The organism is Diaphorobacter oryzae DSM 22780 (genome assembly GCF_059568935.1).
On the sequence record NZ_JCANUL010000009.1, the window covers coordinates 54727 to 110223 of the forward strand.

General features: G+C 68.2%; 51 protein-coding genes, 2 tRNA genes, 1 pseudogene and 1 other annotated feature (2 of these 55 cut by a window edge). Of the genes and pseudogenes, 28 read left to right on the forward strand and 26 right to left on the reverse strand.

All coding sequences use genetic code 11. The features are described from left to right. The 3 genes in view from BP68_RS14200 to fdnG are tightly spaced (at most 9 nt apart) and all read right to left on the reverse strand, a layout consistent with a single transcriptional unit that may run on beyond the window. Positions 1-347: the 5' portion of a formate dehydrogenase subunit gamma gene (locus tag BP68_RS14200; RefSeq protein ID WP_496372864.1), read on the reverse strand. Its footprint begins 280 nt before the window's first position; only the first 347 of its 627 coding nucleotides appear in the window; the start codon lies at positions 345-347; the stop codon falls past the left edge of the window. Next, positions 344-1270 carry a formate dehydrogenase subunit beta gene (gene fdxH, locus BP68_RS14205; RefSeq protein ID WP_496372866.1) on the reverse strand — a complete coding sequence of 309 codons (927 nt, stop codon included), beginning with the start codon at positions 1268-1270 and terminating at the stop codon, positions 344-346. The genes BP68_RS14200 and fdxH overlap by 4 nt, the downstream gene beginning before the upstream one ends. 9 nt (positions 1271-1279) lie before the next feature. Beyond that, on the reverse strand, positions 1280-4345 hold the full coding sequence (gene fdnG, locus BP68_RS14210) for a formate dehydrogenase-N subunit alpha (protein WP_496372868.1): 3066 nt from the start codon (positions 4343-4345) through the stop codon (positions 1280-1282). Positions 4346-4570: 225 nt separating this feature from the next. On the opposite strand from fdnG, the gene fdhD reads away from it, so the two are divergent. The 6 genes from fdhD to BP68_RS14240 all read left to right on the forward strand — a co-directional run bounded on the left by fdhD (position 4571) and on the right by BP68_RS14240 (position 12897). Next, a complete protein-coding gene (fdhD, locus tag BP68_RS14215; RefSeq protein WP_496373014.1) occupies positions 4571-5407 on the forward strand; it encodes a formate dehydrogenase accessory sulfurtransferase FdhD in 837 nt (278 codons plus the stop codon). Positions 5408-5616: 209 nt separating this feature from the next. Beyond that, positions 5617-8145, forward strand: a complete 2529-nt coding sequence (locus BP68_RS14220) for an ABC transporter permease (RefSeq protein WP_496372870.1) — start codon at positions 5617-5619, stop codon at positions 8143-8145. A 68-nt stretch (positions 8146-8213) separates the two neighbouring features. Then, complete coding sequence (locus tag BP68_RS14225) at positions 8214-9794, forward strand: bifunctional aminoglycoside phosphotransferase/ATP-binding protein (RefSeq protein ID WP_496372872.1); 1581 nt, start codon at positions 8214-8216, stop codon at positions 9792-9794. 43 nt (positions 9795-9837) lie between these two features. Continuing rightward, positions 9838-10224: a TraR/DksA family transcriptional regulator gene (locus BP68_RS14230; RefSeq protein ID WP_496372874.1), complete on the forward strand. Its 387-nt coding sequence runs from the start codon at positions 9838-9840 to the stop codon at positions 10222-10224. 30 nt (positions 10225-10254) lie between these two features. Next, positions 10255-10674: a group II truncated hemoglobin gene (locus BP68_RS14235; RefSeq protein WP_496372876.1), complete on the forward strand. Its 420-nt coding sequence runs from the start codon at positions 10255-10257 to the stop codon at positions 10672-10674. A 141-nt stretch (positions 10675-10815) separates the two neighbouring features. After that, positions 10816-12897: a bifunctional 2',3'-cyclic-nucleotide 2'-phosphodiesterase/3'-nucleotidase gene (locus tag BP68_RS14240; protein ID WP_496372878.1), complete on the forward strand. Its 2082-nt coding sequence runs from the start codon at positions 10816-10818 to the stop codon at positions 12895-12897. Positions 12898-12959: 62 nt separating this feature from the next. On the opposite strand, the gene BP68_RS14245 is transcribed toward BP68_RS14240, so the two are convergent. From BP68_RS14245 to radC, 5 genes are all read right to left on the reverse strand, one after another. After that, the gene (locus tag BP68_RS14245) at positions 12960-13751 is read right to left on the reverse strand and encodes a DNA alkylation repair protein (RefSeq protein ID WP_496372880.1); all 792 of its coding nucleotides are present in this window, start codon (positions 13749-13751) and stop codon (positions 12960-12962) included. Continuing rightward, the gene (locus tag BP68_RS14250; protein ID WP_496372882.1) at positions 13748-14242 is read right to left on the reverse strand and encodes a MarR family winged helix-turn-helix transcriptional regulator; all 495 of its coding nucleotides are present in this window, start codon (positions 14240-14242) and stop codon (positions 13748-13750) included. Before BP68_RS14250 ends, BP68_RS14245 begins: the two co-directional genes overlap by 4 nt. 135 nt (positions 14243-14377) lie before the next feature. Continuing rightward, positions 14378-15049: a Smr/MutS family protein gene (locus BP68_RS14255; protein WP_496372884.1), complete on the reverse strand. Its 672-nt coding sequence runs from the start codon at positions 15047-15049 to the stop codon at positions 14378-14380. After that, the gene (locus BP68_RS14260) at positions 15046-16266 is read right to left on the reverse strand and encodes an esterase-like activity of phytase family protein (protein WP_496372886.1); all 1221 of its coding nucleotides are present in this window, start codon (positions 16264-16266) and stop codon (positions 15046-15048) included. The genes BP68_RS14255 and BP68_RS14260 overlap by 4 nt, the downstream gene beginning before the upstream one ends. Next, positions 16263-16979, reverse strand: coding sequence for a RadC family protein (radC, locus tag BP68_RS14265; RefSeq protein ID WP_496372888.1), 717 nt, complete (start codon positions 16977-16979; stop codon positions 16263-16265). The genes BP68_RS14260 and radC overlap by 4 nt, the downstream gene beginning before the upstream one ends. An 81-nt stretch (positions 16980-17060) precedes the next feature. Between radC and BP68_RS14270 the strand changes: the two genes are divergently transcribed. The 3 genes from BP68_RS14270 (at position 17061) to BP68_RS14280 (ending at position 20147) form a co-directional block, all read left to right on the forward strand. Beyond that, positions 17061-17549 carry an FKBP-type peptidyl-prolyl cis-trans isomerase gene (locus tag BP68_RS14270; RefSeq protein WP_496372890.1) on the forward strand — a complete coding sequence of 163 codons (489 nt, stop codon included), beginning with the start codon at positions 17061-17063 and terminating at the stop codon, positions 17547-17549. Between the two features lie 4 nt (positions 17550-17553). Beyond that, positions 17554-18549 carry a 4-hydroxy-3-methylbut-2-enyl diphosphate reductase gene (gene ispH / locus BP68_RS14275; RefSeq protein WP_496372892.1) on the forward strand — a complete coding sequence of 332 codons (996 nt, stop codon included), beginning with the start codon at positions 17554-17556 and terminating at the stop codon, positions 18547-18549. A 269-nt stretch (positions 18550-18818) separates the two neighbouring features. Then, complete coding sequence (locus BP68_RS14280) at positions 18819-20147, forward strand: hemolysin family protein (protein ID WP_496372894.1); 1329 nt, start codon at positions 18819-18821, stop codon at positions 20145-20147. A gap of 39 nt (positions 20148-20186) precedes the next feature. Here BP68_RS14280 and BP68_RS14285 read toward each other — a convergent pair whose 3' ends face one another. Beyond that, on the reverse strand, positions 20187-20861 hold the full coding sequence (locus BP68_RS14285; RefSeq protein WP_496372896.1) for a CBS domain-containing protein: 675 nt from the start codon (positions 20859-20861) through the stop codon (positions 20187-20189). A gap of 54 nt (positions 20862-20915) precedes the next feature. Here BP68_RS14285 and serS point away from each other — a divergent pair, with 54 nt between their 5' ends. Next, positions 20916-22232 carry a serine--tRNA ligase gene (serS, locus tag BP68_RS14290; protein ID WP_496372898.1) on the forward strand — a complete coding sequence of 439 codons (1317 nt, stop codon included), beginning with the start codon at positions 20916-20918 and terminating at the stop codon, positions 22230-22232. A gap of 65 nt (positions 22233-22297) precedes the next feature. Here serS and BP68_RS14295 read toward each other — a convergent pair whose 3' ends face one another. Further along, positions 22298-23347: a bifunctional nicotinamide-nucleotide adenylyltransferase/Nudix hydroxylase gene (locus tag BP68_RS14295; protein ID WP_496372900.1), complete on the reverse strand. Its 1050-nt coding sequence runs from the start codon at positions 23345-23347 to the stop codon at positions 22298-22300. A gap of 364 nt (positions 23348-23711) precedes the next feature. After that, on the reverse strand, positions 23712-24893 hold the full coding sequence (gene metK / locus BP68_RS14300) for a methionine adenosyltransferase (RefSeq protein ID WP_496372902.1): 1182 nt from the start codon (positions 24891-24893) through the stop codon (positions 23712-23714). Between the two features lie 130 nt (positions 24894-25023). Here metK and BP68_RS14305 point away from each other — a divergent pair, with 130 nt between their 5' ends. From BP68_RS14305 to BP68_RS14315, 3 genes are all read left to right on the forward strand, one after another. Continuing rightward, positions 25024-25890 carry a lysophospholipid acyltransferase family protein gene (locus BP68_RS14305; protein ID WP_496372904.1) on the forward strand — a complete coding sequence of 289 codons (867 nt, stop codon included), beginning with the start codon at positions 25024-25026 and terminating at the stop codon, positions 25888-25890. Then, positions 25887-26756 (forward strand): lysophospholipid acyltransferase family protein, encoded by an 870-nt coding sequence (locus BP68_RS14310; RefSeq protein ID WP_496372906.1) that lies wholly within the window; start codon positions 25887-25889, stop codon positions 26754-26756. The genes BP68_RS14305 and BP68_RS14310 overlap by 4 nt, the downstream gene beginning before the upstream one ends. Positions 26757-26995: 239 nt before the next feature. Next, complete coding sequence (locus BP68_RS14315; RefSeq protein WP_496372908.1) at positions 26996-28390, forward strand: TIGR03013 family XrtA/PEP-CTERM system glycosyltransferase; 1395 nt, start codon at positions 26996-26998, stop codon at positions 28388-28390. A gap of 87 nt (positions 28391-28477) precedes the next feature. On the opposite strand, the gene BP68_RS14320 is transcribed toward BP68_RS14315, so the two are convergent. Beyond that, positions 28478-29074, reverse strand: coding sequence for an outer membrane beta-barrel protein (locus BP68_RS14320; RefSeq protein WP_496372910.1), 597 nt, complete (start codon positions 29072-29074; stop codon positions 28478-28480). Between the two features lie 235 nt (positions 29075-29309). Between BP68_RS14320 and BP68_RS14325 the strand changes: the two genes are divergently transcribed. Together BP68_RS14325 and BP68_RS14330 are read left to right on the forward strand one after the other, a co-directional pair. Then, positions 29310-29957, forward strand: coding sequence for a DUF47 domain-containing protein (locus tag BP68_RS14325; protein ID WP_496372912.1), 648 nt, complete (start codon positions 29310-29312; stop codon positions 29955-29957). Between the two features lie 53 nt (positions 29958-30010). Further along, complete coding sequence (locus tag BP68_RS14330; protein WP_496372914.1) at positions 30011-31021, forward strand: inorganic phosphate transporter; 1011 nt, start codon at positions 30011-30013, stop codon at positions 31019-31021. Positions 31022-31076: 55 nt separating this feature from the next. Here the strand turns inward: BP68_RS14330 and BP68_RS14335 are convergent, their stop codons facing one another. After that, positions 31077-31523, reverse strand: a complete 447-nt coding sequence (locus BP68_RS14335) for a TM2 domain-containing protein (RefSeq protein WP_496372916.1) — start codon at positions 31521-31523, stop codon at positions 31077-31079. A gap of 23 nt (positions 31524-31546) precedes the next feature. After that, positions 31547-32068, reverse strand: coding sequence for a GNAT family N-acetyltransferase (locus BP68_RS14340; RefSeq protein WP_496372918.1), 522 nt, complete (start codon positions 32066-32068; stop codon positions 31547-31549). Between the two features lie 122 nt (positions 32069-32190). Here BP68_RS14340 and rpsP point away from each other — a divergent pair, with 122 nt between their 5' ends. From rpsP to pgsA, 8 genes are all read left to right on the forward strand, one after another. Beyond that, complete coding sequence (rpsP, locus tag BP68_RS14345) at positions 32191-32442, forward strand: 30S ribosomal protein S16 (RefSeq protein ID WP_496372920.1); 252 nt, start codon at positions 32191-32193, stop codon at positions 32440-32442. Between the two features lie 90 nt (positions 32443-32532). Then, positions 32533-33105, forward strand: a complete 573-nt coding sequence (gene rimM / locus BP68_RS14350; protein ID WP_496372922.1) for a ribosome maturation factor RimM — start codon at positions 32533-32535, stop codon at positions 33103-33105. A gap of 17 nt (positions 33106-33122) precedes the next feature. Next, positions 33123-33896, forward strand: a complete 774-nt coding sequence (gene trmD / locus BP68_RS14355) for a tRNA (guanosine(37)-N1)-methyltransferase TrmD (RefSeq protein WP_496372924.1) — start codon at positions 33123-33125, stop codon at positions 33894-33896. 115 nt (positions 33897-34011) lie between these two features. Next, positions 34012-34395 (forward strand): 50S ribosomal protein L19, encoded by a 384-nt coding sequence (gene rplS / locus BP68_RS14360; RefSeq protein WP_496372926.1) that lies wholly within the window; start codon positions 34012-34014, stop codon positions 34393-34395. Positions 34396-34539: 144 nt separating this feature from the next. Continuing rightward, positions 34540-35223 (forward strand): CoA pyrophosphatase, encoded by a 684-nt coding sequence (locus BP68_RS14365; RefSeq protein WP_496373016.1) that lies wholly within the window; start codon positions 34540-34542, stop codon positions 35221-35223. An 82-nt stretch (positions 35224-35305) separates the two neighbouring features. After that, a complete protein-coding gene (locus BP68_RS14370) occupies positions 35306-36295 on the forward strand; it encodes a CobD/CbiB family protein (protein WP_496372928.1) in 990 nt (329 codons plus the stop codon). 133 nt (positions 36296-36428) lie between these two features. Beyond that, on the forward strand, positions 36429-38378 hold the full coding sequence (gene uvrC, locus BP68_RS14375) for an excinuclease ABC subunit UvrC (protein ID WP_496372930.1): 1950 nt from the start codon (positions 36429-36431) through the stop codon (positions 38376-38378). Between the two features lie 42 nt (positions 38379-38420). Further along, on the forward strand, positions 38421-38990 hold the full coding sequence (pgsA, locus tag BP68_RS14380) for a CDP-diacylglycerol--glycerol-3-phosphate 3-phosphatidyltransferase (RefSeq protein WP_496372932.1): 570 nt from the start codon (positions 38421-38423) through the stop codon (positions 38988-38990). Between the two features lie 78 nt (positions 38991-39068). Here the strand turns inward: pgsA and pth are convergent, their stop codons facing one another. The 7 genes from pth to BP68_RS14415 all read right to left on the reverse strand — a co-directional run bounded on the left by pth (position 39069) and on the right by BP68_RS14415 (position 44919). Next, positions 39069-39698: an aminoacyl-tRNA hydrolase gene (gene pth / locus BP68_RS14385; RefSeq protein ID WP_496372934.1), complete on the reverse strand. Its 630-nt coding sequence runs from the start codon at positions 39696-39698 to the stop codon at positions 39069-39071. A 129-nt stretch (positions 39699-39827) separates the two neighbouring features. Next, the gene (locus tag BP68_RS14390) at positions 39828-40454 is read right to left on the reverse strand and encodes a 50S ribosomal protein L25/general stress protein Ctc (protein ID WP_496372936.1); all 627 of its coding nucleotides are present in this window, start codon (positions 40452-40454) and stop codon (positions 39828-39830) included. Positions 40455-40612: 158 nt separating this feature from the next. Beyond that, a complete protein-coding gene (locus BP68_RS14395; RefSeq protein ID WP_496372938.1) occupies positions 40613-41578 on the reverse strand; it encodes a ribose-phosphate pyrophosphokinase in 966 nt (321 codons plus the stop codon). A 47-nt stretch (positions 41579-41625) separates the two neighbouring features. Beyond that, positions 41626-41702: transfer RNA gene (locus BP68_RS14400), tRNA-Gln, on the reverse strand. 40 nt (positions 41703-41742) lie between these two features. Further along, the gene (gene ispE, locus BP68_RS14405; protein WP_496373018.1) at positions 41743-42594 is read right to left on the reverse strand and encodes a 4-(cytidine 5'-diphospho)-2-C-methyl-D-erythritol kinase; all 852 of its coding nucleotides are present in this window, start codon (positions 42592-42594) and stop codon (positions 41743-41745) included. Positions 42595-42607: 13 nt separating this feature from the next. Continuing rightward, positions 42608-43105, reverse strand: a complete 498-nt coding sequence (locus tag BP68_RS14410; RefSeq protein ID WP_496373020.1) for a lipoprotein insertase outer membrane protein LolB — start codon at positions 43103-43105, stop codon at positions 42608-42610. A 14-nt stretch (positions 43106-43119) separates the two neighbouring features. Next, positions 43120-44919: a tetratricopeptide repeat protein gene (locus BP68_RS14415; RefSeq protein ID WP_496372940.1), complete on the reverse strand. Its 1800-nt coding sequence runs from the start codon at positions 44917-44919 to the stop codon at positions 43120-43122. Positions 44920-44948: 29 nt separating this feature from the next. Here BP68_RS14415 and mutM point away from each other — a divergent pair, with 29 nt between their 5' ends. The 3 genes from mutM (at position 44949) to mutY (ending at position 48891) form a co-directional block, all read left to right on the forward strand. Further along, on the forward strand, positions 44949-45764 hold the full coding sequence (mutM, locus tag BP68_RS14420) for a bifunctional DNA-formamidopyrimidine glycosylase/DNA-(apurinic or apyrimidinic site) lyase (protein ID WP_496372942.1): 816 nt from the start codon (positions 44949-44951) through the stop codon (positions 45762-45764). Between the two features lie 95 nt (positions 45765-45859). Next, a complete protein-coding gene (locus tag BP68_RS14425) occupies positions 45860-47836 on the forward strand; it encodes a dynamin family protein (RefSeq protein ID WP_496372944.1) in 1977 nt (658 codons plus the stop codon). After that, on the forward strand, positions 47833-48891 hold the full coding sequence (mutY, locus tag BP68_RS14430; RefSeq protein ID WP_496372946.1) for an A/G-specific adenine glycosylase: 1059 nt from the start codon (positions 47833-47835) through the stop codon (positions 48889-48891). Before BP68_RS14425 ends, mutY begins: the two co-directional genes overlap by 4 nt. 131 nt (positions 48892-49022) lie before the next feature. On the opposite strand, the gene rapZ is transcribed toward mutY, so the two are convergent. From rapZ to BP68_RS14445, 3 genes are read right to left on the reverse strand one after another with little or no spacing between them, the layout of a single operon-like run. Beyond that, entirely contained in the window at positions 49023-49886 is an 864-nt protein-coding gene (gene rapZ, locus BP68_RS14435) for an RNase adapter RapZ (protein ID WP_496372948.1), read from the reverse strand. Positions 49887-49889: 3 nt separating this feature from the next. Further along, positions 49890-51563 carry a DNA repair protein RecN gene (recN, locus tag BP68_RS14440; protein ID WP_496372950.1) on the reverse strand — a complete coding sequence of 558 codons (1674 nt, stop codon included), beginning with the start codon at positions 51561-51563 and terminating at the stop codon, positions 49890-49892. Between the two features lie 2 nt (positions 51564-51565). Further along, a complete protein-coding gene (locus tag BP68_RS14445; RefSeq protein ID WP_496372952.1) occupies positions 51566-52462 on the reverse strand; it encodes an NAD kinase in 897 nt (298 codons plus the stop codon). Positions 52463-52490: 28 nt separating this feature from the next. Here BP68_RS14445 and hrcA point away from each other — a divergent pair, with 28 nt between their 5' ends. Both hrcA and BP68_RS14455 read left to right on the forward strand, forming a co-directional pair. Then, positions 52491-53495, forward strand: a complete 1005-nt coding sequence (hrcA, locus tag BP68_RS14450; RefSeq protein WP_496372954.1) for a heat-inducible transcriptional repressor HrcA — start codon at positions 52491-52493, stop codon at positions 53493-53495. A 51-nt stretch (positions 53496-53546) separates the two neighbouring features. Beyond that, positions 53547-53623, forward strand: a tRNA-Ile gene (locus tag BP68_RS14455). A 209-nt stretch (positions 53624-53832) separates the two neighbouring features. Here BP68_RS14455 and BP68_RS14460 read toward each other — a convergent pair. Both BP68_RS14460 and BP68_RS14465 read right to left on the reverse strand, forming a co-directional pair. After that, positions 53833-54313, reverse strand: a pseudogene (locus BP68_RS14460) (transposase); the annotation flags it as partial. Further along, positions 53923-54038 (reverse strand) — a sequence feature (AL1L pseudoknot). It overlaps the preceding pseudogene by 116 nt. Positions 54314-54429: 116 nt before the next feature. Further along, a protein-coding gene (locus BP68_RS14465; protein ID WP_496372956.1) for an aminotransferase-like domain-containing protein crosses the window boundary here: on the reverse strand, positions 54430-55497 show its 3' portion. Its footprint extends 342 nt past the window's final position; the window shows 1068 of its 1410 coding nt (coding positions 343-1410); its start codon lies beyond the right edge, outside the window; its stop codon occupies positions 54430-54432.

Below are 55497 nucleotides of genomic sequence, written 5' to 3' on the forward strand. Positions count from 1 at the left end.
ACCTTCTGGCCGCCGTTGTACTTGCCCTGCTCGGGCATGTCGTGGTCGTTGCCGTCCACCATCTTGTTGACGTTCTTGAGCCACTCGACGTCGCGCTTCTCGATCATGTTGAGCGACGCGAAGCGCGCGGCCATGACCAGGAAGAACACGAACATCACCACCCCGATGTAGGGGTGCAGGATGCGCGTCCAGGAGCCGCCGCCGAACAGCAGGGTCAGCGGGAAGAACGCCGGGTGGAAGAACGCCAGGCCCGAAAGCGCCAGCAGGATGAAGCAGATGCCTACGATCCAGTGGTTGGCGCGCTCGGATGCGTTGTAGCGCTGCAGGTCGCGTGGATTGCGTTTCATGGCTGGCTCTCCTTCTGGGCCTCGGCCTCACGGTCCTTGCGTTCCATTTCGTCCTCCAGTTCCTTGGACACGTCGTTGGGGCCCTTGGTGATGTAGTGGAACAGGCTGCCCAGCGCCGCGGCACCCAGGGCGGCCATGGCGAGCGGCTTGGAGACGCCCTTCCACAGACCGACCATGGGGCTGATCTTCGGCGTATCGGGCAGGCCCTGGTACAGCGACGGCTTGTCGGCATGGTGCAGCACGTACATGACGTGCGTGCCGCCCACGCCGGCCGGGTCGTACAGGCCGGCCTGCGCGAAGCCGCGTTCCTTCAGGTCGGCGATGCGCTCGTCGGCATGGTCCTTCATCGCCTTCTTGGTGCCGAACACGATGGCACCCGTGGGGCAGGTCTTGACGCAAGCAGGCTCCTTGCCCACGGCCACGCGGTCCGAGCACAGCGTGCACTTGTAGGCCTTGCTGTCCTTCTTGGAGATGCGCGGCACGTTGAACGGGCAGCCGGTGACGCAGTAGCCGCAGCCTACGCAGTGCTCTTCGTGGAAGTCCACGATGCCGTTGGTGTACTGCACGATGGCGCCGGGCGACGGGCAGGCCTTGAGGCAGCCCGGGTCTTCGCAGTGCATGCAGCCGTCCTTGCGGATCAGCCATTCCAGATTGCCCGTGGCCTCGTTGTCGTATTCGGTGAAGCGCATCACCGTCCACGCGTTCTCGGTCAGGTCGTTCGGGTTGTCGTACACGCCATGGTTCTCACCGGGCTCCTGGCGCAGGTCGTTCCATTCCATGCAGGCGGTCTGGCAGGCCTTGCAGCCGATGCACTTGGAGACATCGATCAGCTTGGCCACCTCGCCGGACTGCGGGGAGCGGGCCTGGGGCGCCGGGGTGGTGGTGGCCGACAGTCGTTTGATATCGAGGGATTGCAATGACATCGTGCCTCCTTACGCCTTCTCGACCTTCACGAGGAAGGTCTTGAACTCCGGCGTGTTGGTATTGCCGTCGCCCACGAAGGGCGTCAGCGTGTTGGCCAGGTAGCCCGGCTTGGTCACGCCCTTGAAGCCCCAGTGGATGGGAATACCGACGTGGTGCACCGTCTTGCCCTCGATCTTCATGGGCTTGATCCGCTTGGTGACCACGGCCACCGCCTTGATGGCGCCCCGCTTGGAACTGACCTTGACCTTGTCGCCCGCGGCAATGCCCAGCTCCTTGGCCAGGGCCTCGCCGATTTCGACGAACTGCTCCGGCTGGGTGATGGCATTGACCAGCGAGTGCTTGGTCCAGTAGTGGAAATGCTCGGTCAGGCGGTAGGTGGTGCCCACGTGGGGGAACTCCGATGCCTTGCCGAAGGTTTCCCAGATGTTCTTGAACACCCGCGCGGCCGGCGAAGACGTGGCCTTGGGGTTGTTCGGGTACATCGGGTTCATGCCCAGCGGCGTGTCGAACGGTTCGTAGTGCGTGGGGAACGGTCCTTCGGCCATGCCCTTGCGCGAGAAGAAGCGTGCGACGCCCTCGGGGTTCATGATGAACGGGCCGGCCCCGGTCTCGGGTGCCAGCGTGGCCCCCATGTCCGGGATGTCGGCACCGCTCCAGGCTTTGCCGTTCCACTCGACGAGCTTGCGGCGCGGGTTGAAGGCCTTGCCCTTGAGGTCGGCGGAGGCGCGGTTGTAGAGCACGCGGCGGTTGGCCGGCCAGGCCCAGGCCCAGTTCAGCGTGTTGCCGATGCCGGTCGGGTCGGAGCTGTCGCGCCGTCCCATCTGGTTGCCGGCCTGCGTCCAGGCGCCCGCGTAGATCCAGCAGCCGCTGGCCGTGGAGCCGTCGTCGCGCAGCTCGCCAAAGCCCGACACCTGCTGGCCCGCGGGGCGCAGCACCTTGGTCGGGTCCTTGGGGTCGAGCAGGTCGACCAGCGCCTTGCCGTTGTACTCCTTGGCGATTTCCTCGGAGGTCGGGTGGTCGGGCTGGGCGTACTTCCAGTCCAGGTTGAGGATCGGGTCCGCGAACGCGCCGCCGTCCTTGGCGTAGAGCGCCTTCAGGCGGTGGTGCAGCGCGGACATGATGGCCACGTCGGTCTTGGCCTCGCCCGGGGGCTCGGCCGCCTTCCAGTGCCACTGCAGCACGCGCGAGGAGCTGACCACGGCGCCTTCTTCCTCGGCGAAGCAGGTTGTGGGCAGGCGGAAGACCTCGGTTTGCACCTGTGCGGTGTCGATGTCGTTGAACTCGCCGAAGTTCTTCCAGAACTCCGAGGTCTCGGTGGCCAGCGGATCCATGACGACCAGGAATTTGAGCTTGGCCAGGCCGTCGCGCACGCGGCTGCTGTTGGACAGCGACGCGATCGGGTTGAAGCCCTGCGCGATGTAGCCGTTGACCTTGCCTTCGTTCATGAGCTGGAAGTACTGCAGCATGTCGTACTGCTTGTCCAGCTTGGGCAGGTAGTCGTAGGCCCAGTTGTTTTCGGCCGTCGCGGCGGCGCCGAACCAGGACTTCATCAGGCTGACGTGGAACTTGGGATAGTTCTGCCAGTAGCTCATCTGCCCCGGGCGCAGCGGCTTTTGCGTGCGCGTGGTGATGTAGCCCTGGTAGTCCTGTTCCTTCTCGCCCGGCAGCGTCAGATAGCCCGGCAGGCTGGCCGACAGCAGACCCAGGTCCGTCAGGCCCTGGATGTTGGAGTGTCCGCGCAGCGCGTTCATGCCGCCGCCGGCCACGCCGATGTTGCCGCACAGCAGCTGCACCATGGCGGCGCAGCGCAGGATCTGCGCGCCCGTGGAGTGCTGTGTCCAGCCCAGGGCGTACAGGATGGTGGCGGCACGGCCGGGCACCGCCGTGGAGGCGAACTTCTCGCACACGTGCAGGAATTTCTCCTTGGGCGTGCCGCAAGCGCTCTCGACCTTCTCGGGCGTGTAGCTCTCGTAGTGCTTCTTCATGAGCTGGTACACGCAGCGCGGGTGCTGCAGTGTGGGGTCGGTCTTGACGTAGCCGTCTTCACCGAGCTCGTAGTCCCAGCTCTTCTTGTCGTAGGTGCGCTTTTCCTCGTTGTAGCCCGAGAAGATGCCGTCCACGAATTCAAAGTCATCGCGCACGATGAAGCTGAAGTCCGTGTAGTTGTGCACGTACTCGTGGTGGATCTTGTCGTTGGACAAGAGGTAATTGATCATGCCGCCCAGGAACACGATGTCGCTGCCCGACCGGATGGGGGCATAGAAGTCGGCCACGGAGGCAGAGCGGTTGAAGCGGGGATCGACCACCATGAAGTGCGCCTTGTTGTGCGCCTTCGCTTCGGTCACCCACTTGAATCCGCAGGGGTGTGCTTCGGCGGCATTGCCGCCCATGATCAAAATAACGTCCGCGTTCTTGATGTCGACCCAATGGTTCGTCATCGCTCCACGGCCAAACGTCGGGGCAAGACCTGCCACCGTCGGGCCGTGTCAAACACGTGCTTGGTTATCGAATGCCAGCAGGCCCCAGGAACGGGCCACTTTGTGGGTGATGTAGCCGGCTTCGTTGCTCGACGCCGAGGCGGCCAGCATGCCGGTGGTGAGCCAGCGGTTCACCGTCAGGCCGTCATCGGTCTTGGCCTGGAAGTTGGCGTCGCGGTCTTCCTTGAGGAGCTTGGCGATGCGGGTCAGGGCGTCGTCCCAGGACAGGCGCTTCCATTCGTTCGAGCCCGGGGCGCGGTACTCGGGGTACTGCAGGCGGTTGGGGCTGTTGATGAAGTCCAGCAGGCCGGCGCCCTTGGGGCACAGCGTGCCCAGGTTGACGGGGTGGTCGGGGTCGCCCTCGACGTGGATCACCGATGGCTTGGCGTTGCGCGAGCCGTCGCCCAAGGAATACATCAGGATGCCGCAGCCGACCGAGCAGTAGGTGCAGGTCTGGCGGGTGACGGTGGTGGCGGCCAGCTTGTACTGGCGTACTTCGGCAAGCGCGGTAGCGGGCGAGAAGCCCATGGCGACCAGGCTGGATCCAACCAGCCCGGCGCTGCTCACGCGGAAGAAATGCCGGCGGTTCATGTCCATGACGGAACCTCCTGTCGTGGGGGAGTTGTATGTATGGTCATCTTGGTTGCATGTCTCAGCCAAGGCTACAGGGATAGCACGTATCCCCGCCCCTTGACAACCCCGTGGTCGGGGCCTGCGTTGATGGGTTGTGAAGTGCGCCCGGATCATACCTAGTTAGAAGCGCGAAATCCCACTCACGGCGCCGGGGGAGCCCGTGCGGCTGGTATGGTGCGGGGCATGTCAATGCCTGCCCCGTTCACGATCGCCGACACCGCCATGCCGCCGCCCCTGGTACCCCTTTGCGCCGACCAGTGGCGCAGCGGCGGCGCCGCCGCCGCGCAGTCCGTGGAGGTGGCGGCCGAGATGCCGGTGGCGCTGGTCTTCAACGGCATCTCGCACGCCGTGATGATGGCCACGCCGCAGGACCTGGCCGAGTTCGCGGTGGGCTTCGCGCTGAGCGAGGGCATCGTCGAGCACCCGGACGACTGCCGCGATGTGGAAGTGCTCACTCATGCCATTGGCACGCCGGACGCCAGCTGCGCGGTGCACATGGAGATCGCGCCGCGGCAGTTCGCCCGCCTGAAGGAGCGGCGCCGGGCGCTGGCCGGCCGCACGGGCTGCGGCGTGTGCGGCATCGACAGCCTGCAGGCGCTGGACCTGCACCCCGAGCCCCTGGCCGCGCCCGCCTGGCGCGAGGGTCTGGGCGTGGAGACCGTCCTGCGCCCCTTCGGCATGCTGGGCGCGCGGCAGTCGCTGAACCTGCGGGCGGGCTCGGTGCATGCGGCGGGTTGGGCCACGCCCGACGGCGAGCTGATCGACGTGCTGGAGGACGTGGGCCGCCACAACGCGCTGGACAAGCTGTTCGGGCGGCTGGCGCTGACGGGCCGGCTGGGCGAGGCCGGCTTCGTCGTCATGACCAGCCGCACCAGCTACGAGCTGGTGCGCAAATGCGCCCGCATGGGCGTGCCCGCGTTCGCCACCATCTCGGCGCCCACGTCGCTCGCGCTGCAGCTGGCGCGCGAGGCCGGCATGCACCTGTGGGGCCTGTGCCGCCCGCCCACCGCGCTGCGGTATGTATGAACACCCCCCTGAGGCGCTTCGCGCCTTCCCCCCGCTCTCGGCTTCGCCGGGCAGGGGGACGCCGCCGGTGCTGCGGGGTGGCCCTTGCACGGCGGCCCTGGCTTGGCGCGCGCCGGTTTCAGGCGCAGTGAGCGGCGCGTAGCGCCTGGGTATTGCTATTTTCATAGCTATTAACGCTTATCTATAAAGCGCTAGAGGCTGAAAACACCATGAACATTTCCTCCCTCACCCTGGGCTGGCGCACGCTCTGGCGCGACCTGCGCGCGGGCGAGCTGCGCCTGCTCATCGTCGCCGTCACCCTGGCCGTGGCCGCGCTCACCTCCGTGGGCTTCTTCGCCGACCGCCTGCAGGGAGGGCTGGCGCGCGACGCGCTGCAGCTGCTGGGCGGCGACGCGGTGGTGGCCAGCGACAACCCCACGCCCACGGCCTTCGTGGCGCAGGCACGGGCCCTGGGCCTGAAGACCGCGACCACGCTGAACTTCCCCACCATGGCGCGCGCCGACGACGCCCAGGGCGGGGCCAGCCGGCTCGTGGCGCTCAAGAGCGTGGAGCCGGGCTACCCGCTGCGCGGGCGCATGCAGACCACGGACGACCCGGCCCGCGCGGGCGGGCCCACGCAGGACATACCCGCGCGCGGCGAGGCCTGGGTGGACGCGCCGCTGCTCGAATCGCTGGCGCTGCGCCTGGGCGACGAGCTGCTGCTGGGCGACGGGCGGCTGCGCATCGCCCGCATCATCACGCTGGAGCCCGACCGGGGCGCGGGCTTTCTCAGCTTCGCGCCGCGCGTGATGGTCAATGCGCTCGACCTGCCCGCCACCGGCCTGGTGCAGCCCGCCAGCCGCATCACTTACCGCTTCGCCGTGGCGGGCGCGGAAGGGGACCGGCGCGCGGTGCAGCGCTTCACCGCCTGGGCGAAAGAGGCTGCCGCCCAGCCCGGCGTGCGCGGCGTGCGCGTGGAGTCCCTCGACAGCGGCCAGCCCGAGATGCGCCAGACCCTGGAGCGCGCCGAGAAATTCCTCAGCCTGGTGGCGCTGCTGGCGGCGCTGCTGTCGGCCGTGGCCGTGGCCCTGGCCGCGCGCGGCTTTGCCAACGAGCACCTGGACGCCGCCGCGTTGCTGCGCGTGCTGGGCCTGAGCCAGCGCGCGATCGCCAGCGCTTACGTGCTGGAGTTCGCGCTCATCGGCCTGTGCGCCAGCGCCCTGGGCGTGCTGCTGGGCTTTGCGGTGCACCATGTGTTCGTGCTGCTGCTGGCGGGGCTGGTCGGGGCGGGGCTGCCCGCGCCCAGCCTCTGGCCCGTGGCCTTCGGCGTGGGCGTGGGCCTGACGCTGATGGGCGCCTTCGGCCTGCCGCCCGTGCTGCAGCTGGCGCAGGTGCCGCCGCTGCGCGTGATGCGCCGCGACCTGGGCGGGCTCAAGCACACGTCGCTGGCCGTGCTGGGCCTGGGCGTGGCGGGCTTCGCGGCGCTGCTGCTGGCGACCAGCCGCGACCTGACGCTGGGCGCCATCGCCGTGGGCGGCTTCGCCGCCGCCGTGCTGCTCTTCGCGGCCCTGGCCTGGGTGGCCGTGTGGCTGCTGCGCAAGAGCGTCAACGAGGCCACGGCGCCGCGCTGGCTGGTGCTGGCCACGCGCCAGATCGCCGCGCGCCCGGCCTATGCCGTGGTGCAGGTCAGCAGCCTGGCCGTGGGCCTGCTGGCGCTGGTGCTGCTGGTGCTGCTGCGCACCGACCTCATCGACAGCTGGCGGCGCGCCACGCCGGCCGACGCGCCCAACCGTTTCGTGATCAACATCCAGCCGGACCAGGCCGAGGCCTTCCGCCACACGCTGCAGCAGGCCGGCGTCGCGCGCTACGACTGGTACCCCATGTTCCGCGGCCGGCTGATCGCCATCAACGGCCGCGCGGTAAGCATGGACGACTACCAGGAAGACCGCGCCAAGCGCCTGGTGGACCGCGAGTTCAACCTCTCCAACGCCGGCCAGGCGCCCGAGCACAACCCCATCGTCGCCGGCCGCTGGACGCCGCAGGAGCCGGGCGCCGTGAGCGTGGAGGAGGGCATTGCCCAGACCCTGGGCCTGAAGCTGGGCGATCGCCTGCGCTTCGACATCGGCGGCGTCGCCAGCGAGGCGCGCATCACCAGCCTGCGCCGCGTGGACTGGGGCTCCATGCGCGCCAACTTCTTCGTCATGTACCCGGTGGACCATCTGCCGGACGTGCCCACCACCTACCTGGCGGCCTACCGCGCGCCCGACGTGGCGGGCTTCGACAACGCCCTGGTGCGCGCCTTCCCCAACATCACCAACGTAGACATGAGCGCCACGCTGGCCCAGGTGCAGGGCGTGCTGGGGCAGGTGATACGCGCGGTGGAGTTCCTCTTCGCCTTCACGCTGGCGGCCGGGCTGGTGGTGCTGTTCGCCGCCGTCACCGCCACGCGCGAGGAGCGCGCGCGCGAATTCGCCATCATGCGCGCCGTGGGCGCGCGCGCCAGCCTGCTGCGCCAGGTGCAGCGCGTGGAACTGGCCGGCGTGGGCCTGCTGGCGGGCCTGCTGGCCAGCAGCGCGGCCGTGGCCGTCGGCTGGCTGCTGGCGCGCCATGTGTTCGACTTCGCCTGGACGGCCAAGCCCTGGGTGCCCCTGGCCGGCGCGCTGGCGGGCGCCCTGCTGGCGCTGGCGGCCGGGTGGTGGGGCCTGCGCGAGGTGCTGCGTCGCCCCGTGGTCGACACCCTGCGCCGCGCGGCCGACTGAAGCGGGGATTGGTGCTATTGTTTTAATAGCTATTTGCGCTTGATGGGTAAGCGCTGGAGGCCGATTTGATGCTTGTGCATGCGGATGAGGGCGCCGCCCTGGCCCAGGGCCTGCGCCAGTGGCTGCAGGCGCGCGAAGGCGGCACCGTGGAGCTGGTGGAAACGCATCTGTCGCGCCTGCTGCTCACGCGCGATTGGGCCTACAAGCTCAAGAAGCCGCTGCAACTGCCGTTCGCCGACTTCCGCGCCGTCGCCGCGCGCCGGCATTTCTGCGAGGAGGAACTGCGCCTGAACCGGCGCCTGGCGCCCGCGCTGTACGTGGACGTGCTGCCCGTGCTGGGCGGCGCGCAGGCCCCGCGCCTGGGCGCGGCCGATGGCGCAGACGCCGGTGCGGACGCCGGCGCCGCCATCGATTGGGTGCTGCGCATGCGGCGCTTTCCCGCCGGCAGCGAGCTGGACGCCCTGGTGGCCGCCGGCGCGCTGGAGCCCGCGCAGGTGGACACCTTCGCCGCGCGCCTGGCGCACTTCCATGCCCAGGCGCCCGTGGCGCCCGCCGGCAGCGACTGGGGCTCGGCCGCGCAGGTTGCGCAGGCCATCGACGGCGTGCTGGAAACGCTGGCGCCGCTGCTCGACGCCGCCGAGGGCGCGCGGCTGGCGGCGCTGCGCGCCTGGTTCGGGGCGCGTCAGCCCGCGCTGGCCGCGCAGTGGGCCGCGCGCCGCGCCGCGGGCCATGTGCGCGAGGGCCATGGCGACCTGCACCTGGCCAATGTGGTGCGCCTGGACGGCGTGCTCACGGCCTTCGACTGCATCGAGTTCAGCCCGCAGCTGCGCTGGATCGACACCCTGGCCGACGCGGGCTTCTTCAGCATGGACCTGCAGGCCCATGGCCGGCCCGACCTGGCCTGGCGCTTCCTCGACGCCTACCTGGCCGGCACGGGCGACTACGCCGGCCTGGCCGTGCTGCGCCCCTACGAGGTCTACCGCGCCCTGGTGCGCGCCATGGCCGCGCGGCTGCGCGCCGCGCAGGGCCTGGCGCCCGGGACCGGGCACGACTACCTGGCCTGCGCCGAGGCGCTGGCCGCGCCCCTGCGGCCGCGCCTGCTCATCACCCATGGCCTGTCGGGCTCGGGCAAGTCCACCGTGGCGGCGGCCCTGCTGCGGCAGGGCGCGGTGCGCCTGCGCTCGGACGTGGAGCGCAAGCGCCTGCACGGCCTGGCGCCGCTGGCCGACTCCGCCGCGCTGGGCCTGGACATCTACACGCCCCAGGCCTCGCAGCGCACCTTCGCGCAGCTGGCGCAGCAGGCGCGGGCCGCGCTGCAGGCGGGCTACCCGGTGATCGTGGACGCGGCCTTTCTGCGCCGGCGCGAGCGCGACGCCTTCCACGCCCTGGCGCGCGACCTGGGCCTGCCCTTCACCATCCTGCACTGCCACGCAGAGGAGGGGGCGTTGCGCGGGCGCGTGCAGCAGCGCCTGGCGGCGGGGGGCGATCCGTCCGAGGCCGACCTGGCCGTGCTCGCGCGCCAGCAGCAGACCGCCGAGCCGCTCGCCCCCGAGGAGCGCGCCCACACGCTGGACCTGGCCACGGACCGGGCCTGGAGCGCGCCCGCGCTGTACCAGCGCTGGCTGGCGGCGGCAGGCCATGGGGCTTGATGTGTGTCAACATGCGCACCATCACCAGTGGCATGCTGAACCCATGAACATCACCTCCCTCACCGATTCCCAGCGTGAACAACTGCGTGGCGTGCTGGAGCAGCGCAAGGCCCAACTGCTGACCGAACTGGGCGAAGTCCAGCGCGACACGCTGGCCGCAGCCGCCGGCCGCAGCGGCGCCGAACCCCTGGACGACCGCAAGGAGCAGGCCGACCGCATGGCCAGCGACACCGTGCGCGACGCCGAGGCCGCGCGCGACCACGACGAGCTGGTGGCCGTGCGCGCCGCGCTGGCCCGCCTGGCGGATGGCAGCTATGGCGAATGCACGGACTGCGGCCAGCCCGTGGGCGTGGCCCGCCTGCTGGCCCAGCCGTCGGCGGCGCGCTGCATCGCCTGCCAGTCCCAGGCCGAGGCACGCGCCCCGCACTGAGGCGGCAGGGGCGCCGGCCCGCTTCCTACAATGGCGGCCATGTCTGCGCATGAATCCGCCCCGCCTGCTTCCGCCACGCCGTTCGAATGGATCGGCGGCGAAACCAGGGTCCGCCAGCTGGTGGACCGCTTCTACGACCTGATGGACCTGGAGCCCGGCTACGCCGAGCTGCGCGCCGCCCACGGCAGCACGCTGGAGGATGCGCGCGACAAGCTGTTCTGGTTCCTCTGCGGCTGGCTGGGCGGGCCGGACCACTACCAGAGCCGCTTCGGCCACCCGCGCCTGCGCGCGCGGCACCTGCCGTTCTCCATCGGCATCCTGGAACGCGACCAGTGGGTGGCGTGCATGGACCAGGCCATGGGCGAGACCGGCGTGCCGGATGACCTGCGCGCGCGGCTCAACGAGAGCTTCATGGGCACGGCGGACTGGATGCGCAACCGCGCGGACTGAACCCCGCCGCACAGGCGTTGCCGCCGCATGTGGCGCCCGGGACACGGGCGCCGGCCGTTCGCCGGGCGCGCGCGGGCGCGTCACATCCCTGTCAAAGCCGTTGCACAGACTCGGGCCCTTCATTCACCACCAGGGCCTTCCATGCAGGACATCTCTTGGCGCAGCAACCCGCTGGCCGCGCACCTTGCCTTCCACCCCGCACGCCGCCACGCGCTCAGCGCGCTGGCCTGCGCCGTGCTGCTGGCCGCCTGCGGCGGCAACGATGACGACGGTGGTGGCGCCGCAGCCAAGCCGGCCACGGCCACGCTGGCCGTGCTGGAGACGACCGACCTGCACTTCAACGTGCGCAGCTACGACTACTTCAAGCTGGCCGAGGACAAGACCTACGGCTTCGAGCGCACGGCCACGCTGGTGCGCGCCGCGCGCAAGGAATTCGCCAACACGCTGCTGGTGGACAACGGCGACACCATCCAGGGCACGGCCCTGGCCGACTACGAGGCCATCGTCAAGCCGCTGCCCTGCACGCAGCAGCTGTCCATGTACAAGGCCATGGGCGCCCTGGGCTTCGATGCCGGCACGTTGGGCAACCACGAGTTCAACTACGGCCTGCCCTTCCTGAACCAGGTGCTGGGCGGCGGGCTGGAGGTGGAGGGCGTGGACGCCAAGCAGAAATGCGCGGGCAACGGCTTCCCCGCCGTGCTGGCCAACGTGTACAGCAGCAAGACCAAGAAGCCGCTGGTGCAGCCCTACACGCTGCTGGAGCGCACGCTGGTGGCCAAGGATGCGGATGGCAAGGAGGTCAAGCTGCCGATCAAGATCGGCGTGATCGGCTTCACCACGCCGGGCATCATGAACTGGGACCGCCGCCTGCTGGAGGGCAAGGTCTACACCGAGGGCGCCGTCGAGGCCGCGCAGAAATACGTGCCCGAGCTGCGCGCCAAGGGCGCCAACCTGGTCGTGGCGCTGCTGCACGGCGGGCTGGACGGCAGCAGCTATTCGCCCACCATGGAGAACCCCGGCCTGCACCTGTCCAAGGTGGCGGGCATCGACGCCATGGTCATGGGCCACCAGCACAGCGTGTTCCCCGACCTGTCGGCCAAGCCGGCCTTCACCCAGGCGGGCGTGGACAACAAGGCGGGCACCGTCAACGGCGTGCCGGCGGTCATGGCCAGTTCCTGGGGCAAGTCGCTGGGCGTGATCCAGCTGGCCCTGAAGTGGGACGGCAAGGCCTGGAGCGTGGACAAGGCGGCCAGCAAGAGCGAGCTGCGCAACATCCAGAAGAAGGACGCCGCCGGCGCATCCGTGTTCGTCGAGGCCGACCCGGCCGTGGCGCCGCTGGTCGAGGGCCAGCACCAGGCCGCCATCAGCTACGTGAAGACGCCCATCGGCAGCACCGACTTCCGCATGAGCACGCTGTTCGCCGACGTGGGCGACCCCGGCGCCATCCAGCTCGTGAACCAGGCGCAGCAGGCCTATGTGGCGGCCTACATCCAGGCCAACCTGCCGCAGTACGCGCAGCTGCCCGTGCTGTCCGTGAGCGCGCCGTTCAAGTCGGGCTTCCAGGGCGGCAAGGACTACACCGACGTGGCGGCCGGCCCGCTGGCCATCTACAACGCGGCCGACCTGTACCTGTACCCCAACACCGTGTACGCGGTGAAGGTGAATGGCGCCGACATCAAGGACTGGCTGGAGGCCGCGGCCAAGCGCTTCAACCAGATCGACCCGGCCCAGGCGGGCGAGCAGCCGCTCGTCAGCACCTTCCCCGGCTACAACTTCGACATGTTCACCACGCCGGACATGCAGTACGAGATCGACGTGACCCAGCCGCTGGGCAGCCGCATCAAGGGCCTGACCTACAAGGGCCAGCCCATCGACCCGGCGCAGGAGTTCGTGATCGCCACCAACAACTACCGCGCCACCAGCGGCAAGAGCTTCATCCCCAAGCTCGACGGCTCGGCCACCATCTGGGCCTCGCCGGATGCCAACCGCGACGTGGTGATCGAGTACGTGCGCAAGAATCCGCAGGTCACGCGCGCCGCCAACGGCGCGGCCAAGAGCTGGCGCTTCACCAAGGTGACGACGGCGGGCGACGTGGTGTTCAGCTCCGGCGCCGACGCCCTGCCCGTGGCCCAGGCTGCGGGGCTGGCCGGCGTGTCGCTGGTGGCGGCGGATGACGGCTCGGGCAAGGGCACGTCCAAGTACAAGATCGACCTGTCCAAGTAAGCACGGGCATGGCACGCCGTGCCCCATGGGGGGCGTGCCCCGGCCCGCGTCGGGCCGCGTCGTCAGGCCGCCGTGGGCGCGCGCAGGTTGCGCTGCGCGCGCTGGCAGATGCGGCGGGTGGCCGGGTGGGGGGCTTCCTCCAGCCACTGGGCGCACAGGCGGCGCACCCAGTCGGGTTGGTCCTTGGCCGCATCGTTGAGCCAGTTGGCCACCGAGTCCTGCACGTAGACCGCGGCATCGGCGCGCAGCGGCGCCAGCAGGGGCAGGCCCAGCGCAGGGTCCTGCTTGAGCGCCGCAATGTGCGCGCACCACACGCCGCGCGGGCGCAGCGATTCGCTGGCAAAGCGGCGCAGGCGCTCGGAGGGCGAGGCCGTCCAGGGCACCAGCGCGGCGATGGCCTCGTCCAGCGCCTGCACCAGCTGCGGGCGCACGGCCATCCAAGCCCATTCGCGCACGCCGAAATGCGGGTCGTCGGCCAGCGGGGCGATGGCGGCCAGCCGGGCGGGCACCGCCAGCCCGGCCTGGGCGCCCACCATGAAGCAGGCCCAGCCGCGCACCGTGTCGGCCGCGTGGGCCTGGCAGTGCGCCAGGCCCTCCGCACCCAGTTCCTGCCACAGCAACGCGCCCATGTCCGCCATGCGCTGGGCAATGCCCTTGCGGCAGGCGGCGTCGGCCGCGCGCAGGGCCGCCGGCGGCAGGTCGGGGAACACCGTGCGCAGCAGCAGGCCCTGGTCCAGCGCCAGCCCCTCGGTCAGCGTGGCCGTGGGCAGCGTGCCGCGCGACAGCGCTGCGAGCATGTCGGCAGGAATGTCGCTGGCGCGCGTGGCGCCCTTGCGGGGCGGTGCGCCGGTCATGCGGCACCTTCTTCCAGGCGGGCGGCCACCTTGTCGAGGAGCCGCGCGAGCTGCGCGCGCTCGGCCGCGTCCAGCGTGCCGAACAGGCCGGCGATCCAGCGCCCGTGCCGCGCCACCACGGCCTGCGCCACCTCCCGGCCCCGGGGCGTGAGGCGGATGCACAGCGCGCGGCGGTCGCTGGCATCGGCATGGCGCGCCACCAGGCCCTCGCGCTCCAGGCCGTCGAGCAGGCCGGTGACGGTGGCCCGGCTCACGCCGGCCTGCTGCGCCAGCGCGGCGGGGGCCAGCCCGTCGGCGGCGGCGTCCAGCAGGAACAGCAGCACGAAGCGCCCCTCGGACAGCCCGTGCGGCGCCAGCAGCGCGGCGCAGTCGCGGTCGATGGCCGAGGCCAGGGACAGCGCCTGAAAGCACAGGCGGATGCCGTCCACGTCAGGAAGCCGCCGCCGCTGGGCCTCGTCCAGCAGGGCCTGGTATTTCTGTGCAAGTTGCATTGTTGTGCGGCTGATAGTTTTGTGGCTAATTATATGGGTGCTTCTTTGGGTGTGGTTTGCTATTAAAAGAAGAGCTATTTGCGCTTGATGGTCAAGCGCTAGAGGCTGATTTCGCTTGAAATGAGGGGCCGGCCGCTACGGCGTCCCCACGCGCCGCTTGCCCGGCTGCAGCAGCACCACCAGCGCGCCCGCGCCGCCGTCCAGCGGGCGGGCCTGCACGAAGGCCAGCACCTCTTTCTTCTGCACCAGCCAGCGCTGCACGCGCCCCTTCAGCACGGGCGTGCGGCCCGGCGACCCCAGGCCCTTGCCGTGCACCACGCGCACGCAGCGCAGGCCGGTGCGGTGGGCCAGGCGGATGAACTCGCCCAGGGCCTCGCGCGCCTCGTCGGTGCGCAGGCCGTGCAGGTCCAGCTGGCGCTGGATGCTCCAGTGCCCGGCGCGCAGCCTGTGCGTCACGTCCAGGCCGATGCCGGGGCGGCGAAAGCTCAACTGGTCGTCCACGTCGAGCAGCGTGGTCACGTCGAATTCGTCGCTCAGCGACTCGCGCAGCACGCGCTCCTCGTCCAGTTCGCGCTGCACGGGCAGGGGCTGGGGCGGCTCGGGCGTGGGCCAGCGGCGGTTGTGCTGGCCCTTGAGCGGCGCCACCGGGCCCACGGCGTCCTGGAACAAATGGCGTTCGGCGCGCGCGCGCCGTTCCGCCTCGCGCCGCTGCTGCGCGCGCGCCGCCTCCTGGGCGGCGGCCTCCTGCAGCGCGCGGCGCAGGGGCTGGAGGTCGGCGAAGGATCGGACGGTCGGGGCGGCGCTCATGGACTGGCGCCGGTTGTACCGCATCGCCCATGTCCGCCCGGGGGCTCCAGGTATTCGGCCGCGATGAACTGCGTCACCTGCGCGGGGTTGAAGTTGTCGTCGCTCACGAAGACCAGCACGCAGCCGCCCGGTGCGTCGCTGCCCGTGCCGCCGCCCGGCAGGGGCGGCCCCCAGGTCATGCCCTCCAGGTTGTCCACCGCGATCCCCAGGGCGGCGAAGTCGGCCACCAGGGTCTTGGGGGCGGGGTGGTGGTTGCCGGGCGTGAGGGCCGCCAGCGCCAGCGTGTCGCTGCCCTCGCGCGTGTCGATGCGGTACAGCCGCGCGGCAAAGCCGGCGCCCGCGCTGTAGGCGCGCTCCAGCACCAGCAGATGGTGCGGGCCGTCGGCCAGGATCTCGCTGACGCCGTTCACCTGCGCGCCCCAGGGCAGGCGCCGGGCCTGGGGCACGGCGTCGGGCTGGTAGGCGATCTGGCGCAGCGCCTGGCCCGTGTCGACGGCGATCGCCGTGAAGCGCACCGGCGCGCCGGGCGAGCGCGGGTTGGCGATCAGGCCGTCCTGGCGCCACGGCAGCTCCATGGCCAGCCAGGCCGTGCGTCCGTCGGGGGTGAGGGCCAGGCCCTCCAGCGTGCCGTTGCGCCGTGGCCCGTACCCGTATATGGGCCTGAAGTCGGCCGGCAGGGCGATGTCGCGCACGGCCGTGCCGTCGGCCCGGGCCACGCGCAGCTGCGGGCCGAAGCCGCGCGGGAAGTCGCCCTCGCTGGTCCACAGGAACTGCGTGCCGCCGGGCAGCCAGCGCACGGCCTCGGCGTCGGGGCGGTCCACGCCGGGCCGGGCGTCGAAGGGCAGGCCGTCGCCGTGCAGCAGCGTGGCGACGCCCGTCAGTTCCGGCGGCGCCAGTGCGCCGGCCTGGTAGCGCAGGCGGGCGGTGTAGATGCGCGCCGGGGCGGCGAAGCGGTCGTCGCTGATGAGCAGGTAGACGCCCCGCGTGCTGTCGTAGTCGATGCCCGAGATGCCGCCCACGGTGGTGCCGCCGTAGGTGCCAAGCGGCGGCAGGGAGGCGGTGCCGATCAGGCGCAGCCGGGGCGCCTGGGCGGCCGACGGCGTGGGGGGCTGGGCGGGCGGCGCCTGCGTGGCCATGGGCGCGCAGCCCGCCAGGGCCAGCAAGATGGCCTGGTGGGCCAGCACGCGCAGCACGGATCGGCGCAGGGACGGCGTCATACCAGGCCCTGCTCGGCCATCGACAGCGCGGCGCCGGGCGCCACGATGACGTGGTCCAGCACGCGCACGTCCACCAGGGCCAGCGCGGCCTTGAGGGTCTGGGTCAACGCCTCGTCGGCGCGGCTGGGCTGCACGCTGCCGCTGGGGTGGTTGTGCGCCAGCACCACGGCGGCGGCGTGGTGGTGCAGGGCGCGCAGCACCACCTCGCGCGGGTAGACGCTGGTCTGTGTGAGCGTGCCGCGGAACAGCTCCTCCATGGCGACGAGCCGGTTCTGGCTGTCCAGGAACAGCACGGCGAACACCTCGTGCCCCTTAGCCCCCAGGTGCAGCTGCAGGTAATGCTTGACCGCGTCGGCCGAGTCGAACACCGCGCGCTCGCGCAGCTGCTGGGCCAGGGCGCGGCGCGCCAGCTCCAGCACGGCCACCAGCTCGGCCCGCTTGGCCGGGCCCAGGCCCTTGATGCGCCCCAGGTCGGCGGCGCCGGCGTGCAGCAGCCCGGCCACGCCGCCAAAGCCGCCGCCCGTGATGCGGCCGGTGGCGGCGTCGCGCACGGGGTCATGGAGCAGCTCCTGCGCCAGCTGCAGCACGCCCTTGCCGGCCAGGCCCGTGCGCAGCAGGATGGCCAGCAACTCGGCGTCGGACAGCGCGGCGGGGCCGCGGGCGAGGAGCTTCTCGCGCGGCTGGGCATCCAGGGGCAGGTCTTTGAGGGGCATGGCAGAGCGGGGCTGCCAGGGCGCGGGGCCATGGGGGATTGCCCGGTTTTCTACAATGGCGGCAGTTTATCGAGAGCTTTCATGACCGCAGACGCAACCGCATCCACGCCTTCCGTGCCCACCGTGCAGCCTGGCTCGTTCCTTACGCTGCATTACCGCCTGGCTGGCCCGGCGGGCGACGTGATCAACACCTTCGACGACAAGCCCGCCACGCTGTCGGTGGGCGCGGGGGAGCTGTCGCCCGCCGTGGAGCAGCGCCTGCTCGGCCTGGCCGAGGGCACGCGCGCCACGTTCGAGCTGGCAGCGGGCGAGGCCTTCGGCGAGCGCAACCCCGACATGCAGCAGTGGGTGGCCAGGAAGCTGCTGAGCGAGCTGGGCGACCCGCACGAGGAATACACCGTGGGCGACGTGGTGCAGTTCCCCACGCCCGATGGCACGGGCCAGTTCGCGGGTGTGGTGCTGGAGGTGCGCACGGATGGCGAGGGGGAGGGCGCGGTGCGCTTCGACTTCAACCACCCGTTGGCGGGCGTGCCCGTCACCTTCGAGGTGCAGTTGATCGGCGTGCTCTGAGCGTATGCAAAAACCCCAGGAAATCGTCTTGGCCGAGCCGCGCGGCTTCTGCGCGGGCGTGGACCGCGCCATCGAGATCGTCGAGCGCGCGCTCACCAAGTTCGGCCGTCCCATCTACGTGCGCCACGAGATCGTGCACAACACCTATGTGGTGAACGACCTCAAGGCCAAGGGCGCGATCTTCATCGAGGACCTGGCCGAGGTGCCGCCCGGCGCCACGCTGGTGTTTTCCGCCCACGGCGTGAGCAAGGCCGTGCAGGCCGAGGCGGCGGCGCGGGGCTTCCAGATCTTCGACGCCACCTGCCCGCTGGTGACCAAGGTGCATGTCGAGGTCGCCAAGCTGGCCAAGGAAGGCTACGAGTTCATCATGGTCGGCCACAAGGGCCACCCCGAGGTCGAGGGCACGATGGGCCAGCTCGACCACGGCATCCACCTGGTGGAGGACGTGGCCGACGTGGCCCGCGTGCAGCCCGCGCAGACCGACCGGCTGGCCGTGGTCACGCAGACGACGCTCTCCGTGGACGACGCGGCCGAGATCACCGCCGCCGTGCGCGCGCGCTTCCCCTCGATTCGCGAGCCCAAGCAGCAGGACATCTGCTACGCCACGCAAAACCGCCAGGATGCGGTGAAGCTGCTGTCGCCCCAGGTGGACCTGGTGATCGTGGTGGGCAGCCCCACCAGCTCCAACAGCAACCGCCTGCGCGAGCTGGCCGCGCGCCTGGGCACGCCGGCCTACATGGTGGACAGCGCCGACGAGCTGCGCCCCGAATGGTTTGGCGGCATTTCGCGCGTGGGCCTCACGGCCGGCGCCTCGGCGCCCGAGGTGCTGGTGCAGGCCGTGATCGCACGCATCAAGGAATTCGGCGCGGTGGCCGTGCGCAAGATGGACGGCATCGAGGAAACCGTGAAATTCCCGCTGCCCAAGGGCCTGAAGCTGGACGCCGCCACCGGTCTCGAAATCTCCGAGCGTCGCCCCGAAACCGGCCCGGCCGGGCGCTGAGCCCCGCCGCGGCGCCCTCTCCGCGCCCCTGCAGCGGGCGCCGCAGGGGCGCGGCAAGAACGCCGGGCCATGGGGAGCGGCCTTCGTGCTTCTCTATTGATAGCTGCTGGCGCTTATGGGGTGGGCGCTAGAGGCTGATTTTGCATATATATTGCAATGCCGACACGGGGGCAGGGCATGTCCCCGTGGCCGCCAAACCCCCGCAGAATGTGGGACTTCTTACAATTTCCGCATCTTCACACCGTGGGAGCACCCTGGGCTCCCTGCATATGGAAATAGCAATACTGTTCGCCCTCATCCTGCTCAATGGCGTGTTCGCCATGTCCGAGCTGGCTCTGGTTTCCGCGCGCAAGACGCGCCTGCAGAAGCTGATCGATGAGGGCGATAGCGGCGCCATCGCCGCCGTGAAGCTGGGCGAGAACCCCACGCGCTTTCTCTCCACCATCCAGATCGGCATCACCTCCATCGGCGTGCTCAACGGCATCGTGGGCGAATCGGCCCTGGCCAAGCCGCTGGGCGAATGGCTGCTGCGCATGGGGGTCGAGGCCCAGCTCGCCAGCTACCTGGCCACCGGCCTGGTGGTGGTGCTGATCACCTATTTCTCCATCGTCGTCGGCGAACTCGTGCCCAAGCGCCTGGGCCAGAGCTACCCCGAGACGCTGGCCCGCATCGTGGCCCGGCCCATCAACTGGCTGGCCCTGGCCACCAAGCCCTTCGTGCGCCTGCTGTCGATCTCCACCGAGGGCCTGCTGCGTGCCCTGGGCGTGAAGGAGCACACCGCCAGTGCCGTGACCGAGGACGAGATCCATGCCGTGCTGGCCGAAGGCACGAGCGCCGGCGTGATCGAGTCGCACGAGCACCAGATGGTGCGCAACGTGTTCCGCCTGGACGACCGGCAGATCGGCTCGCTGATGGTGCCGCGCGCGGACGTGGTGTTCCTCGACGTGGCGGAGCCGTTCGAGGAGAGCCTGCGGCGCATCGAGGAGTCCGACCACGCGCGCTTTCCCGTGGTGCGCGGCGGCATGGAGAACATCCTGGGCGTGCTCAACGCGCGCCAGTGGCTGTCGCGCGCCCTGCGCGACGACGCCGCGCGCGAGCTGGCGGCCGTGCCGCTGCAGGCCGTGCTGTACGTGCCCGAGACCATCAACGCCCGCGAGCTGCTGGACAACTTCCGTCTGTCGGACGTGCAGATGGCCTTCGTCATCGACGAGTACGGCGAGGTGCAGGGCATCGTCACCTTGCAGGACCTCATCGAGGCCATCACCGGCGAGTTCCAGCCGCGCGACCCCGAGACCTCCTGGGCCGTGGAGCGCGAGGACGGCAGCTGGCTGCTGGACGGCCATATCCCCGTGCCCGAACTCAAGGACCGGCTGCAGCTGACCTCCGTGCCCGAGGAGGACCGCGGCCGCTACCACACGCTCAGCGGCATGGTCATGCTGCTCACCGGCAAGCTGCCCAAGGTCACGGACACCGTGCAGTGGCAGAACTGGCAGTTCGAGGTGGTGGACATGGATGGCAAGACCATCGACAAGGTGCTGGCCAGCCGCCTGCCGGACGTGGAAATCCAGACGGGCGACCAGGGCGTGACCGGCGACTGACGCCCAAGGCGGGGCGCGCGCGGGCAGGATGCCCCGCGCTTAGCTCCACAGGTCCAGCGGTGGATCGGCCGCCACGGCGCGCAGGATGTCGGTGCGCGAGATGAAGCCCGCCAGCTGCCCGCGCTCGTCGGTCACGGGCAGGCCCGGCAGGCCCGTGTCCAGCAGCACGCTGGCCACGCGGCGCAGCTCGGTGTCGGCCGCTACCGTGGGCACGGGGCTCACCATGACCTCGGACACCGGCCGGCGCGCCAGTTCGATGGCCTGCTTCACCGCGCCGGGCTCGGGCAGCAGGTCCAGCGGCGCCATGTCGGCGCGCAGCAGCAGCCCCACCACCTGGCCCTGCGCATTCACCACGGGGGCCTGGGCAACGCGCTGCTCGGCCAGCGTCTGCCAGGCGTCGTTCACCCGCGCCTCGGGCGACAGGCTCAGGGCGCCGGCGGTCATCACGTCGCCCACCCGCGTGAGCGGCTGGCGCGGCTGGGCCGGCCCCTGCTCCGTCTGCACGTAGGCCGACACGGCCTCCAGCAGGCGCAGCGGCCGCGGTGCCGGGGGCGCCGCCGGCAGGGGCGCGGGCGCGGCGGCGGGCGTGTCGCTGTCCATGGCCCGCGTGCGCAGAGCCTGGGGGCGCTGCACGCGCCGCACGGGGGCAATCTGCGCGAGCTTGTCGGGCCCGCCGCGGTACATCTGCCCCGAAGGGCCAAACACGAAGAACATGGCCTTGCCTCCTGCACCCATGTTATCGGCGGCTGACCACTAAAATCGAGGGCTATGCTAGACATCCTCCTGCTCCGCAAAGACCTCGCATCGGCGATCGCCCGCCTGGAAACCCGCAAGAAGCCCCAGGCCTTCCTGAATGTGGAGGCGTTCCAGTCCCTGGAATCCGAGCGCAAGACCCTCCAGACGCGCACCGAGGAACTGCAGTCGCAGCGCAACCAGCTGTCCAAGCAGATCGGCATGCTCATGGGCAAGGGCGAGAAGGACGCCGCCGAGGCCGCCAAGGCCCAGGTGGCCGCGCTCAAGACCGAACTCGACGGCTCCGCCACGCGCCTGGAGCAGATCCAGGCCGAGCTGCAGTCCATGCTGGCCGCCGTGCCCAACCTGCCGCACGAGAGCGTGCCCGTGGGCTTTGATGAGGCCGGCAACGTGGAAGTGCGCCGCTGGGGCACGCCCCGGGCCTTCGATTTCGCGGTGAAGGACCATGTGGACCTGGGCGAGCCCCTGGGCCTGGACTTCGACATGGGCGTGAAGCTCTCGGGCTCGCGCTTCACCGTGATGAAGGGCGGCATTGCGCGCCTGCACCGCGCGCTCAGCGCCTTCATGCTGGACATGCAGACCGGCGAACATGGCTACACCGAGTGCTACGTGCCCTATGCGGTCAACGCCGATTCCCTGCGGGGAACGGGCCAGTTGCCCAAGTTCGAGGGCGACCTGTTCGCCGCCAAGAAGGGCGGCCAGGAGGGCGAGCCCGTGCCCGACAACGCGGCGCTGTACCTGATCCCGACCTCCGAGGTGCCGCTCACCAACTTCGTGCGCGACGTGGTCGTGGCCGAGGCCGATCTGCCCATCCGGCTCACGGCCCACACGCCGTGCTTCCGCTCCGAGGCCGGCAGCTACGGCCGCGACACGCGCGGCATGATCCGCCAGCACCAGTTCGACAAGGTCGAGATGGTGCAGATCGTGCACCCCGAGAAGAGCTACGCAGCCCTGGAGGAAATGACGGGCCACGCCGAGGCCGTGCTGCAAAAGCTCGGCCTGCCCTACCGCGTGATGAGCCTGTGCACGGGCGACATGGGCTTTGGCGCGGCCAAGACCTACGACCTGGAGGTCTGGCTGCCCGCGCAGAACACCTACCGCGAGATCAGCTCGGTGAGCAATTGCGAGGCCTTCCAGGCGCGCCGCCTGCAGGCGCGCTTCAAGAACGCCCAGGGCAAGAACGAACTGGTCCACACCCTCAACGGCTCGGGCCTGGCCGTGGGCCGCACGCTGGTGGCGGTGCTGGAGAACGGCCAGAACGCGGACGGCAGCGTCACCATCCCCGAGGCGCTGCGCCCCTACATGGGCGGGCAGGCCGTGCTGGCCGCCTGACGCGGCCCACGCCTCTGTGGCGCCTTGGCGCCGGGCCCTCTGCGGCGCCCCCGCCGCAAGGGCGTTCAACCGCGCGTCGTCAGCCCCAGGAAATGGTCCAGCATGTGGAAGTGGTCTTCGAAGAAGTCCTCTTCCATGCCGGCCAGCCGGTCGATGGGCGCCCACTCCACCTGCGCCGCATCGTCGTCGGCGCGCACTTCGGGCAGAGGGGCGTCGCCCAGGTCGAAGTAATGGGCGTGCGTGATGGTGCGGCCGCGCTGGCTGCGGTCCGGGTGGTCGAAGACGGCCACGGACCGTAGCGCGGCGCGCATGGCGGGTTCGGGCAGGCTGCAGTGGGTTTCCTCGGCCAGCTCGCGCAGGCAGGACTGCCAGACGGTCTCGCGCTGCTCGATGAAGCCGCCGGGCACGGCCAGCAGGCCCTTGCCGGGGGCATGGGCACGGCGGATGAGCAGCACCTGGTCCTGGCAGCGCAGCACGGCGTCCACGGTCACGAAGACGGGCGGGTAGGGCGCGCAGGCCCAGGCCTCGCGGTAGCCGCGCAGCATGCGCCATTCGTCCTGCAGCGCGGTGTACTGCGGGGTCTGGGCGAACTGCGCTAGCAGCGCCTGGGTGGTGGGGGGAATGGCGTCGGCCAGGGAGCGCAGCGCGGCGCTGGCGGTGGTGGGCGTGGCGCCGAAGTAGGCGTCGCGGATGGTCGTGGCGTCGATGCCGCCCTGGCGCTCCATGCGGATCAGCTCCCAGCCGGGAAAGGCGCCCAGGTAGCTGCTGGTGGCGTCCTTGAAATGCCCCACCAGACCGATGCGCGCCTGCGGCGTGCCGTGGCGCGCCACGGCCTCCTGCACGGCCGCGCGCACGGCCTGCACCCACACGGCCTCGTTGTAGTAGTCGCGCACGGGCAGCACGGTCAGGCGCGCGCGCTCGGCCTCGGGCAGGGCGTCGCGCAGCATGGCCTCGCGCTCGGTCCAGGTGAAGGGGTTCTTAGGCGTGCGCGCCTGAAAGGCGGAGCCGACGATGACGATGGCATGCCGTGCACGCGCCAGCGCCTCGCGCAGCAGGGCCAGATGGCCGGTGTGGACGGGTTCGAAGCGCCCGATGAGGATGGCGATGTCGTACATGCTTCAAAAAAGTGAGCTGCCTGCGCTTGTTGCAAGAGCGCTGCATGGCATTTTGACCGAAATATGGCAGTCGCTTGCATGTCCCGCAGCTGCGCGACGGGCGGCGCCGGCATCCGCTGCGCGCCTGCCCGCGGCTGGCGGCGCGTGCGGTACACGGCCATTCCACGCCCCGCCCTTGCGGCGCGGGGGCCTCCAGGTGGAGATGGTTCGCTCACTTATTTGTAGCTATTTGCGCTTGCTACGTATGCGCTAGAGCCAGATTTTGATTGAATTCATGAGCCCCGCCTTCCGGGCCCGCAGCCCCTGGGCGCGCAGGGACTGCGGCCCGGGGCGTGGCGGCGGCACAGCCGTGCCGCGCCGGGGCTTACAGCCCGGCTGCGGCGCGCAGCGCCGCGGCCTTGTCCGTCTTCTCCCAGGTGAATTCGGGCTCTTCGCGCCCGAAGTGGCCATAGGCGGCGGTCTTGGCGTAGATGGGGCGCAGCAGGTCCAGCATCTGGATGATGCCCTTGGGACGCAGGTCGAAATGCTCCTGCACCAGCTTGGCGATCTGCTCGTCGGGGATCACGCCCGTGCCCTCGGTGTACACCGTCACGTTCATGGGGCGCGCCACGCCGATCGCATAGGCCACCTGGATCTGGCACTGGCGGGCCAGGCCGGCCGCCACGATGTTCTTGGCCACGTAGCGCGCTGCGTAGGCGGCGCTGCGGTCCACCTTCGTCGGGTCCTTGCCGCTGAATGCGCCGCCGCCGTGCGGGCAGGCGCCGCCGTAGGTGTCGACGATGATCTTGCGGCCCGTCAGCCCGCAGTCACCCTGCGGGCCGCCGATGACGAAGCGGCCCGTGGGGTTGATGAGGTACTTGGTGTCGCTCGTCAGCCAGTCCTTGGGCAGCACGGGCTTGATGATGTCCTCGATCACGGCCTCGATGAAGGCCGGCTTCATCTTGGCGCCGTCGCTCATCTCGGGGCTGTGCTGGGTGGAGAGCACCACGGTGTCGATGCTGTGGGGCTTGCCGTCCACGTAGCGCATGGTCACCTGGCTTTTGGCGTCGGGGCGCAGGAAGGGCAGGCGGCCGTCCTTGCGCAGCTGGGCCTGGCGCTCCACGAGGCGGTGGGCGTAGTAGATGGGCGCGGGCATCAGCTCGGGCGTCTCGTCGCAGGCGTAGCCGAACATCAGGCCCTGGTCGCCGGCGCCGGTGTTCAGGTGGTCGTCGCTCGCGTGGTCCACGCCCTGGGCGATGTCGTTGCTCTGCTTGTCGTAGGCCACGAGCACGGCGCAGCCCTTGTAGTCGATGCCGTAGTCGGTGTTGTCGTAGCCGATGCGTTTGATGGTGTCGCGCGCCACCTGGATGTAGTCCACGTGGGCGTTGGTGGTGATCTCGCCGGCCAGCACCACGAGGCCGGTGTTGGTCAGCGTCTCCGCCGCCACGCGCGAGCGCGGGTCTTGCTCGAAGATCGCATCCAGGATGGCATCCGAGATCTGGTCCGCCACCTTGTCGGGATGGCCTTCAGAGACGGACTCGGATGTAAAGAGGAAATCGTTCGCCATTTGAATAAACTCCGTAGTTCAGCATTTTGGGCGTTGCCCATAGCCTTGGAGCTTGTGGCGAACGCTTTAGCAGTTGTGTTTAACGTCGCCCTGCAAGTTGCTCATTTAACTCGGCGACCCTGTCATTTTAATGCCATCGATCTTCCGCCTCTTTTCTGTGCTGCCATTGTGGTTGTTGCACGCCATCGGCGCGGCGCTGGGGTGGGCGGCATTTTGCGCATCGCCCACGTACCGCCGCCGTTTTATCGACAACGCCGCGCGCGCCGGCTATGCGCTGCGCGACGTGCGCGCGGCCGTGGCCCATGCGGGTCGCATGGTGGCCGAGGCGCCGCGGCTGTGGCTCGCGCCCGAGCCGCCCGCCTGCGAGATCCGCAATGCCGAATGCGTGGAGCGCGCCTGGGCCGCGGGCCGCGGCATCGTGTTCCTCACGCCGCACATCGGCTGCTTCGAGCTGTCGGTGCAGGCGGCCGCCGCGCGCTGGTCGGGGCAGCACGGGCCCATCACCATTCTGTACCGCCCGGCGCGCCAGCCTTGGCTGGCGCGGGTGATGGAGACGGCGCGCAATCGCCCCGGCATCGAGGCCGTGCCCACCACGCTGCAGGGCGTGCGCCAGATGCTCAAGGCGCTGCGCCGCGGCGAGGCCGTGGGCCTGTTGCCCGACCAGGTGCCACCCATGGGGTTGGGCCTGTGGTCGCCCTTTTTCGGCCGCGAGGCCTACACCATGACGCTGGCCGCGCGCCTGGTGCAGCAGACCGGCGCTGCCGTGGTGCTGGCGCGCTGCGAGCGCTTGGCCGCCGGGCGCGGCTACGTGCTGCACTTCGAGGATCTGGCGCAGCCGCTGGCACCTACACTCGACGCGGCCGTGCTGCAGATCAACCAAGCCATGGAACACCTCATCCGCCAAAGCCCCGAACAGTACCTGTGGGGCTATGCCCGCTACAAGCAGCCGCGCGCCGAGATGCATTCCAGCGCCCAGCAGGGGGAGGGCGGCGCATGATGGCGCGCCTGGGGGTCGCGCTGATGGGGCTACTGGCCCGCCTGCCGCTGCCGGTGCTGCGCGCCCTGGGGGCGTTCATTGGCCGGCTGCTGTTCGTGCTGGCCGCGCCGCGCCGCAAGGTGGCGCTGCGCAATCTGGAGCTGTGCTTTCCCGAGGTGCCCGCCGACCAGCGCCGCGCGTGGGCGCGGGAGTCGTTCGAGGTGTTCTGCCAGACCTTCCTGGACCGCAGCTGGCTGTGGGCGGGCTCCGAGGCGCTGGTGCGCAGCCGCGTGAAGCTGGTGGGCGCGGTGCATGAGCTGGAGGGCGACACGCCCACCATCGTCTTCGCGCCGCATTTCTACAGCATGGATGCGGGCGGGCTGGCGCTGCCGCTCAACACGCGGCGCGAGTTCACCTCCATCTTCGCCACCAACCCCGACCCGGCCCTGGACGCCTGGTTCATGCAGGGCCGCCAGCGCTTTGGCAACGTGCGCATGCTCAACCGCGCCGACGGCGTGAAACCCATCATTTCGTGTTTGCGCAAGGGCGGCCTGCTGTACCTGCTGCCCGACATGGACTATGGCAAGAACGATTCGGTGTTCGTGCCCTTTTTTGCCGTGCCCGACGCGGCCACCATCCCGTCGCTGTCGCGCTTCGCGCGCCTGGGCCGCGCCAAGGTGGTGGCGCTGTACAGCCGCATGACGCCGGAGGGCTACGTGGCCGAGCTCACGCCCGCCTGGGAGAACTTCCCCACCGACGACGCCGTGGCCGACACGGTGCGCATGAACCGCGAGCTGGAGGCGGCCATCCGCACCATGCCCGCGCAGTACTACTGGGTGCACAAGCGCTTCAAGACCCGCCCCGAGGGGCTGCCGTCCGTCTATTAGGGGCAGTCTCATGGCCCCGGGCAGCCGGGGTGGCCCGCTGCAGAGGGCACGCCTGGCTGGGTAAAAGCAGACAGGAAAAGATGGTCTTTTCTCTGCAAGTGAGTGTATCGTGTGCTCAATAGCGCAACTCGCCTGAAGCTCAGGCATCGCACCCCGGAGTTGAGACCGCCGTCGAATGTGCGTGATTTTGGTGATGTGTATTTTTTGCAACCAATGATTGGGTTTGGCAGGAAATGACAATGATCAAAATTTTCAATCATTACTTCCACCGGCGAACCATGCTGCAGGTCATGGTTTATTCGGTCCTGATTATTGGTACGTTGATTTTCTCGCTGGCGCTGCAGGCGAGAGGCGGCGTTTTGGATGCTGCGGCCATATTTTCGGGTCTTCTGCGTGGCGGAGGAATGGCCGTCGGGATCATCGCCGTGAATTTCTCGCTGGGGTTGTATGACCCGCCGGGAAAGCTGACTGTAGGGCAGGTGCGGGCGCGGGCCGTGCTGTCCTTTCTGTTTTCCATGGTCATTGTGGGCGGCATATTGCTGCTTTTGCCGCTGCAGGCCCCTTACCGGAATGAGCAGGCGCTGATTGCCTTGTTGCTCATGGTCGGTGCCATGCTGCTCATGCATTTGTTTGGCGCCGAAGTGCTGCCGGTGCCCTATGCGCGTCAGCGTGTGCTGGTTTATGGTGCGGGGGCGCGTGCGGGCATCGTGGGGCAGTCATTGCTGGACAACGACCCGGGCATTGAATTGGTGGGGTATTTCCCCAGCCCGCAAGAAAAGGACATCAGTGTCTCTCGCCTGAGCGTCATTGCCTCTGGGCAGAGTCTGACCGATGTGGTGCGAGAGCACCGCGTGGATGAAATCGTGGTGGCCCTGAACGAGCGGCGAGGGGGCAGCATGCCGCTGCGGGAGCTGCTTGACTGCAAGCTCCATGGCGTACAGGTCATCGATATCGCCACGCACTTCGAGCAACTGCTGGGGCAGATCCATCTGGATGCAGTATCGGCGGGGTGGCTGATCTTTGGCGATGGATTCAAGCAGGGGGTGGTGCGCTCGTTCATCAAGTGGCTGTTCGATATTCTGGGGGCGAGCATATTGCTGCTGCTGGCTTCGCCCCTGATGCTGGTGACTGCACTGCTGATATGGCTTGAAAGCGGAGGCCCCGTCTTCTATCGCCAGGAGCGCGTCGGCCTCAATGGCCGGATTTTCAAGGTCGTGAAATTCCGCAGCATGCGCCAGGACGCGGAAAAGGACGGCAAACCCCGCTGGGCGAGTGCAGGGGATGACAGGGTCACGCGTGTAGGGAAAATCATCCGGAAAATGCGTATCGACGAACTTCCGCAGTTGTTTTGCGTGCTGAAGGGGGATATGAGTCTGGTGGGGCCGCGGCCGGAGCGGCCTTATTTCGTGGACCAACTCATATCAGAGATTCCATATTACGCGCTGCGCCACGGCGTCAAGCCTGGGCTGACCGGATGGGCACAGGTGCGCTACCACTATGGCGCATCGATCAAGGACACGGAACAGAAGCTGCAATATGACCTGTTTTATGTGAAGAACCACTCATGGTTTCTGGATCTGATTATCTTGTTCGAGACGGTGGGAGTGGTTCTGACGGGTAGGGGGGCGCAGTGAATTGGTTTGCCCTTTCCGCTGTGGAGAGAGGGGCGATGGCTGTGGTGTGTGCTTCGGATTGGGGGCCGCACGCCCTTCGAGGGTGACTCAGTAATTGAACTGCACGCCCAGCGTGGTGGTGTCCACGTCGGAGTGGCCATCGGCAAAGTGCAGCCGGTGGCGCTCCCATTCCAGCACGGCCGACCACTGCGGCGAAAACGCCCACCGCAGCCCCGCGCCAAAGGACAGGCCAAAGCCGTCGCTCTTGCCCGGCTGCACGCCGAAGCCGCCAAAGCCTTGCGTGTGGGTGCGGCCGTAGGTGGTGCCCAGCTTGCCCACCAGATCGAGTTGCGTGGTCAGCGGCAGGCGCCCAGTCAGGCTCACGTTCAGCCCGCGGGCGCTCGTGCGGCCGCCGATGCGGCGTGCCTTGCCCAGGTCGAGGTAGCTCAACTCCAGGCCCAGGTTGGGATGGAAATAGGCGCCCGTGTACAGCTTGATGACCGTGTCGCTGTCGTCGAACTCGAAGCCGCTGCTGCCGCTGCGCAGGTCGTATTTCGAGGTGCCTCCACTCAGTCCCACATAGCCGCGCTGCACGCCCGGCAGCAGGGACGAATCCTGGCCGGTGGACTGTGGCTGGGCCTGGCTGTTCATCGTGGCATTGCCGAGCAGGAGCGCGCACAGCAGCAGGCGAGACGTGGGTGTCATGGAGCCCTCCTTGCGGGATGGGGTGGCCTTCGCGCTTCAATCTACGGCGGTCTTCCGGTACACCTTGTGGGCGGATGCGGTGGCGGTGTGTAGGAAATATCCGACAGCAACGAGGGTTTGCCATGACATGCGGAGTGCCTCCCGGGTGGCGGTTAAACTCTCGGTTTTTGCAGATTTGTCACGCAATGGTCATGTCTGCGTCACATTTCGCAAGAAAGTTCGATCAGGAGTCGGCATGTTGTTTGGAAAACTTTTGCCCCGCGAGGGCAATTTTTTTGAGATGTTCAACCAGCACGCCGACCGCATCGTCGAGGCCGCCCGTGCGTTCTCGCAGCTGGTGGCCAACTACAGCGACACCCATCTGCGCGACCAGTACAACCAGGACGTGGACAACGCCGAGCGCGCGGCCGACCGTGTGACCCACGAGGTCAACCGCACGCTGCACAAGACCTTCATCACGCCGATCGACCGCGAGCAGATCCATTCGCTGATCAACACCATGGACGATGTGGCCGACCTGATCCAGGACTCGGCCGAGACCATGGCGCTGTACGACATCCATCACATGACGGAAGAGATCACGCGCCTGACGGATCTCAGCCTCAAGTGCTGCGAGCGCGTGCGCGATGCCGTGCAGCTGCTGTCGCGCATCGCCGATCCGGCCGTGGCAGAGGCCGCGCTCAAGACCTGCGAGGAGATCGACCGCCTGGAAGGCGACGCCGACCGCGTGCTGCGCAGCGCCATGAGCAAGTTGTTCCGCGAGGAGCCCGATGTGCGCGAGGTCATCAAGCTCAAGGCCATCTACGAGCTGCTGGAGACCATCACCGACCGCTGTGAAGATGTGGCCAACCTCATCGAAGGCATCATCCTCGAAAACTCCTGAGGCGCCCTCGGCACCCGCTTCGCATCCTCTCAGGGTCAGACCCTCTTCCAAGCATGGATACAGTACAAACCGCCCTGTGGGTCGTGATCTTGCTCGTGGCGCTGGCCATCGTGTTCGACTTCATGAACGGGTTCCACGATGCCGCCAATTCCATTGCCACCGTGGTGTCCACGGGGGTGCTCAAGCCCACGCAGGCCGTGGTCTTCGCGGCGTTTTTCAATTTCGTCGCCATCTTCGTGTTTCACCTGAGCGTGGCGGCCACCATCGGCAAGGGCATCGTCGATCCGGGGGTGGTGGACACGCATGTGATCTTCGGCGCCCTGGTCGGGGCTATCACCTGGAACGTCATCACCTGGTATTACGGCATTCCCAGCAGCTCCTCGCATGCGCTGATCGGCGGCATCGTGGGTGCCGTGATGGCCAAGACCGGCGCAGGCGCGCTGGTGGGCAGCGGCATCCTCAAGACCGTGGCCTTCATCTTCGTGTCGCCCATGCTGGGCTTTTTGCTGGGCTCGCTGATGATGCTGATCGTGGCCTGGGTGTTCCGGCGCACGCGCCCGAACAAGGTGGACAAGTGGTTCCGCCGGCTGCAACTGGTCTCCGCCGGTGCCTACAGCCTGGGCCACGGCGGCAATGATGCGCAAAAGACCATCGGCATCATCTGGCTGCTGCTGATCGCCACGGGCTATACCTCGGCCAGCGAGGCGGCGCCGCCGTCCTGGGTGATCATTTCGTGCTACGCGGCCATCGGTCTGGGCACCATGTTCGGCGGCTGGCGCATCGTCAAGACCATGGGCCAGAAGATCACCAAGCTCAAGCCCGTGGGGGGCTTCTGTGCCGAGACCGGTGGCGCGATGACGCTGTTCATTGCCACGGCGATGGGCATTCCCGTGTCGACCACGCACACCATCACGGGCGCCATCGTGGGCGTGGGCTCCACCCAGCGCGCCAGTGCCGTGCGCTGGGGCGTGGCGGGCAACATCGTCTGGGCCTGGATCCTCACCATCCCGGCCAGCGCCTTCGTGGCCTCGATTGCCTACTGGCTCAGCCTGCAGCTCTATTGATTGCTATAAATAATATAGCTATTGGCGCTTGCTGCATAAGTGCTGACGGTCAATTTTATTGTGAAATTTTGCGCGCTTCCTCGATCTGGTATTCGAAGTAGCGCTGGAAGCTGAACGCCATGCTGGCCATCAGCACGGCCGTACCCACCAGCAGCGACAGTGCGATCGCAAATACCGTCAGCCAGCTGGTGCGGCCGGGCGTGGCGTCGGGCGCCGCGGCCCGGTTGAAGCGGGCGTTCCATCGCTCGGGCGACATCAGCCCGTAGACGATGGCGCACAGCGCGCAGCCCGCGATGGTGAAGCCCAGCAGCGGGATCAGCACCCAGCTGAGCTGGTCGTCCTGGCCCAGCAGCTGCACGCGCTGCAGGCCATACACCCCCAGCGCCGTGGGGACGGGCAGCAGCCAGCCGGGCAGGTCGCCCAGGCCGTGCAGGTAAAAGCGGTGCAATCCCAGGGGGCCGCCCAGGAAGGCGAGCCAGGCGGCGACGGTCTTGTTCTTCATGGACGGCGATTATTGGCGCAGCCTCATTCGGGCGCGGTGGTGTCGCCCGCGCCCAGGGGCTTTTCCATGAGCACGATGTCGCGCCAAGCGCCAAACTTCCAGCCCACGGAACGCATCACGCCCACCTCGGTGAAGCCGGCGGCACGGTGCACGCCGATGGAGCCGGCGTTGGCCGAATCGCCAATCACCGCCAGCAGCTTGCGCACTCCCGCGGCCTCGGCCCGTGCGATCAGGGCGTCCAGCAGCAGCCGGCCCAGGCCCTTGCCGCGCGCCTCGTCGGCCACGTAGATCGAGTCCTCGGCCGAAAAGCGGTAGGCCGGCCGCGGCTTGAACCAGTTGCAGTAGGCAAAGCCCAGCACGCGGCCGTCTTCCTCGGCCACCAGGTAGGGCAGGCCCTTGGACAGCACGTCGGCGCGGCGCGCCGCCATGTCCTGCGCGCTGGGCGGATCGATCTCGAAGGTGCCCGTGCCATGCAGCACGTGGTGGGTGTAGATGGCGGTGATGGCGGCGACGTCTGCGTCGCTGCTGGCTCGGATGATGGGCATCGGCGTGGATGTGGGTATAATCGCAGGCTTTGCTGCGTGTCGCTGGCCGGGTGGCCAAGTCGCGTGTCTCAAACGTCGCAAAAACTAGCGCAGCTCTGCTGCAACCACCCGAAGGATTCATTATGGTCGTTATTCGACTCTCCCGCGGCGGCTCCAAGGGCCGTCCGTTCTTCAACATCGTCGTTGCCGACAAGCGCGTGCGCCGCGACGGCCGCTTCATCGAGCGTCTGGGCTTCTACAACCCCTCCGCCAAGGACGGCGAAGAAGGTCTGCGCATCGCCCAGGACCGCCTGACGTACTGGAAGGGCGTGGGCGCACAGCCTTCCCCCACCGTGGACCGCCTGATCAAGCAAGCCGCCCAGAAGGCCGCCTGATCCGTTCACACTCCCGAGAAGGGCGGGCTCCGTTGGTACAGCTGACGGACCCCGCCTTTTTTCATGCCTGATCTTTCCCCCGCCGCCGCCATGCCCCAGCTGCCTATCCTGGAATCCGCCGAACTGCCCCTCGACGCCGTCGAGGTGGGGCGCATCACCGATGCGTGGGGCGTGAAGGGCTGGTTCAAGGTGCTGCCCTACAGCCAGGATCCCGAGGCGCTGTTCGCCGCCAAGTCCTGGTTTCTGCAGCCGGCGGAAAAGGGCGGCAAGAGCTTTTTCTCCGGCACCGTGCTGCTGTCCATCCGCCAGGCGCGCACGCATTCCGACTCGGTTGTGGCCTGGGCCCAGGGTGTGGATGACCGTGACGCCGCCGAGGCGCTGCGCGGCGCGCGCATCTTCGTGCCGCGCGCGGCTTTCCCTGCCGCAGCGGACGACGAGTATTACTGGGTGGACCTCATCGGCCTGGCCGTGGTCAACCGCGAAGGCGTGGCGCTGGGCACCGTGCGCGATCTGCTGCCCACGGGGCCGCAGACCACGCTGGTGCTCGCTTACGAGCACGAAGGCAAGCCGCACGAACGCATGATTCCTTTCGTCTCCGCCTTTGTGGACAAGGTGGACCTGGCCGGGCGCTGCATCACCGTCGACTGGCAGCCAGACTACTGACGGCTGCACCACCTGCCATGCGCTTTGACGTCATTACCCTGTTCCCCGAGCTGTTCGAGCCCTTTCTCGCCAGCGGTGTGACCCGGCGTGCCTATACATCGGGCCAGGTGCAGGTGCGGCTGTGGAATCCGCGCGACCATGCCGATGGCAACTACCGCCGCGTGGACGACCGTCCCTTCGGTGGCGGCCCGGGCATGGTCATGCTGGCAGAGCCGCTGGCGCGCTGCCTGGCGGCGATCCGCGGCGACCGTGGCGAGCCCGAGCCCGAGGCCGAGCAGGCACCGTTGGTGCTGTTCTCCCCCATTGGCCGCACGCTCGACCATGCGGCGGTGCAGGGCTGGTCCGCCAGCGCGGGCGCCATCCTGCTGTGCGGGCGCTACGAGGGGGTGGACCAACGCTTCATCGACGCCCATGTCGATGCGCAGATCAGCCTGGGCGACTTCGTGCTTTCGGGTGGAGAGATCGCGGCCATGGCCCTGCTCGATGCTGTGGCGCGCCTGCAGCCCGGCGTGCTGCATGACGAGGGCAGCCACCAGCTTGACAGCTTCAACCCCGCGCTGGACGGCCTGCTGGACTGCCCGCACTACACCCGGCCCGAGCAATGGGAGGGGCGCAGCGTTCCGGCGCCGCTGCTGTCGGGCCACCACGCGCAGATCGAGCGCTGGCGCCGCGACCAGCGCCTGTTGCTTACCGCGCGCCATCGTCCCGACCTGGTGCAGGCCGCACGCGAGCGCGGGCAGCTGACGCGCGCCGACGAGGCGCTCTTGGCGCAAAACCAGGGCTTGCTATAATCGCGGGCTCTCGATCCTCTGGCCGGCCGCTGCGGGCACCGAATCCGCAGCCCTAAGGCGCCAATAGGGGCGCCCTGCCAATTCTGGCGCGGACATGATCGTTGGAAAACAAACCATGAATCTGATCCAGATCCTCGAGCAGGAAGAAATCGCTCGTCTGAACAAGACCATCCCCGAGTTTGCGCCTGGCGACACCGTCATCGTGAGCGTGAACGTGGTGGAAGGCACCCGCAAGCGCGTGCAGGCCTACGAAGGCGTGGTGATTGCCAAGCGCAACCGCGGTCTGAACAGCGGCTTCACCGTGCGCAAGATCTCCAGCGGCGAAGGCGTGGAGCGTACGTTCCAGACCTACAGCCCGCTGATCGCCGGCATCGAAGTGAAGCGCCGTGGTGACGTGCGCCGTGCCAAGCTGTACTACCTGCGCGAGCGCAGCGGCAAGTCGGCACGTATCAAGGAAAAGCTGCCGTCGCGTGTCAAGGTGGCTGCCAGCGCCGCTTAAATCCCGCAGCGCCGGCATTTCGCCATGGAACCGCTACAGTGCGAAAGCCTGTAGCGGTTTTTTCATTCCGGCGTCCCATCCGTGAGTTCCTCCCTTCCTTCGCATCCCGGCATCTCGGCTTCGACCCATGCAGCCCCGGCGGCGATGCCGTCGCTGTCCTCGCTGCCCCATTTCGATCCGCGTGCGGTACCGATCGTGGGCGTGGATGGCCACCTGCCGGCCGTGCCGGCGCAGGCGCTGACGCCAGACGCGCTGCGCCGGCGCTTTGCGGCGCCGCCGCCCTGGACGCCCGAGGTGGAGCGCGAGAAGAAATTCGCGCAGCGCGAGCCCGCCCGCGCGGCCGTGCTCGTGCCCATCGTGCTGCGCGAGCGGCCGACGGTGCTGCTGACCGAGCGCACGGCGCACCTGTCCACGCACTCGGGCCAGGTGGCCTTCCCCGGGGGGCGCGTCGATCCCGAAGACCGGGATGCCACCGCCGCGGCGCTGCGCGAGGCCTGGGAGGAGGTGGGGCTGGAGGCCGCCCATGTCGAGGTGCTCGGCAGCCTGTCCATCTATGTGACGGGGACGGCCTTCATCGTCACGCCGGTGGTGGGGCTGGTGCGGCCGGGGTACGCGCTCAGGCCCAACCCGTACGAGGTGGCCGACGTGTTCGAGGTGCCGCTCGACTTCCTGCTCAACCCAGCGCACCACGAGCGCCATGCGCTGGAGTGGCAGGGGCTGCGGCGCGAGTGGTTTGCCATGCCCTATCAGGACGGCGACAAGACCCGCTACATCTGGGGCGCCACGGCGGGCATGCTGCGCAACTTTTACCGTTTCATGAGCGCCTGAAGCGGCGGCCTGCGGGCGCGCGCGGGCCGGCCCTGTCGCCGCGGTACTTGGCTGTGTAACAAGCGCCAGTATCATTGCCGCCATGAGTTTCTTTGCCATCCTGTTCGCATTGCTGATCGAGCAGGCGCGACCGCTCGCCCGCAGCAACCCGATCCATGCCGGCCTGCGCGCCTGGGCGCTGTCGGTGAGCCGCAATTTCGATGCCGGTCAGGCGCACCATGGCTGGGTGGCCTGGGCCCTGGCCGTGCTGGTGCCGCCGTTGGCGGTGCTGGCCGTGCACTGGGCGCTGCTGCACTGGCTGGGCTGGCCGCTGGCGCTGGTGTGGAACGTCGCCGTGCTGTACATCACGCTGGGCTTTCGCCAGTTCAGCCACCACTTCACGGGCATCCGCGATGCGCTGGAGGAGGGCGACGCCGCCGATGCGCGCGCGCGCCTGGCGCAGTGGAAGCAGGTGGAGGCCAGCGAGCTGCCGCGCAGCGAGATCGTGCGCCATGTGATCGAGTACTCGGTGATCGCGGCGCACCGCCATGTGTTCGGCGTGCTGGCCTGGTTCTCCATTCTCGCGGCGCTGGGCCTGGGGCCCACGGGCGCCGTGCTGTACCGGCTGGCCGAGTTCGTCTCGCGCTACTGGGCTGCGCGCGCCCGCGCGGCCACGGCCCACCCGCCCAGCGAGGCGCTGCAAGAGGCATCGGCCCGGGCCTGGACGGTGATCGACTGGCTGCCCGCCCGCCTGACGGCGCTGTGCTTCGCGGTGGTGGGCAGCTTCGAGGAGGCCATCGAGGGCTGGCGCTTCCATGCCCAGCGCTTTCCCAACGACAACGATGGCGTGGTGCTAGCCGCCACGGCCGGCGCCATCAACGTGCGCCTGGGAGGCGAGGCGCTGCGCAGCCGCACCGATGCGGTGACGCCGCAGGGCTTCGAGGTGGATGCCGACATCGGCGACAGCGACAGCACCCCGGGCCGCGAGCCGGAGGTGGGCCACCTGCGCAGCGTCGTGGGGCTGGTGTGGCGCTCGGTGGCCGTGTGGATGCTGCTGCTGGCCCTGCTGACCCTGGCGCGCCTGCTGGGTTAGTTGCTATTAAATATATAGCTATTGGTGCTTGATGCATAAGCGCTGAGGGCATTTTTGGCACATAGCCCTTTCCCGGCTGCGGGCCGCCCCGGCCGTGGCCCAGGCGGGTGGTCGCTGCGCTCACAATAGCGGCATGTCCGTACTGTATTCCGAAGAACTGCTGGCGCAGGTGGCTGCGTTGCCGCCGCTGCCCGGCGTGTACCGCTATTTCGATGCGCAGGATGCGCTGCTGTATGTAGGCAAGGCGCGCAACCTCAAGAAGCGGGTGAGCAGCTACTTCTCCAGGCAGCACGGCGGCACGCGCGTCGGCCACATGGTCAGCAAGATCGTGCGGCTGGAGACCACGGTGGTCCGCTCCGAGGCCGAGGCGCTTCTGCTCGAGAACAACCTCATCAAGTCGCTGAACCCAAAGTACAACATTCTCTTTCGCGACGACAAGAGCTACCCCTACCTCCAGATCACCGGCGTGGCGGCCCGGGACGGCGAGGGTTCCGTGCCGGGCCAGCGCTACCCGCGCATTGCCTATTACCGCGGCGCGGCGGACAAGCGCCACCGCTACTTCGGGCCCTATCCGAGCGCCTGGGCGGTGAAGGAAACCGTGCAGCTGCTGCAAAAGGTGTTTCGCCTGCGCACCTGCGAGGACACGGTGTTCGCCAACCGCAGCCGCCCGTGCCTGCTGTACCAGATCAAGCGCTGCACCGGGCCGTGCGTGGGGCTGATCTCGCCCGAGGCCTATGCGGGAGACGTGCACAGTGCCGAGGCGTTGCTGCGGGGCGAGACGCAGGAGCTGCTGCAGGCGCTGGAGGAGCGCATGCTGGCCTATTCCGAGCGGCTGGAGTTCGAGCAGGCGGCCGAGGTGCGCAACCAGATCACGGCACTGTCCCGCGTGCTGCACCAGCAGGCCGTGGAGAGCGTGTCGGACAAGGATGTGGACATCCTCGCCGTGAGGGTCGCGGGCGGGCGGGCCTGCGTGAACCTGGCCATGGTGCGCGGCGGGCGCCACCTGGGGGACAGGGCCTACTTCCCCGTGCATGTGGAGGATGCGGCCGGCGTGTTCCACGAGGAGGAGCAGGCGGAGGGCCTGCCGGCGGCCTGCTCCGTCGAGGCACAGGTGCTCGCGGCCTTCGTGGCCCAGCATTACCTGGGCGTGCCCGTGCCCCCCACGCTGATCACCAGCGAGCCGGTGGAGCAATCGCTGCTCACGGCCCTGTCGCAGCAAAGCGGCGTGCGCGTGAGCGCCGTGCACCAGCCGCGCGAGCAGCGCCGCGTGTGGCTGGAAATGGCGCTGCAGAACGCCGAGATCCAGCTGGCCCGCCTGCTGGCCGAGGAAGGGTCGCAGCAGGCGCGCACCAGGGCGCTGGCCGAGGCGCTGGATCTGGATGCCGATGGCCTGGACCGTCTCACCATCGAGTGCTTCGACATCTCGCATACGGCGGGGGAGGCCACCCAGGCTTCGTGTGTCGTGTTCCATCACCACAAGATGCAGAGCAGCGAATACCGCCGCTTCAAGATCGACGGCATCACCGGCGGCGACGACTATGCGGCCATGCGCCAGGTGCTCACGCGGCGCTACTCCAAGGTGGCCGAGGCGCTGCGCGAGGCCGGCGGCGCCGAGGTGGCGAATGACCGCGCGCGCCTGCCGGACCTGGTGCTGGTGGATGGCGGCAAGGGCCAGGTGGGCGTGGCGCGCGAGGTCTTCGCGGAGCTGGGCCTGGACCTCTCGCGCATCGTGGGCGTGGAAAAGGGCGAGGGCCGCAAGGTGGGCCTGGAGGAGCTGGTGTTTGCCGACGGGCGCGAGAAGGTCTATCTGGGGCGCGATTCGGCGGCGCTGATGCTGGTGGCGCAGATCCGCGACGAGGCGCACCGCTTCGCCATCACCGGCATGCGCGCGGCGCGCGCCAAGGTGCGCGTGGGCGGCAGCCGGCTGGAGGACATTCCCGGCGTGGGCCCCAAGAAGCGCGCGCGTCTGCTGCAGCGTTTTGGCGGCGTGCGCGGCGTGCAGGACGCCAGCGTGGATGACCTGGCCACGGTGGAGGGCATCTCGCACGGCCTGGCCGAGGAGATCTACCGGGCCCTGCGCTGAGGGTCGCTGCGGGGCATTGCGCCGCATGACACAATCGCCCCCATGTTTTTCACCATCCCCACCGTCATGACCTGGACGCGCATCGTCGCGATACCTTTGATCGTGGGGGTGTTCTATGCGCCGATGGAGCCGGCCACGCGCAACCTCATCGCCACGGTGATGTTCATCGTGTTCGCCGCCACCGACTGGCTGGACGGCTTTTTGGCGCGCAAGCTCAACCAGACCTCGGCCTTCGGGGCCTTCCTGGATCCGGTGGCGGACAAGTTCCTGGTCTGCGCATCACTGCTGGTGCTGGTGCACATGCAGCGCGCCGATGTGTTCGTGGCCCTCATCATCATCGGGCGCGAAATCGCGATCAGCGCGCTGCGCGAGTGGATGGCGCAGATCGGCGCCAGCAAGAGCGTGGCGGTGCACATGATCGGCAAGCTCAAGACCACGGTGCAGATGGTCGCCATCCCGTTCCTGCTCTACGACGGGCGGCTCTTCGGCACCATCGACACGGGCGTATGGGGCACCTGGCTGATCTGGCTGGCGGCCGTGCTCACTGTGTGGTCCATGGTGTATTACCTGCAAAAGGCGCTGCCCGAGATACGGGCGCGCGTCGCCAAGTAGCCTTCACACCTTCCGTTTTTGGCCGAAAACATGGCTGAGCGCTTACCCATCAAGCGCCAATAGCTATAAAAGTAATAGCTAAATGATGTCGGCCTGCGGTGCTGCCGCAGCCGCACGGGGCGGTTTGGGGCGGGGGGGCTTGGTCGTGTGCACCAGCTGGGTGGCCTTGTCCATGTCGCCATCGAGCATCGCAGGATAGGCCTTGAGCGAATGGGTGATGCTGTCCTCGATCAGCGTGCGCTGGTCGGGGGCGGGTTTCTTGAGCACCCAGTTCACCACCTCTGACTTCACGCCGGGGTGGCCTATGCCGATGCGCAGCCGCCAGTAGTCGCCGGTGCCGAGCTGGGCGTGGATGTCGCGCAGCCCGTTGTGGCCCGCGTGGCTGCCGCCACGCTTGAGCTTGGCCTGGCCGGGCGGAACGTCCAGCTCGTCGTGCACCACCAGGATTTCCTCCGGCTGGATCTTGAAGAAGCGTGCCAGAGCCGATACCGACTTGCCCGACAGGTTCATGAACGTCTGCGGCTGCAGCAACCAGACACTGTGGCCGCGAATGGCGGTGCGCGCCACCAGGCCGTGGTAGCTGCGCTCGGGTACCAGCGAGACCTTGAGCTCGCGCGCCAGCGCGTCGATCCACCAGAAGCCGGCGTTATGGCGCGTGGCCTCGTACTCCGGGCCGGGATTGCCCAGGCCCACAAACAGTTTGATCATGGCGGTGATTATCCGGCGCCCTTGCGCTGTGGCGCGCCTTGGGTGGGGCGGGAAAAGCAAATGGCCCACGCAAGGTGGGCCATTGGCAAAGGCGCCGCCCTGGCCGGGCGGCTACCTGGGGCGAAGTGCTTACTTCTTGCCCTTCTTAGCGGGAGCTGCTGCGGGAGCGGCTGCTGCGCTGGCATCGGCCACCACTTCGGGCAGCTTGATGGAGACCAGGGCGGGGTTCTTGTTGGAACCACGCACCACGGCCTTCACGCCGTGGGGCAGCTTCACGGATTGCAGACCCAGTGCCGACTTGGAGGTCAGGGCGCTCAGGTCCACCTTGATGAACTCGGGCAGTTGCGCGGGCATGCACATCACGTCCAGTTCATGGATCAGGGGGGTGACCGTGCAGCCTTCCACCTTGACGGCTTGCGAGTTCTCCACGCCTTCGAAGTGCAGCGGCACCTTCAGGTGCACGCGGGTCTTCTCGTCCACGCGCTGGAAGTCCACGTGCAGGATTTGCTGCTTGAAGGGGTGGAACTGCACGTCGCGCAGCAGCACCTTGGAAACCTGGCCGTTCAGTTCCATGTCCAGAATGCTGGAGTGGAAGGCTTCCTTCTTCAGGGTGTGCCACAGGGCGTTGTGATCGATCTCGATCAGTTGGGGTTCGGCGGAACCACCGTAGACGATGCCGGGGGCCTTGCCCGAAATGCGCAGACGGCGGCTCGCACCCGTACCTTGCTTGGCGCGCTCAAAAGCGACGAAGTTCATGACTTAACTCCTGATGGGGTCGGCCGCGACCAGCCTGACCCTGTTGAAAAAGACCGAGGATCGCTGCGACCCCGGGCCTGCTGGATGTTCTCGAACACACAAGCCTCCCGAAGGAGGCTTGGATGCGGATGCCACCGCTGCTGGCGGAGGCGTCGGTATCAGTCTTGATCCGAGAACAGGCTCATCACCGACTCGCCGGTGGCGATGCGCTGGATCGTCTCGGCGATCAGCGGGGCCACGGAGAGCTGGCGAATCTTGGTGCACCCCTTGGCGGCATCGCTCAGCGGGATGGTATTGGTCACCACCACTTCGTCGAGCGCCGTGCCCTTGGCAATGCGCTCAATGGCAGGACCGGAGAAAATGGGGTGCGTGCAATAGGCATACACATTCTTGGCGCCGCGCTCCTTGAGCACTTCGGCGGCCTTCACCAGCGTGCCGGCGGTGTCGATCATGTCGTCCATGATCACGCAGTTGCGGCCTTCGATCTCGCCGATCACATGCATGACTTCGCTGACGTTGGCCTTCGGGCGGCGCTTGTCGATGATGGCCAGGTCGCAGCCGAGCTGCTTGGCCAGCGCGCGGGCGCGCACCACGCCACCCACGTCGGGGCTCACGACGATCAGGTTTTCGTACTTCTTCTGGCTCAGATCGCCCAGCAGTACCGGAGAGGCGTAGATGTTGTCGACGGGAATGTCGAAGAACCCCTGGATCTGGTCGGCGTGCAGGTCCATGGTCAGCACGCGCGCTACGCCCACGGCCTGCAGCATGTTGGCCACCACCTTGGCGGAGATCGGCACGCGCGTGGAGCGCGGACGGCGGTCCTGCCGGGCGTAACCAAAGTAGGGGATGACGGCGCTGATGCGTTCGGCCGATGCGCGCTTGAGCGCGTCGACCATGATCAGCAGTTCCATCAGGTTCTCGTTGGTCGGTGCGCAGGTGGACTGCACGACGAACACATCGCGGGCGCGGACGTTCTGCTTGATTTCTACGGTGACTTCACCGTCGGAGAAGCGGCCTACATCAATGGCACCGAGCGAAGTGCCAAGATGCTGGACGATTTCAGCAGCCATGCCGGGATTGGCGTTGCCCGTGAAAACCATGAAGTCGGGGTGATTGGCTTGCATGAGCGACTCAGCAGTCTGAATTTAAATCCCGTGCGGGAAATAAGGTTTGGCAGGGGAGGAAGGACTCGAACCCTCGCATGCCGGAATCAAAATCCGGTGCCTTTACCAACTTGGCGACTCCCCTACGCAGGTCAACTGTCATTCGACAGCCAACCCTGTATCCATCAATCTGAAGCCCAATCCGCCAGCGGATGAACCTTCAGATTCTTACACACTTTGACTTGCCATGCTGCGGGTGCATCGTGCAAATCTACAGTGCGTGCCATTTGTGCAAACACCGCACTTCCAGAGCCTGTCATCCGGCCTTGCATTCCCTTGGAGTTCAGCCATTCAATGGCTTGATCTATCTCGGGGCACAAGGCCTTTGCAACCGGCTGCAGGTCGTTACTTCCGAATCGGTAGTGTGTTGCAGCAAAGTCTTCGATTGTAGCACGGCCTGAATCACGCTTAAGAAAAGGATTCGAAAAAATTGCTTTCGTATCCAATCCAGCTTCTGGCTTTACCACCGCGAAACTCGCGGGCGGTAGTTGATGCTCCAACCCAAGAGGGCGAATTATGTCACCAATTCCCTCCACCCAGGCGTTTCTTCCGCATAAAAAAAATGGGACGTCGGCACCCAGGGTGAGGCCGATGGCATGCAGGCGCTGGAGTGGCAGGCGCAGATTCCACAGGCGGTTGAGCGCCAGCAATGTGCTGGCCGCATCCGAGGAGCCTCCACCCATGCCGGCCTGTGCTGGTATGCGTTTGTGCACGCCGATGTGCGCGCCCAGGCTGCATCCCGTGGCTTTCTGCAGCGCGCGGGCTGCACGCATGACCAGATCGTCGGGGGGCAGGGCATGCGTGAGGTCTTCGCGGGTAATGGTGCCGTCTGCACGCATATCGAAATGCAGCGTGTCACACCAGTCGAGCAGCATGAAGACCGATTGCAGCAGGTGGTAGCCATCGGCGCGGCGGCCCGTGATGTGCAGGAACAGGTTCAGCTTGGCGGGTGCCGGGACGTCGTACAGGGTTTGCATGCTCACGGAGTGCTCAAAGGCTCAAGGCGATGCGCAAGATGGTCTGGGGCGCTGGCGTGTGGCGCGTGGCCATCAATCTGCCCTTGTCGAGTGCGCTCAGGTCAGCCTGCCAGCCGGTGGCCTGCACTGCTTCGCCCTTGAGCCAGCCAAACAGCGCAATGATGGGCAGGTCGCTGCCGGTCAGTTCCAACACCAGTGCCTGCAGCGATGTGGATTCCCGCTGCTCCGGGCCGTTGAGCAGCATGGCCCGCCCTGGCGACCATTGCAGCTTGGCAATGATGCTGCCAAGCGGGTTGAGCAAGGTCAGTTCGCCGGCATCGGGATTGCCCTGGAGTTCAAAGCCGGCGCTGAACGATTGGGAGGCTTCGTCATCCACCTGCACCGCCAGCCGTCCGCTCCAGTGGTCCGGTGCATTGCCTGCGGGGCGGGGTGGCTGCGCACATGCCGTGAGCAAGGCACCGGCAAGGCCGGCAAGTACCAGGCGGCCGCGCAGGGGGCGCGCTTGCTGCATCGACAGCGGGACGCTCAAGGGCGGACCCCCAAACGTTTCAGTGTTTCCTTGAGTGTGTCGTTGTCCTTGTTGATGCGCAGGCCCTCGCGCCACATGGTCAAGGCGCGGTCGCGCTGGCCCAGGGCCCACAGCACTTCGCCGATGTGGGCGGCAATTTCCGCGTCGGGTTGCGCCTTGAAGGCGCGCTCCAAGAGGCGCAAGGCCTCTTCGCGGTTGCCCAGGCGGAACTCGACCCAGCCCAGGCTGTCGGTGATGTAGGGGTCTTCAGGTGCTTGTTCCAGCGCCTTGGCGATGAGTTCCTTGGCCTCTTGCAGGCGCACGCCCCGGTCGGCCAGGGAATAGCCCAGCGCATTGAGCGCGTGGTGGTAGTCCGGCTGGCGGGCAATGATCTCGCGCAGCAGGCGTTCCATCTCGTCGGGCCGACCGGCCTTCTCGGCCAGCATGGCTTGGTCATAGACCAGGTCGTTGTCCTGCGGCGCTAGTGCCACGGCTTGGCTCTGGACCGCAAAGGCCTGCCGGTACTGGCCTGCATCCCGCAGCAGCTGCGCCTCGGCTTGCAGCTTGAGCCGCTCGTCATCCGGCCCCTTGGCGGCAACGCCGCGGATCAAGGCGCGGGCCTCGTCCAGCCGGCCCTGGCGCGCCAACAGAGAGGCGCGCCGGCTCTGGGCGCTGAGCAAGTCGGCTGCATCGTCGATGCGCGCCAGCCAGCCTTCAGCGCCGGCCCAGTCGCCGCGCTTCTCGGCAATCTGCGCTTGCATCAAGTAGGCCTGCGTCAATGCGCGCTTGCGTTGCTCGGTAGCGGGCAGGCTTTCCAGTAGTTGCGCGAAGCGTCGGAGGGCGGTTTCCGCCTGGTCGAGACGATTGGCCTGCAGGTGCAGCGATGCCTGGATCAACCAGGCCTCGGGCATGTCCGGCTGTTCGCGGGTGACGGCGTCCACTTGCACCTGCGCATCGGCCTGACGCTGTGATTCCAGCAGCATGCGGGCATAGGCCATGCGCACTTCGGGCAAAGGGGTGCCGGCGAGATAGCGAGACAGCAGGGGCTCTGCCTCCGTGACGCCATCTTCCAGCAGTTGCAGTGCCAGCAATGCGGCGCTGTCGTCGTTCGGGGCCTGGGCATGTGCGTGGCCTGCGGCCTCCAGTGCGCGGGCCTTGTCGCCGGCGGCAAGGTGCATGCGCCCGATGGTGACCCAGGCGCTGGGGCCCACGGCGGGGTGGCTGAGTTCGCTTTCCAGTGACTGCTGCACCACGCGTGCGGCCAGCATCTTGTCGCCCGCACGCCCGTAGAGCTGGGGCAGGGCGCGGATCGTGGAAATCTTGTCCCGCGTCGGAGAGCTCGCAAGCTCCTGCCGAAGCGGCTCGGCGCTTTCTTCAATGCGGTTGAGCGCCACGAGGATGCGCAGCATGTAGCGATTGGCGTCGCGCGACTGCGGCTGGGCGTCCTTCCAGGCGCGTGCGGCCATCAAGGCATATTCGGCCGAACGCGACTGCAGCGCGATCTCGGTGGCCCGGCGATACAGCTGCGGATCTCCGCTGCGGCGGGCTGCGTCCAGCATGAGCGTGAAGCCCGTGGCGGGGTCGCCCTTGCCGGTCGTCATCTCGCTGAGCAGCAGCTCGTAGAACAGCTCTGCATTGAGCGCGGCCGCCGCATCGCTGGCGGCCGTGTCGGCATCCTCGGCCTCCGGCGGAGGTGCGGGCTCGGTGGCCTGGGCGGGTGTCTGGGCCATGGCCGGCATCACGCTGGCCGCGATCATGCATGCCAGCGCAGCGGCCCTAAAACGGAGAGATTGCACCATCGGCCCATAATAATCCATGCCCCTGGGGCTTTTTGACGAGTGATTGCATGCCAGAGCTACCTGAGGTCGAGGTCACGCGGCGCAGTTTTGCCGATGCGATCTGCGGCGCCGCCATCCATGCGGTGGCGCTGGGCAAGCCCTTGCGCTGGCCGCTGGGGCTGGCGCCGCAAGCTCTGGTGGGGCAGCGCGTGCTGGCGGTGCGCCGGCGCGGAAAGTACCTGCTTCTGGATCTTGATGCCGGTTTGCTGCTCATCCACCTGGGAATGTCGGGCAGCCTGCGCTTTGCTTCGGGCCTGCCCGCCCGCGGCGCGCACGACCATTTCGATCTGGAGACGGAGCGCGGTACGCTGAGGCTGCACGACCCGCGCCGATTCGGTGCCGTGGTGTGGGTGGCGGGGGAGTCCGATCCGCGGGCGCTCAAGCTGCTGGGCGGGCTGGGGCTGGAACCGCTGGGCCAGGACTTCCGTTTCGAGGACTTCCATGCCGGGCTGCGCGCCAGCCGAATGCCCATCAAGCAGTTGCTGCTGGGGGGCAAGGTGGTGGTGGGCGTGGGCAACATCTACGCATCCGAGGTGCTGTTTCTTGCGGGCATCCGGCCCACGACGCGATCCGCAAGCATCGGACCGCAGCGCGCGCGGCGCCTGCATGGCGCGATCCGTGAGGTGCTGGCGCGGGCCGTGGAGCGCGGCGGCAGCACGTTGCGCGACTTCTCCAGTGCGGACGGCAACGCCGGTCACTTTCAGCTGGAGGCCAATGTCTATGGCAGGGAAGGCCTGCCGTGCAAGGTGTGCGGCACCCCCGTGCGTCTGCTGCGCCAGGGACAGCGTAGTACTTACTTCTGTCCGCGCTGCCAGCGGACCTAGCCCGAGCGGGCGCGGGGTGGCGCCCGCGGGTGGCGATGCTATATTGCACCATCGCGCCCCGCGCGGGTGCACGCATGGATATATCCGGGAGCAAAGTGGGACCCTCATTCAACGAACAGTTCGACCAGCATGGTGCGTGGCGGCGTGCTTTCGCCCAGCAGCTCAAGCAGCTGGGGCAGTGGATGGGCTCGCACGATCTCATGGATTCGGCCGTGGAGGAGCGGTTGCAGCGCCTGGAGGAGCAGGTCCGCAGCGACAAGGTGACCGTCGCGTTCGTGGCCGAGTTTTCCCGCGGCAAGTCAGAACTCATCAACGCCATCTTCTTCGCCGGCTATGGGCGGCGCATCATGCCGGCGAGCGCCGGGCGCACCACCATGTGCCCCACCGAGCTGGGGTACGAGAACGGCACGGCACCCAGTCTGCGGCTGTTGCCCATCGATACGCGCATGCATTCGCCGGGGCTGGCCGAGTGGCGGCTCAAGCCCGATCGCTGGACCCAGGTGGCCCTGGACATGGACGATCCCGCACAGCTGGCCCAGGCGCTGGAAAAAGTGTCCGAGGTGCGGCGCGTGTCGGTGGACGAGGCGCGCGCCCTGGGCTTCTGGAGCGACGAAGCCACCGACGAGAACCCCGTGCAGGATGCCCGCGGCATGGTGGAAGTGCCGATGTGGCGCCACGCCATCATCAATATTCCCCACCCGCTGCTCAAGCAGGGGCTGGTGATTCTGGATACGCCGGGCCTCAACGCCGTGGGCGCGGAGCCCGAGCTCACCATCAACCTGATTCCCCAGGCCCATGCCGTGGTGTTCATCCTGGGGGCGGACACGGGCGTGACGCGCTCCGACCTGGCCATCTGGCGCGACCACCTCGGCGCGGCCGAGGACGCGACCGACGCGCGGCTGGTGGTGCTCAACAAGATCGACACGCTGTGGGACACGCTGAGTTCGCCCTCGCAGGTGCAGGCGCAACTGGAGCGCCAGCGCCACACCTCGGCCGAACTGCTGGGCGTGCCGCTGGGCCATGTGGTGCCCGTGTCGGCGCAAAAGGGCCTGGTGGCCAAGATCAACTGCGACGACATCCTGCTGGAGTCCAGCGGCCTGCCCCTGCTGGAGGAGGCCCTGGCCGAAGGCATCATGGGCCGGCGCCAGGCCATTTTGCGAGCCACGGTGGCCAGCGGCGTGGCCAGCCTGCAGGCCGAGACCCGGCGCGTGATCAACATCCGCCGCCGCGACCTGGATGATCAGATGCTGGAGCTGCGCAGCCTGCGCGGCAAGAACGCGTCGGTGATCGACGCCATGCGCGGCCGCATAGAGCAGGAGCAGCAGGAGTTCGATGCCAGCACGGCCAAGATCCAGGCCGTGCGGGCGGTGCACCTGAAGATGCTGCGCGACGTGTTCCACCAGCTCGGACCGCGCTCGCTCAAGGCAGAGCTTGTGGAGCTGACCGAGGCGCTGCAGCCCAAGGGGCTCAAGCTCGGCGTGCGCAAGGTGTACGGCGAGACCTTCGTGCGCGTGCGCGCCATCATGGAAGGCGCGCAGGCCACGGGCATCGAGATCCAGGCCATGCTGGGCGGCACCTTCCGCCAGCTCAATACCGAGTTCGGCTTCTCTCTGCAGGTGCCGCCGGCGCCGCAGCTGGGCTCCTATGTGCAGGAGATCATGGCCATAGAGCAGCGCCACCTGCAGTACGTGGGCATGGGCAACACGCTGCGCCTGGCGCAGCCGGAGTTTGCGCAGCGGCTGCTGCGTGCGCTGGGCCTGCGCCTGCGCACGGTGTTCGAATCGGCGGCCAACGAGTTGGAGCTGTGGAGCAAGTCGGCGACAGCGCAGCTGGATGCGCAGTTGCGTGAGCGCAAGCGCAGCTTCTCGCGGCGCCTTGAGGCGGTGAACCGCATCCAGCAGGCAGCCAACGGCCTGATGGACCGCATTGCCGAGATCGAGGAGGCCGAGCAGCATCTGGCCGAGCTGGAGGAGCGCCTGACCGAGCTCACCTCCGACCTCGTGCAGCCGCCGGACGCGTCCGATCCGGCCTCCGACATCGCCCACACCGTACCCCAGCCGCTGACGGCATGAGCGGCCCGGCGGTGGAGATCGCGGCGCAGGTGGTGCGCTGGCAGGCAGCGCATGGCCGCAACCACCTGCCCTGGCAGAACACGCGCGACGCCTATCGCGTATGGCTGTCCGAAATCATGCTGCAGCAGACCCAGGTGGCCACGGTGCTGGAGTACTACGCGCGCTTTCTCGCGCGCTTCCCCGATGTGGGCGCGCTGGCCGCGGCGGCGCAGGACGAGGTGCTGGCGCTGTGGAGCGGGCTGGGCTACTACAGCCGGGCGCGCAATCTGCACCGCTGCGCGCAGATCGTGGTGGAGCAGCATGGCGGCGAGTTTCCGCGCACGGTGGAGGCGCTGGCTGCCCTGCCGGGCATAGGCCGCTCCACCGCGGGGGCGATCGCCTCCTTCTGCTTCGGCGTGCGCGCGCCCATCCTGGATGCCAATGTGCGGCGCGTGCTCACGCGGGTGCTGGGCTTTCGTGCCGACCTGGCCGAGGCGCGCAACGAGCGCGCGCTGTGGAGCCAGGCCGAGGCCTTGCTGCCCCAGGCCGACCTGCCCACCGCCATGCCGCGCTACACCCAGGGCCTCATGGATCTGGGGGCTGGCATCTGCCTGCCCCGCAACCCAACTTGCATGCTGTGCCCCCTGCAGGAGGGGTGCGCGGCGCGGCGCGATGGCAATCCGCAGGACTACCCGGTGCGCACGCGCAAGCTCAAGCGCAGCGCGCAGGCCTGGTGGCTGCTGCTGCGCCAGGACGGCGACGGTCGGCTGTGGCTGGAGCGCCGCCCGCCCGCGGGCATCTGGGCCGGGCTGTACTGCCCGCCGGTCTATGCCGACCGCGATGAACTGGACGCGGCCCTGGCGCCGCAGGGCGCGGCCGGCGTGCAGGACCTGCCGGCCTTCACCCATGTGCTCACGCACCGCGACCTGCACCTGCACCCGGTGCTGGCGCGGGGCGCCGCGGCGCCTGCGGGCGCGCTCTGCGCCGAGGCGCCGCAGGCCGGCTGGTTCACGCCGCAGCAGTGGCGCGACATCGGGCTGCCGGCGCCCGTGCGCAAGCTGCTCGATGCGCTGTAGCTGGGGTGTGCGTCAGAGGACGGCGCGAAATTCATAGCGTGCTGCGCTTGCTGCATGGAGGTTTTCAGTGCTTTTTGCATTGAAATGTCCAGGTGGAAAGCGCAAGCAGCTATGAACTCCATAGCAAGGCCTTACATGCCGTCGAGTTCGCGGTGCCGCCGCAGCGTGTTCCAGCGGTTTTCAAAGCGCGCGGCCAGTTGCTCGACCAGGTAGACCGAGCGGTGCTGCCCGCCCGTGCAGCCGATGGCCACCGTCACGTAGCTGCGGTGGTTGTGCGCCAGCGCATCCAGCCAGTGGTCCAGAAACTGGTGGATGTGCGAGAGCATCAGCGCCACCTCGGGCTGCTGGCGCAGGTACTCGGCCACTGGCTCGTCCTTGCCGGTGAGCGCGCGCAGGGCGGGCTCGTAGTACGGGTTGGGCAGCATGCGCACGTCGTACACGTAGTCGGCATCCATGGAGATGCCGCGCTTGAACGCGAAGGACTGGAACACCAGCGTGAGCTGGCTGGGCGGCACCGACAGCAGGTCCTTCACGTAGCTCAGCAGCTGCGAGGGCCGGATGGTGCTGGTGTCGATGACATGCGACTGCTCGCGCAGCTCGCCCAGCAGCGCGCGCTCCAGCTTCATGGTCTGCAGCAGCGGGCGCGGGCCGTCGCGCAGTTCGTCCTTGGACAGCGGGTGGCGCCGGCGGGTCTCGGAAAAGCGCCGCACCAGCACGTCGTTGGACGCATCCAGGAACAGCTGGCGCACCCGCACGCCCTGCTCGCGTAGGCGGGCGAGCTGTTGCGGCACCTGGGGCAGGGCGGTGGCGCTGCGCACGTCCATGGCAATGGCCACGCGGTTGCCGTGGTGCGCATGTTCCAGCGCCACGAAGGAGGACAGCAGCTCCGGCGGCAGGTTGTCCACGCAGTAGTAGCCCGCGTCTTCCAGCGCGTTCAGCGCCACGGACTTGCCCGAGCCCGACATGCCCGTGATGACGACGACTTCCAGTGCCATGGCTCAGCCTGCGGGAGTGATGGCGCGCGCGCCGTCGAGCATCTCGCGGGCATGCGCCAGGGTGGTGGGGGACTGCTGCTGCCCGCCCAGCATGCGGGCGACCTCCGCGACGCGCTCCTCGGCGCTGGCGGCTGCCACGGCGCTGGTCGTGCCCTCGGCGCGCTTGTGCTTGGAGACCACGAGGTGGTGGTCCGCGCAGGCGGCCACCTGGGGCAGGTGCGTGACGGCCAGCACCTGGCGCGCGCGGCCCAGCTGCTGCATCAACCGCCCCACGGTCTCGGCCACGGCGCCGCCCACGCCGGAATCGACCTCGTCGAAGATCAGCGTGGGCGCCTCGCCCAGCTCGCTGGTGGTGACCGAGATGGCCAGCGAGATGCGCGACAGCTCGCCGCCCGAGGCCACCTTGCCGATGGGGCGCGGCGTCATGCCCGGATGGCTGCTGACCAGGAAGGCCACCTGGTCCACGCCATGCGGGCCGGGCTCGGCCTCCTTGTCCACCTGCACCTCGAAACGCCCGCCCGTCATGCCCAGGCCCTGCATGGCCTGGGTGATGGCCTGGGCCAGCAGCGGCGCGGCCTTGGCGCGCTTTTGCGACAGGGCGCGCGCCGCCTTCTGGTAGGCCGCGCCGTGGGTCTGCGCGGCCGCCTCCAGCGCGGCCAGGTCGGCTGCGCCGTCCAGGCGGCGCAGTTCTTCCTTCCAGCCGACCAGCAGCGCCGGCAGCTCGGGCGGCGTGCGCTTGTAGCGGCGCGCCAGCTGCATCCACTGCGCCAGGCGGGTGTCCAGCGCCTGCAGGCGCTCGGGGTCGGGCTCGGCATGGCGCAGGTAGCCCTGCAGCGAATGCACCACGTCGCCGGCCTGGGCGATGCAGGAGGTCAGCACCTCGTTCATGGCGCGAAAGGACTCGTCCACATGCTCGTAGCTTTGCAGCAGGTGCTGGGCCTGGGCCAGCGTGCTCAGGGCGCCGCCGGTGTCCTCGTCTTCCAGCGCGTTCAGGGCGCTTTGGGCGTTGTCCAGCAGCGCCTGGGCGTTGGACAGGCGCGCGTGCTGCGCGTTGAGCTCGTCCCATTCGCCCTCGCGGGGGCTCAGCTTGTCCACCTCGCCGATCTGCCACTGCAGGCGCTCGCGTTCCTGTTGCAGCGTGTCCTGCGCCGCGCGCGCGTGGGCCAGGGCCTTCTGGGCGTCGCGCCAGGCCGTCCACAGCGCGGCCAGGGGCTGTGCCTGCACGCCGGCATAGGCGTCGAGCAGGCCGCGCACGGCCTCGGGCCGCGTCAGGCTCTGCCAGGCGTGCTGGCCGTGGATGTCCAGCAGGTGGTCGCCCAAGGCCCGCATCTGCGTGGCCGTGGCCGGTATGCCGTTGATCCAGGCGCGGCTCTTGCCCTGCAGGTCGACGGTGCGGCGCAGCATCAGCGTGTCGTCGGCGGGGAAGCCGGCCTCATCCAGCCAGGCGGCGAGGGCGGGCGGCCCGGCATCGAACTCGGCGCAGATGTCGGTGCGCTGGGCGCCCTCGCGGATCACGCCGGTGTCGGCGCGCGCGCCCAGCAGCAGTTGCAGCGCGTCGATGAGGATGGACTTGCCCGCGCCCGTCTCACCGGTGAGCACGGTGAAGCCGGCCTGCAGGTCCAGGTCCAGCGATTGCACGATCACGAAGTCCGTCAGCGCGATTCGCTTCAGGGCCATGGTCAGGAACCTCCCTCGTTCCAGCGCAGCTTTCTGCGCAGGGTGGCAAAGTAACTCCAGCCACGCGGGTGCAGGAAGCACACGCGGTGCGCCGAGCGGCGCACGAGAATGCGGTCGCCATGCTGCAGCGAGGCCAGCGACTGCATGTCGAAATTGGCGCTGATGTCGCGCCCACCCGCCACCTCGATGGCCACCTCCGTGGCGTCGGGCAGCACGATGGGGCGGTTGGACAGCGTGTGCGGCGCGATCGGTACCAGCACCCAGCCCGGGATCGAGGGGTGCAGCATCGGCCCACCCGCCGACAGCGAGTAGGCCGTCGAGCCCGTGGGCGAGGCGACGATCAGGCCGTCGGCGCGCTGGTTGGAGACGAACACGCCGTCCACCTCCACGCGCAGCTCCACCATGCCCGAGGTCGAGCCGCGGTTGACCACCACGTCGTTGAGCGCCAGTGCCTCGAACACGCATTCGTCGCCGCGCATCACGCGGGCTTGCATCAGGGGGCGCACGTCTTCCTCGTAGTCGCCGTGCAGGATGGGGGTGAGGGCGGCCTGGTAACCATCCAGCGGAATGTCGGTGATGAACCCCAGCCGCCCCTGGTTGATGCCCACCAGCGGCGTGCCGTAGGCGGCCAGCCTGCGGCCCACGCCCAGCATGGTGCCGTCGCCGCCCACTACCAGACACAGATCGCAGTGCCGGCCAATGCCATCCACGTCCAGCGTGTGGTAGTGGGTCAGCCCGGTGTTGGCGGCCGTCTCGGCCTCCAGCGTCAGCTCGCAGTCCTGCTGGAGGGCGAATTGGGCAATGCTCTCGACGATCTGCCGTGAGCTGTCGGAGGCTGTACCGGCGACGGGGCCTTGGTATTTGCCAATGACTGCGACGCGGCGAAAGATGGGCTTCATGCAGAAATTACATCATTAAAATGATTCAATGCTTGATGACCGCTCCAAGTTGCTGCTCAAGGCGCTGGTAGAACGCTACATCGCCGAAGGGCAGCCGGTGGGCTCCAGAACCTTGTCGCGGGCATCGGGCCTTGAATTGTCGCCCGCCACGATACGCAATGTGATGGCAGACCTTGAGGAGTTGGGGCTTATTGCCAGTCCCCACACCTCCGCCGGCCGGGTTCCCACGGCCAAGGGCTACCGGCTGTTCGTGGACACCATGCTCACCGTGCAGCAGGAGCAGTTGCCCGCCGTGCAGATCAAGCCCGAGCAGCCGCAGAAGGTGATCGCCAATGCCGCGCACCTGCTGTCCAGCCTGTCGCAGTTCGTGGGTGTAGTCATGGCGCCGCGCCGCGCCTCGGTGTTCCGGCATATCGAGTTTCTGCGGTTGTCCGAGCGGCGGCTGCTGGTGATCATCGTCTCGCCCGATGGGGATGTGCAAAACCGGGTGATCTTCACGGAGTCCGACTACTCATCGTCCCAACTGGTAGAGGCCGCCAACTTTCTGAATGCCCACTACGCCGGGCTGACCATGGAGCAGGTGCGTGAACGGCTCAAGTTGGAGGTAGACAAGCTGCGCGGCGAGATCGCACAACTCATGCAGGCTGCGGTCAGCGTGGGCTCCGAGGCCATGTCGGAGTCGCAGGACGAGGTGGTTTTCTCGGGTGAGCGCAACCTGCTGGCCGTGAGCGATTTCTCCAGCGACATGAGCCACCTGCGCCGCGCCTTCGACCTGTTTGAGCAAAAGACTCAGATCCTGCGGCTGCTGGATATCTCCAGTCGAGCCGAAGGCGTGCGCATCTTCATTGGCGGCGAGAGCCAGGTCGTCCCCTTCGAAGAGCTGTCCGTGGTGAGTGCGCCGTACGAGGTTGATGGGCAGATCGTTGGTACGCTGGGCGTGATCGGCCCCACGCGCATGCACTACGACCGCATGATCCAGATCGTGGACATCACCTCCAAGCTGGTCTCCAACGCACTGAGCCATCGCAAGTAGCACATACAATACGCGCCGCTGCCCTGCCGACGAGGCGCTGGCGCGCATCCTGGGGCGTTAGCTCAGTTGGTTAGAGCAGAGGACTCATAATCCTTTGGTCGTCGGTTCAAGTCCGCCACGCCCTACCAAATGTACATAAGGAAACCGTGCTACCTGATCGATAGCATGGTTGTGTTTTTTATTTTGTTTGTAGGCAATTTGTAGGCAACTTGCCTGAAACAGCCCCAGCAAAAGAAGCCCACGGCGGGGGCTTCGGTCGCGGGCGTGAAAGTAGGGCGCGGCAGGAGCAGGTGCGGGCTAGCGGAGATCGCCACGGCAATGCCACGAGGCATAGCGGTACCTGTGGCACCAGGCTCGCATCGCGCTGGGCGCGCTGCGACCGCAATGATGGGCACCGCTGGCGTGCCGCGTGGCGCCAATAGGCTGATGGGGGATCTGTAAAACACGGCAGATTGACTCGACCCCAAGCTGTTCGCGATGCAGATCGACGAAGGCCTTCAGGACTTGATGCGGCGGTCGAGTTCCGCCTGGGCGAAAAACGCGCTGGCCAGCTTCAGAATGTCGTTGGCCTTGCGCAGCTCGCGCACCTCTCGCTCCAGGTCCTTGATGCGCTGTGCATCCTCGGTGGTGAGGCCATTACGCTGGCCGCTGTCGCGCTCATGTTGCTTGACCCAGTTGTCCAGCGTCTGGGCGGTGCAGCCGATCTTGCCAGCTATGGATTAAATGCAGGCCCACTGCGACGGATGCTCGCCACGGTGCTCCAGCACCATGCGTACGCCGCGCTCGGGCACCTCGGGGGAAAACTTCGACTTCCTCATCTTGGCTCCATGATCTCAAATCACGGGGCCTCCTCGAAATCCGGGGCGCTTCAGCGTTGCCTTCGACCGGGGATCGGGTTTGGGCCAAGGCAGCAGCGGAATGCTGGCCTGGCGCGCTATACCACGGCGGCGCTGAACGGATCGGGCCGCCGCGCGAGCAACTGGGACAGCCGCTGCAGGCCCGCCTGCAGGCGTCCACGGTCCTTGATGCTGCCCAGAGAGATGCGGATGGCGTTCACGGCCGTGCCGCGCGCGCTGTCCGTGACAAATGCCTCCGCGGGCGTGACGGCGATGCCCTCGCTGGTGGCGGCCCGCGCCAGCTGCGCGGAACTCCAGTAGCCCGGCAACTCGAGCCATGCATGCAGGCCGTCCCCCGCGCCGCTGTACCGGCCCGCCAGAATGTCCCGGGCCATGCGGTGGCGCAGGCGCGCCTCCTGGCGCACGCCGGTCATCAATCCGGCCGCCGTGCCGTCGAGGATCCACTGCGTGGCAAGGGCCGCCGTCAACGGCGCGACCATCAGCGCGAACGATCTGAGCGCCACCAGGAAGCGCTCGCGTTCCTGCGGGTCCCGGATCAGCACGAAGGCGACGCGCAAACCAGGCGTCAGGCATTTCGACAGCGTGGAGATGTAGACCCCCTGTTGCGGGGCCAGCGCGGTAATCGGCGGCGGCGGCGCATCGGCCAGCAGCCAGTAGGGATCGTCCTCGACGATGCGTACTTTGCAGCGCTGGGCGATGTCGGCGAGCGCCTGACGCCGGGGTTCGGGCATGGTGATGGCGGTCGGGTTCTGCAGGGTCGGGTTGAGGTAGGCCAGCCCGGGCCGGTGCTGGCGGCAGGCCTGCTCCAGCCTTTCGGGCAGCATCCCGTGCGAATCCGCCTCCACCGCCACGACATGCCGGCCGAACTGGGTCGCGGCGGCACGCAGGCCCGGGTAGGCCATGGGCTCTGCAAGGATCACATCGCCGGGCTCCGTCAGCGCCAGGATCAAGGCCGCGATCGCAGCCTGCGCGCCCGGACAGGCCACCACCTGCGCAGCATCGAGCGGCCCCAGCATGGGGGCCAGCCATTGGGTGCCCGCCTTGCGGTCGGAGTCGCTGCCCCCGCCCAGGTGGTAGGTCATCAGCAATTCGGCATCGGTGCGTATCAGGACCTGGGCAAGGCCTTGTCGGAGCATGTCGCCAAA

Bases quoted from the DNA above. Each gene is read 5' to 3' on its own strand.
- BP68_RS14335 (WP_496372916.1), bottom strand. From the start codon at position 31,523: ATGAAGAACAAGACCGTCGCCGCCTGGCTCGCCTTCCTGGGCGGCCCC.
- BP68_RS14340 (WP_496372918.1), bottom strand. From the start codon at position 32,068: ATGCCCATCATCCGAGCCAGCAGCGACGCAGACGTCGCCGCCATCACC.
- BP68_RS14320 (WP_496372910.1), bottom strand. From the start codon at position 29,074: ATGACACCCACGTCTCGCCTGCTGCTGTGCGCGCTCCTGCTCGGCAAT.
- BP68_RS14245 (WP_496372880.1), bottom strand. From the start codon at position 13,751: ATGACCGGCGCACCGCCCCGCAAGGGCGCCACGCGCGCCAGCGACATT.
- pth (WP_496372934.1), bottom strand. From the start codon at position 39,698: ATGATCAAACTGTTTGTGGGCCTGGGCAATCCCGGCCCGGAGTACGAG.
- BP68_RS14415 (WP_496372940.1), bottom strand. From the start codon at position 44,919: ATGGATTATTATGGGCCGATGGTGCAATCTCTCCGTTTTAGGGCCGCT.
- BP68_RS14330 (WP_496372914.1), top strand. From the start codon at position 30,011: ATGGATACAGTACAAACCGCCCTGTGGGTCGTGATCTTGCTCGTGGCG.
- BP68_RS14225 (WP_496372872.1), top strand. From the start codon at position 8,214: ATGCTTGTGCATGCGGATGAGGGCGCCGCCCTGGCCCAGGGCCTGCGC.
- serS (WP_496372898.1), top strand. From the start codon at position 20,916: ATGCTAGACATCCTCCTGCTCCGCAAAGACCTCGCATCGGCGATCGCC.
- BP68_RS14370 (WP_496372928.1), top strand. From the start codon at position 35,306: ATGAGTTTCTTTGCCATCCTGTTCGCATTGCTGATCGAGCAGGCGCGA.
- trmD (WP_496372924.1), top strand. From the start codon at position 33,123: ATGCGCTTTGACGTCATTACCCTGTTCCCCGAGCTGTTCGAGCCCTTT.
- ispE (WP_496373018.1), bottom strand. From the start codon at position 42,594: ATGCAAACCCTGTACGACGTCCCGGCACCCGCCAAGCTGAACCTGTTC.
- BP68_RS14315 (WP_496372908.1), top strand. From the start codon at position 26,996: ATGATCAAAATTTTCAATCATTACTTCCACCGGCGAACCATGCTGCAG.
- rpsP (WP_496372920.1), top strand. From the start codon at position 32,191: ATGGTCGTTATTCGACTCTCCCGCGGCGGCTCCAAGGGCCGTCCGTTC.
- uvrC (WP_496372930.1), top strand. From the start codon at position 36,429: ATGTCCGTACTGTATTCCGAAGAACTGCTGGCGCAGGTGGCTGCGTTG.
- radC (WP_496372888.1), bottom strand. From the start codon at position 16,979: ATGCCCCTCAAAGACCTGCCCCTGGATGCCCAGCCGCGCGAGAAGCTC.
- BP68_RS14410 (WP_496373020.1), bottom strand. From the start codon at position 43,105: ATGCAGCAAGCGCGCCCCCTGCGCGGCCGCCTGGTACTTGCCGGCCTT.
- BP68_RS14220 (WP_496372870.1), top strand. From the start codon at position 5,617: ATGAACATTTCCTCCCTCACCCTGGGCTGGCGCACGCTCTGGCGCGAC.
- BP68_RS14390 (WP_496372936.1), bottom strand. From the start codon at position 40,454: ATGAACTTCGTCGCTTTTGAGCGCGCCAAGCAAGGTACGGGTGCGAGC.
- BP68_RS14230 (WP_496372874.1), top strand. From the start codon at position 9,838: ATGAACATCACCTCCCTCACCGATTCCCAGCGTGAACAACTGCGTGGC.
- fdxH (WP_496372866.1), bottom strand. From the start codon at position 1,270: ATGTCATTGCAATCCCTCGATATCAAACGACTGTCGGCCACCACCACC.
- rplS (WP_496372926.1), top strand. From the start codon at position 34,012: ATGAATCTGATCCAGATCCTCGAGCAGGAAGAAATCGCTCGTCTGAAC.
- BP68_RS14365 (WP_496373016.1), top strand. From the start codon at position 34,540: ATGCCGTCGCTGTCCTCGCTGCCCCATTTCGATCCGCGTGCGGTACCG.
- mutM (WP_496372942.1), top strand. From the start codon at position 44,949: ATGCCAGAGCTACCTGAGGTCGAGGTCACGCGGCGCAGTTTTGCCGAT.
- rimM (WP_496372922.1), top strand. From the start codon at position 32,533: ATGCCCCAGCTGCCTATCCTGGAATCCGCCGAACTGCCCCTCGACGCC.
- pgsA (WP_496372932.1), top strand. From the start codon at position 38,421: ATGTTTTTCACCATCCCCACCGTCATGACCTGGACGCGCATCGTCGCG.
- ispH (WP_496372892.1), top strand. From the start codon at position 17,554: ATGCAAAAACCCCAGGAAATCGTCTTGGCCGAGCCGCGCGGCTTCTGC.
- BP68_RS14235 (WP_496372876.1), top strand. From the start codon at position 10,255: ATGGCGGCCATGTCTGCGCATGAATCCGCCCCGCCTGCTTCCGCCACG.
- BP68_RS14260 (WP_496372886.1), bottom strand. From the start codon at position 16,266: ATGACGCCGTCCCTGCGCCGATCCGTGCTGCGCGTGCTGGCCCACCAG.
- mutY (WP_496372946.1), top strand. From the start codon at position 47,833: ATGAGCGGCCCGGCGGTGGAGATCGCGGCGCAGGTGGTGCGCTGGCAG.
- BP68_RS14295 (WP_496372900.1), bottom strand. From the start codon at position 23,347: ATGTACGACATCGCCATCCTCATCGGGCGCTTCGAACCCGTCCACACC.
- BP68_RS14280 (WP_496372894.1), top strand. From the start codon at position 18,819: ATGGAAATAGCAATACTGTTCGCCCTCATCCTGCTCAATGGCGTGTTC.
- recN (WP_496372950.1), bottom strand. From the start codon at position 51,563: ATGGCCCTGAAGCGAATCGCGCTGACGGACTTCGTGATCGTGCAATCG.
- metK (WP_496372902.1), bottom strand. From the start codon at position 24,893: ATGGCGAACGATTTCCTCTTTACATCCGAGTCCGTCTCTGAAGGCCAT.
- BP68_RS14305 (WP_496372904.1), top strand. From the start codon at position 25,024: ATGCCATCGATCTTCCGCCTCTTTTCTGTGCTGCCATTGTGGTTGTTG.
- BP68_RS14325 (WP_496372912.1), top strand. From the start codon at position 29,310: ATGTTGTTTGGAAAACTTTTGCCCCGCGAGGGCAATTTTTTTGAGATG.
- BP68_RS14445 (WP_496372952.1), bottom strand. From the start codon at position 52,462: ATGAAGCCCATCTTTCGCCGCGTCGCAGTCATTGGCAAATACCAAGGC.
- fdhD (WP_496373014.1), top strand. From the start codon at position 4,571: ATGCCTGCCCCGTTCACGATCGCCGACACCGCCATGCCGCCGCCCCTG.
- BP68_RS14270 (WP_496372890.1), top strand. From the start codon at position 17,061: ATGACCGCAGACGCAACCGCATCCACGCCTTCCGTGCCCACCGTGCAG.
- BP68_RS14395 (WP_496372938.1), bottom strand. From the start codon at position 41,578: ATGCAAGCCAATCACCCCGACTTCATGGTTTTCACGGGCAACGCCAAT.
- BP68_RS14285 (WP_496372896.1), bottom strand. From the start codon at position 20,861: ATGTTCTTCGTGTTTGGCCCTTCGGGGCAGATGTACCGCGGCGGGCCC.
- BP68_RS14255 (WP_496372884.1), bottom strand. From the start codon at position 15,049: ATGAGCGCCGCCCCGACCGTCCGATCCTTCGCCGACCTCCAGCCCCTG.
- BP68_RS14250 (WP_496372882.1), bottom strand. From the start codon at position 14,242: ATGCAACTTGCACAGAAATACCAGGCCCTGCTGGACGAGGCCCAGCGG.
- BP68_RS14240 (WP_496372878.1), top strand. From the start codon at position 10,816: ATGCAGGACATCTCTTGGCGCAGCAACCCGCTGGCCGCGCACCTTGCC.
- hrcA (WP_496372954.1), top strand. From the start codon at position 52,491: ATGCTTGATGACCGCTCCAAGTTGCTGCTCAAGGCGCTGGTAGAACGC.
- BP68_RS14310 (WP_496372906.1), top strand. From the start codon at position 25,887: ATGATGGCGCGCCTGGGGGTCGCGCTGATGGGGCTACTGGCCCGCCTG.
- rapZ (WP_496372948.1), bottom strand. From the start codon at position 49,886: ATGGCACTGGAAGTCGTCGTCATCACGGGCATGTCGGGCTCGGGCAAG.